The sequence below is a fragment of the Cupriavidus sp. CuC1 genome (assembly GCF_044627735.1).
Taxonomy (GTDB): Bacteria; Pseudomonadota; Gammaproteobacteria; order Burkholderiales; family Burkholderiaceae; genus Cupriavidus; species Cupriavidus ulmosensis.
In genome coordinates this window covers 55882-113552 of the sequence record NZ_JBIUHC010000011.1, presented here as the reverse complement: position 1 = coordinate 113552, position 57671 = coordinate 55882, and the positions used below count along the sequence as shown (strand labels likewise).

Sequence of the window (57671 nt, the reverse complement as noted above, 5' to 3'; positions counted from 1 at the left end):
TGGATGCCGCGTTCCGGCGCATCGTGGCGGATGAGCTCGGCCTCACCGGGGTCGAGCGTGGCGATGCCGTGCCGCGCGGCGTGTTCGAACATCACTATCCGGACAACTTCGCCGCAGAGCCGGGCATCTCCACGCACTACGTGGTGCTCGCCTATGCGTGGACCATGCCCGGCGGCGCGCCGCTCGGGCAACCTGACCAGCACAGCGAGTACTGCTGGATGACACCGGCCGAGCTGCTGGCGCATGGCGAGGTGCACGAGAACACAAGGGCATATTTCCGCTGACCGGGGCCGGCTTGGCGACGGCCCCGGTGCTGCGCGCCGGGGTGGGTCAGGCGGCCAGCGGAATCAAGCGCGCATCGCGCTCGGTTTGCGCTTCGGCCTGCACGTCGGCTTGCACGTCGGCTTGCACATCGGTCTGCGCTTCGGGCGTTACGATCACCGCCTCCGCCAGCTGGTCGTTGCCGTGCGCCAGGGCTTGCGCGACGATGGCGCATTCGGTGCGCAGGTACGCCGCGAACGGCGCGCCGACTTCAGCGTGGCGTAGCGCGAACTCCACGGTAGCCTTCAGGTAGCCCAGCTTGCTGCCGCAATCGAAGCGGCGTCCCTCATAGCGGTAGGCCAGCGCCTGCTCGCGGGCCAGCAGCGCCTGGATCGCGTCCGTGAGCTGCAGCTCGCCGCCGGCGCCCGGCTTGAGCGTGTTCAGGAACTCAAAGATGCTGGGCATCAGCACGTAGCGCCCCACCACGCCAAGGTTGGACGGTGCGGCTTGCGGCGCGGGCTTCTCCACGATGCCGGACATCTTGAAGATGCGGTCGTCCCAAGGCTTGCCGTCGATCACGCCATAGGAGCGTGAATCCTGCGGCTCGATCTCCTCCACGCCGATGACGGAGCTGTGATAGTGGTCGAACACCTCGATCATCTGCTTGAGCACGGGCGTGCGCGCGTCCAGCAGATCGTCGGCGAGGATCACGGCGAAGGGCTCGTCCCCGATCAGCTTGCTGGCGCAGCGCACCGCGTGGCCAAGTCCCAGGGGCTCTGCCTGCCGCACATAGAAGCAATCCACGTGGGCGGGCTTGATGCTGCGCACCAGGTCCAGCAATTGCTGCTTGCCGCGCGCCATCAGTTCGGCCTCGACCTCATAGGACTTGTCGAAGTGATCCTCGATGGCACGCTTGCTGCGCCCCGTCACGAAGATCAGCTCGGTAATTCCCGCGGCCATCGCTTCTTCCACGGCGTACTGGATCAGCGGCTTGTCAACTACCGGCAACATCTCTTTCGGGCTGGCCTTGGTCGCCGGCAGAAATCGCGTGCCGAGGCCGGCCACCGGGAATACGGCTTTCCTGATCTTGAGCATGAAACTACCCCCGTCGTCTGGTTTGAAAGGCTTGGAGTCCTGCCGGTCGGTTGCCTTGGCGCGCGCAGCTCCTGCCGCACGGCATGGTCCCGGAGCCAGCCTTGGCGAAGCCAGCGTATCGCTGCGCAGCGAGCGCCATCTGCCAACAGTTCGCTGTATTCCGACAGCGCATGCATCCCGCCGCCTTGGCCTCGCGCGAGGGGCATACATTGTGGCCAACAGGATTCAATGGGAAGTCGGAAGCATCATCGATGGCGAGATCCGCTTTGAGCTCGCCTGCACACTTATGCAAGCTGACGAAAGACATGATGAACTGGTACCGGATCACAGACCTCGGCGATGCCGCCGTGACGCTACCGCTGGCGCTCACCACCGGCCTGTGGCTGCTGCAAAGCACCGGGTGGCGGGTGGCGCTGCGCTGGGCCCTGTGCCTGGCGGCGGCCGCGGCGCTGGTGCTGGCCAGCAAGCTGCTGCACACCGGCTGCGGCACGGTGCTGGAGAGTTTCGACATGCGCGTGATCAGCGGCCACGCGATGCTCTCGTCGGCGGTGTGGTCCGTGTTCCTCGGGTTGCTGTTGCGCAGCTTCCGGGCGTCATGGCGCCGGGCAGGCTTCGTGCTCGGCTTGATGCTAGCGGCCTTGATCTGCTTTAGCCGCGTGCGCCTGGGCGCGCATACCCCGGCCGAGGTCATTGCCGGGTGGCTTCTGGGCGGCGCCGTTGCCTTCTGGGTGCTGCGCGCCTGCCACGGCGCGCCGAAGCGGCTGGGCAAATGCCTGATCGCCGGCGTTGCCCTGCTCGGGCTGTGCACGGTGGCCTACGGACGCCATGCTCCATTCCAGCAGATCATCTGGCACTACTCGCCGTATTACGCCCCGGTGATTTGCCGCTAGTGCACTAGTGGCACTGGTGCCGCCGGCGCGCCGCCTGGTGCGAGAGCGCCGTCCACGCGCCGCGAACTGGCCTTGCCTGCGGCCCCGCCTTCGTCCGATAAACACTAAATCTTGGCGGCCATAGCCAGGGGCGTGCGGGTAAACTTGTATCCGGCGCGCTCACCACAATGGTGCGCCAGGCTTCGTTCGGCCCGGACCCTGCCAGCTATGCCGGAGGGCTCACTCAACCCCGCCGCGGCAAGTTTTGCAGGCCGCGCGTCCCACATGCCTTGCGTTGCCGTCATCCTTTGGCTGGCCGCGCCAGGAGCATCACCGATGAAACGCCTCGGCCAGGGGCTGCACAAGAAGGGCGCGTCCGACGCCGCCCGGCGCTTCGCCGGCAACGGCGGACAGCGCCCGCCAGTTTTCCATTCATTCGGGGACCTACGGGGTCCATGCGTTACTGTTGCGCCCGCGTTGACCAGACGCAGGCCAAACGATGGGGAAGCCATGTCGACGCTTACCAGCCCGAACCCAGCCCCGGCTGCGGGGAGCCCTTGGATACGTGTTGCCTTGCAGCGCGCCGGCATCTTGTTGCTGCTGTTGCTTGCCATCGCGGGCTGTGGCGGCGAAAGCGGGGGCGGCGCGACCAGCGCAAGCCCCGCAACCCTGCAGCCAGCGGCCGTCACCTGGACGCTGTGCGCCTCGGAATACCAGACCTGCGCCTTCACCGGCACCCACCAGGTCAAGTACGGCACCGACACGCAGTACGTCATCAAGACCTTCACCGGCGGCACCAGTTGCGACAACGGCGTGTTCGGAGACCCCGCGTCCGGGTTTGCCAAGAGTTGCTGGTACGACTCCGGCACGAGTAGTCCGACGACGCCCCCCGGCACCAGCACCTGGGTTGCCTGCAGCTCGGAGAACGGCTTCTGCAGCTTTACCGGCACGCGCCAGGTCCGCTACGGGACCGCTACGCAGTACGTCACCCTGACCTTCACCAATGGCGTGGCCTGCAACAACGGCGTGTTCGGAGACCCCGCGCCCGGTTTCGGCAAGACGTGTTCATATGAGGACACCGGCACCACAACGCCCACGACACCCACTACCCCGACCACGCCTGTGACGCCCACGGGCAGCGGCACGCTAAGTTGCACCGCGCCTGCCGGCAGCGTAGCGGCGGCGGGCGGCGGCGACGCAATCGAGATGGATACCCCGGGGGGCGACGGCACGCGGATGTTCGCCTCGGGCAGTACCTTCCCGCTGAGCGTGACCACCCGCGCCGGCAGCGCGGACACGGTGAACTGGCAGATCTCCGACGCCTGGAACAAGGTCCGTGCCAGCGGCCAGTTCCCGGTCGCCGCAGGCGCGATCGTGTCGACGCTGAACTGCACGTCCACGGTGTCAGGCTACTTTGCCGGATCGGCCAGCCTGGCCTCCGGCGCAGGCTCGCTGCTCGCGCGCGGCACGCGGCCCAGCGGCATTGCGACGTTCGGCGTGCTGCCCAACGTCTCTTCCGTGCTGCCGGCGGTCAGCTACGCCAACCAGGACCTGCATCGCTTCGGCGGGCAAGGCGCGGCCTACCTGCTGCCCGGGCAAGGCTGCTGCGATGGCGACGGCTATCGTCCGCTCTATCCCGCGCTCGGCTTGTCGTGGGTCAACGACAACCGCAACTGGTACGTAGAAGAGCCCAACGGTCCCAACACCTTCAACCCCGCGGTGGACCACCTCGCCTCGTACTTCAAGCCCGGCGACCTGATGCGGCTGATCCAGCTCGACGGCATCCCCGCCTGGGCGAGCCCCACCGGCGTGGCTACCCACAGCTACGCGCCGAAATCCTTGCCGGCCTACCAGGACTACATGAGCCGGGTGGGGCAGGAGTCGAACACGGTGCGGACCCGGTATTTCCCCGCGCAGTCGGCCAACTACTACCAGGTGACCTGGGAACCCGACTATAACGGCGGCCTGCCGTGGCTGGATACCGATGCCAACTTCACCGCGATGTACAAGGCCACCTTCCAGGGCATCCACAGCACCGACCCGAGCGCGGTGATCATGGGCACCACCAACGCCATGGTGCGCGAGAACACCGTCTGGCTGAACCGGCTGGCGCCGCTGGGCTTTGCCCAGTATCTCGACGGCGTGACGGCGCACGGCTACTACGACGTAGGCACTTCGCCATCGCATCCGCCAGAGCGCCTGGTCGGCAACAGCGATCCCTCCAACGCCGCCAACGCCCTGCCGGCCGCCATGCGCGAGCTGCGCCATGCTGTTGCCACCCAGCTCAAGCGCGGCGCGCGGCTGTTCGTCACCGAGACCGGGATCAGCTACGACCTCGGCTCCGCTTATGGCGCCAACTACCCGACGCAGAACGTCTTGTACGCGCACGGCGCGGTGATTGCCCGCACGCACCTGATACTGCTGGGAGAGGGCGCGGACGTGACCTATATGTTCTACGCCACCGACATCCCCACCGACCCTGCCGGCTACGGCTTGTTCTTCGACCTGGTCAACCCGCAAGGCACCTACGGCCCCGCCAAGATCAGCCCAAAGCCCGCGGCGATGGCAGTAGCGGCGATGACCCGGCTGATCGACGGCACCAATACGCTGGGGCCGCTCAAGGGGCTGCCGTTCGGGGTTTATGGGTATGCATTCCAGCGGCTCAACAATGGCAACGTGGTGACGGCATTGTGGGCGCATGACAATGCCAACTGGAGTGCAAATACGGGGTTTAGCGTGACGTATAGCGTTGCTTATAGCTTGCAGGTGGATGCGCCTGGGTCCAGCGGGCAGGTGACGGTGCTGGATATGATGGGGAATGCGGCTTCCGTGGCTTATTCGAATGGGCAGGTTGCACTGGCTTTGACGGAGACGCCGGTCTATGTGGTTTCTGCTAATGCTGCTGTGGTGCAGGGGAATGTGACTTTGCCTGAGGGGTATGTGGGGAGGTAAGGGGTTATATTGATTAGCGTTGAGCTTTTGCCAGGGCTTTGCGTAGTTGGTCGTTTATGCGCATGGAGGCGTTTCTAGGCTTCTAGCCCCGCTGACGCGGGGGGGTCTTTTGTGGGCGGGGTTTTTATGCTTTTAGCTGCTGTCGCGGTTCTGTACAGGATTGGCTGTTTTCCCGCTATCGAGATTTAATCGCTTCTAGTCCCGCTGACGCGGGAGTGTCTCTTGTGGGCGGGGTTTTGATGCTTCTAGCTGCTGTCGCGGCTGTACGGTGTTGGCCGTTTTAGAACGTGTGAGATGTCACTTTTCTTTACTCGTAAAGAAAAGTAACCAAAAGAAAGCGATCCTTGCAGGAGGCTGGCGTGGCGTCATTGGGGACCCCAATGATTTCGTCGTACGGCCCCGGGTGCTAATGACCTCGTGCCGTTACCAGTTTAGATCATCACGACGCTGCCAATGCCCAGGGATTCGTGGTGGCCCCCACCGGTAGCCACCACCACGAATTTCAAGCCGTCTGTCGCTCGCGGCGCGGGCGGCCACGAAGTTGCAAGCGTCCCGTTTTCGTCGTGGGCGCGGTGGCACCGGATTGATGGGTCGAAGAATTTCCACCGCGCCCACCCCACCACGAAACCATCACGGCGTGATATATCGTGGCGCTTTGCGCCGGTACCGGCAGATGTGTGAATAGGCAAGGACTCCGCTACCGAGTAGCCTCACCACGAAACCAGTGCCATTCACAGAATCGTGGCCATTCAAACCGGTAACGGCACGAGTCCATTAAAACCCGGGGCCTGACGACGAAACCACCGGGCTACGCAACCCCGACACGCCAGCCTCCTGCAAGGATCGCTTTCTTTTGGTTACTTTTCTTTACGAGTAAAGAAAAGTGACATCTCACACGTTCTAAAACGGCCAACACCGTACAGCCGCGACAGCAGCTAGAAGCATCAAAACCCCGCCCACAAGAGACACTCCCGCGTCAGCGGGACTAGAAGCGATTAAATCTCGATAGCGGGAAAACGCCGAAACAACCTCCATCACACTCACCAAAACCACAATCACTTATCCTCAGGCGCAGCAAACAACGAACTCACATTCTTAGTCAACACCAACAACGTCGCCGTCTCGGCAAGCGCCTGCTCCTTCCTCCTCAACTCCCTCTCCAACTCCCGAATCCGCTTCTGATCCTGCTCATGCCGCCTGCGCACTGCGCCAATCCCGCGGTTGTCCGCCAGCGCAGCCGCGGCGCTCTGCCGCCAGCATTCCAGCTCGGTCGGGTCGACCGCATTCTCACGGCACCAGGCGGTCTTCTGCAGCTCGCCCATGGTACCAGTGGCAAGCACGGCGTCCAGGCGCGCTTCGCCGGCGCCGGGCGGGTCGGTCGGTGGTGGGGCGAGGGCTACCGCGCGCCAGCGCTCCAGCGCTGCCGGCGATATCCCCGTCTCGGCGGACACTTGCGCAACACTGGCGTTCTCGGGAGGCAGCATCCGCGCGACGGCGCGTTCCTTGAAGGACTGTGTATATCTAGCCACTGTGATTCACCTTGATTCCTCAATTGCCGCTCGGTTGCTGCCTTCCTCCCCAGGGGAAAGGCTATGGCCCCAGGCTGTTGGCAGTCGGTAACTCGAGTCCCGCGCGGCACGTGGCTTACGCCCGCGGGGACGGCGTCGGGTCAGCTCACGCGGCGTGCTGCTCGGCCGGCTGTGCGGCAGGCGTACTGCGGCGGCGGGCCGGGAACAGCGCGTCGCGGATGCGCAGGAAGGGGAACTCGATCGCGCGCGTGGCAGCGTAGCCGACGACGATCGCAATCGCAAACTGCAACGCAAGGGCGAGCCCCCACGCCACCATGACGGGGATGCCAAACGTGCTTGCCTTGCGAATAAACACATCGCCGGGGGCCAGCGCCACGGAGTGCCACAAATAGATGCCGTAGGAATACACGCCGATCCACGCCACCGCCCGGTACAGCTTGGCGCCGCGTATCGCACCGGAGTATTCGAGCACCAGCACGATCAGCGCGGCAAAGCCGATGGCCTGGATGGTGTAGCCGATGCTCTCTTCCAGCACGAGGTTGCGCTGCAGGAATACCAGCCAGACAATCGTGCCCGCCACCACGGCCAGCAGCAACAGCCTTTGCCCGGCGATGCGGCGGTACAGTTCCGGCTTCATCCAGTAGACCGTGGCCAGCATGACGCCGACGAGCAGGCTGTCGATGCGATATTGCGTGTAGGCGGAGGCCGCTTCCAGCTCGCCGCTGGCCACCGCGGCGCAGCGCGCGACCAGCACCACCACGCACAAGGTGCCCAGCGTCCAGAGGATGGTGTTGGCGCGCACGCGCAAGCGCGCGAACAGCAGCACCAGCGCCGGCAGGAACAGGTAGAAGTGTTCTTCCACGGCAAGGCTCCAGGTCTGCGCAATGGAGGAGCCGAGGTAGTTCTGCATGTGCGTGAGATTCTGGTACAGGAAGGTGCTGGTCGGGTGGCGGCCGGCCAGCACATGGAACAGGATCAGAGCGTAGTAGGCTGGCCAGATCTTGAAGATGCGGCGGACGATAAAGCGCCGCGCATCCACGCTGCCGCTCTGCGCGTACTGGCGCAGCAACAACCCCCCGACCAGGAAGCCGCTCAGCGTGAAGAACAGGTTGACCCCTTCGCGCCCGAAGTTCTTGAGCGGATACTCGATCAGGGCGACCCACTGGCTGCCGGTGCTGACCGTGTGGAAGTGCATTCCCATCACGGCAATGATGGCCAGCCCGCGAACAAAATCGAGTTCGATGGACCGGCTGGCAGGGTTGACGTCGCGGCTTGCCTGGTAATCCATGCTGTTCTCCTTATAGGGTGCCGGACGGGGTCGTGACGCCAGCGTGCCCGGGCGGGTCGAATCGCTTGCGGATGAACCGGCACGGATTGCCGCCGTAGATACCCTCGGCCTCCAGCGAGTGATGCACCACCGAGAGTGGCGTGACCACCGCCGAGCGGCCGATGGTGATGCCCTTCTGGATGACGCACTTGGACGTGATCCACACACCGTCCTCGATCACGATCGGCGCGACCTGCAAGTCCATGTTGCTGTCCACGTCGTGCGAGCCTGCCGTCAGGAAGCTGCCTTGCGAGATGCAGACGTTGGAGCCGATGCGGATGCTGGCCTGGTTGTAGATCCACACATCCACGCCGAACCAGCAGCCATCGCCCACTTCCAGGTTCCAGGGTGACTTGACGCGCAGCGGGTGGACCAGCCGGCAGTGCTGGCCGATGCGTGCACCGAACAGGCGCAGCAGGGCGACACGCAGCCCGGAGAACGGATTCAGTTTATTGTTGATGATGCCGGCTTCGACCAGGAACCAGGCCGCCTCGACCAGCCGGCTGCGGCGGCGCACGTAGTTGCCCTTTCCGGCGCGGGTGAGGTCGATGACGCGGTGTCCCGGCGGGCTGGCCAGGCTGTCCCGGCTTGCATCGCGGTAGCTTTCGCGACTGGCTTCGCGACTGGTGTCACGGCCAGCCCCGCGTGGATCGCCGACGACATCGAGACAATCGGCAAATGCTTCGGTATCCATGTTCCGCCTCTCACTGGGTGGCCCCGCGGCGCTCTCGGCAATGCTGGGCATCGCCGCGCGGAAGAATCCATCGTATTGCGCGCTGCATCCTGCATCTTGCATTCGCAGGAACGCGAATTCATTCATTACGTTCCTGTCGAGAAAATTATCGAACGTGAAAACGTGGCTGGCCCGCAATTTGGCGCGATTGGCCTTTCGCAAGGGGCGTTTTGGCGGCTCCGCACTACGCCGGGGGCGTGGTGCGGCATGGCCGCGACGTCAAGCGCCGATCTTGTCCTTGCCAAGCACGTCGGCGCCGCCGCGCGGGCCGGCCGGAAAGAGCGCGTCGCGCAGCCGCAGGAAGGGCAATTCAACGGCACGGGTGGTCAGGTAGCCCACCGCAATGGCAATGGTGAACTGCATGACGAGCGCCAGCACCCAGACCAGCGCCGGCGGCAGCCCATGTGCCAAGGCCGCATGAATCATCAGGGCGCCGGGCGTGCGCGCCACCGTGTGCCACAGGTAGATGCCATAGGAATACACGCCGATCCAGGCGACGGCCCGGTACGCGACACTGTCGCGCAGGCGGCCGGAATGCTCCAGCACCAGCACGATCAGGGCAATGAAGCCGATGGACTGGATGGTGAAGCCGATGCTCTCCTCGACGACGATATCGGCCTGGCAGAACAGCAGCCATGCCAGCAGCCCCGCCACCGCGGCAGCCAGCCAGCCGCGCCGTGCCGCCAGCTTGCGGTAGATGCCGGGCTTCATCCAGTACAGGACCGCCAGCATCACGCCAAACAGCATGCTGTCGACGCGATACTGCGTGTACACGTAGGCGCCCCGGATGTCGCCGCCGGCGACGGCCGCGCTGCGGGCCAGCAAGACCAGCATGCAGGCCGCCGCGAGCAGCCATAGCAACCGTTCCGGTGTCAGGCGCAATCGCGCGCACAGCAGCAGCGCAATGGGCAGCAGCAGGTAGAAGTGTTCTTCCACCGCCAGGCTCCAGGTCTGCGCGATGGAGCTGCCGAGATAGTTCTGCAGATGCGTCGCGTTCTGCAGCAAGAAGGTGTTGCGTGCATGATGGCCAGACAACGCGTGGACCAGGATCAGCAGGTAGTAAGCCGGCCAGATCTTGAAGATCCGGCGAATGAAAAAGCGCCGCGCGTCCACGGTGCCGGTCTGCGCGTACTGCCGCAGCAGCAACCCGCCCACCAGGAATCCGCTGAGCGTGAAGAACAGCGTGACGCCTTCCCGCCCAAAGTTCTTTAGCGGATATTCAAGCAGCCAGATCAGGCGGCTGCCGGTGTCGACGGTGTGGAAGTGAATGCCCATGACGGCGATGATGGCCAGGCCCCTGACGAAATCCAGTTCGACGAAGCGGCTGTGGCAACGCGCGTACGCGTCTACTGTGCGATGCATGCAAAAGGCCTCCTGCCGGTGCGATCCGCACGGCATGCTGTGACCCTGGGCGATGTAGGTTCGTGGCCATGGCGTTGCCATGGCTGCGCGGGCAGCGGCACCCCCGAACGGGTACTGCTTGTGTCTTGTCACGCAAGCGAGCGTCAGGCAGCCGCGCGGCGCAGCGTCTGTTTGAATTCGTTCAAGGTATGCCGGGCCAGCAGGTGGGCCCTGGCGGATTCGGCCGACGGCGCCGTGGCCGCCACGGGCCAGGACAGCTGGTCCAGTGCGCGCTGGATGGCGGGGCCGGACAGGTCCTCCAGCACCGGCCCGAGCTCCTGCCCCTGGCAGAACCAGCCGATCAGGCCGTCGGTGGTGGCGATCACGGGCTTGCCAAAGCGGTAGGCCTGCACCAGTACGCCGCTCATGCCGTAATGGCCCTTGTAGCCGAGCCAGACGGCGTCGCAGGCGGAGAACAGGTCCGCCTCCTCCTCGTCGGTGATGAAGCGGTCAAAGATCACGGGCGGCGGTGACAGCGTGGACGCGGCCGCCTGCAGGAACGCGCGCGTCTGTGGGTCCTGCTGGCCGGCAATCACTAGCATGGGCGCGCGCGGGTGGCCGGCCAGCGCGGCGACCAGTTCGCAAATGCCCTTGCGTTCCGTGACTGCGCCGTACACCAGCAGGCAGGTGCCGGCGCTGCGTCCCGGGCCTTGGCCCAGCCCCAGCCGCTGCCTGGCGGCCGCGGGATCGGCCGGGAGCGCGTCGGGACAGGGATCGGCCAGGTAGGCGAGGGCGGTGCGGCCGTTGCCGCGCGGATACCACTGCGCAAGGGTCGGGTCGATCGACAGCAGGGTCTTCATGCCGCCGGACTCCACGGCGCGCCGGAACAGCCACGTCTTGACCGCGTTCACCAGCGGCTGGTGCGGGGACTTCACGCCCACCTTGCTGTGATGGAAGTTTGCGCGCATCGTAATGCCGACCCATGGCACCTTGGCAAACGGCGAGCCAAGCAACGGGAGCACATAGAGGAAGTAGTCGGCATAGGGCACCACCACCAGCGAGATGTCGCGCAGGCCGGCCGCGACCTGGAAGGCATGGCGGAAAGTGCGCCAGAAGCGGACATAGCTGATCTTGCCCAGGCCGCTGCCCACCGCGGGCGGTGGCTGCGTAAAGACGATGCTGGCGGCGGGATTCTGCCCGGCCAGCATGCGCTGGGCGAGCGGATGCGCCTGGTTGCCGGGGTCGGTCACCACCATGCAGTGGTAGCCGGCCTCCGTGTAGGCCTGTACCGCCCATTCGACGTAGCGCCAGCGGTGGCCGGTGAAATCGTGCTCGATGATCAGTGCGGTTGGCTCGGACATCGCGTTTTTCATGCACGGTGGGGCGAGCCCGGTGTGCGGCGGGTTGCGGATGTTGCCACACTAACACCGCCGTCTTTGCGCCGGACGCCAATTTGCGGGCCGGCTTGGCGGATAAAGGCGGGCGGAGGCGGGCAAGGGCCAGCGAGAGCCGATTGCGCAAGCCCGCCCCGGCGCCGCACGCATGTGACGGATTAACGCTAGGCGATGGCGATTCCTGTTGCCGCGCCTACGGTAAGTTGTGCTTCATGGCTGGCGCACGGCGCCGGCCGGGCCGGCACGGATGCCCGTGCTGGCTGCACCGGTGCCTGGCATCGGTGCTCAACCAATGTTGGGGCAATATGGCCAGATCCCTGAGGAATGCCTTTTTCCTGCCGCTGACCGGCCTGCATGCTAGTTCGGCCGCGTGGGTGCTGGGGCAGCAGGTGCTGGTGCGGGGGCTGGTTGCCGTCAAGTTCCTGATGGTCGGGCGCATCCTGGGCCCGTCGGCGGTCGGGATCGCCGCCGTGGCGCTGCTGGCCGTGGCGATTGCCGAGGCGCTCAGCGATACCGGCTTGCCCCAGGCAGTGGTGCAGGACAAGCAAACGCCCACCCCCGACCAGCTCAGTGCGCTCTGGACCGCGCTGACGTGCCGTGGCGCGGGGGTGGCATTGCTGCTGGTCGCGCTGGCGCCGCTGCTGGAGGCGCAGTTCCACCTCGCGGGCTCCTTGCTGTTGCTGCAGCTGGCTGCCGCCCTGCCGCTGATTCGCGGCCTGGCCTCGCCGGCCTATTTTGTGGTGACCCGCGACCGGGGCTTCCAGCATATTGCCGGGATCGAGGTGGCGGCCGCCGGCACCGACTGCGCCGTCAGCCTGGCGTGCGCTTTCGCGGGCGCGGGCGCCATGTCGATCCTGATCGGGCTGCTGGCCGGCGAATCCGTCAAGACCGCGCTCACCTGGCTGAGCATGAGCCCCCGGCTGCCGCTGCGCCTCCAGTGGGCCGGCATCGGCCACTACGTCGGCTTCAGCCGCTGGATCTGGGCGGGCAGCGTGGTCAACCTGCTGCTGAACCAGTTCGACAAGGTCATCGTTGGCAAGCTGCTCGGCCCGGCCCAGCTGGGCGCCTACCAGATGTCGTCCAAGTTCGCGCAGATGCTGCTCGCCGATGCCGGCATCGCGATCTCGCAATACCTGTTTCCCACCTTTGCCGCCCGTTTCCGCAAGCAGGATGGCTCCGACGCGGTGCTGCTGCGCCGCTTCGTGCTGATCGGCGGCCTGGGGCTGGCGATCGTGGTGGTGCTGCTGCGGCTGGTGGCCGAGCCACTGTTCCTGCTGGTGCTGGGGCCGGCCTGGCTCGGCGCGGTGCCGTTGTTCCGCATCTTCACCATCAATATGGCGATTGGCGGGCTGATTGCCGTGCTGGTCGCCTACCTGCGCGCCGTGGGCATCCCCAAGGCCGCCACGCATGCCTCGGTGCTGCAGGTCTGCGTGTTGCTGGCCACCGTGCCGCCCGCCACCCGCTACTGGGGCGCGCAAGGCATTGCCTGGTCGATGACGGCGGGCCTGGCGGTCGCGGCGGCATGGATGCTCTACCAGATCCTGAAAATGAGGAGGGTGTGATGCGGATTCTCCATCTTGTGCTGGCGCCGCGCCTGTCAGGCGCGGAGATGCTGGCGAAAGACCTGGCCATCTACCAGCAGGCCCACGGCGACACGGTCTGCGTGTCGGCCCTGATGCCACAGCAGGAGGACTTCGCGGCGCTGCGCACGCAGCTCGATGCGGCTGGCGTGCTGTGCCTGTTTCCGGACCAGCCCCGGCGCTTGGCCGGGCGGCTCTGGCACCTGCGCGGCGTGCTGCGCGACTACCAGCCGGACATCATCTTCGCCCACGCCACCATCCCGGCCTTCTATGCGCGGGCCCTGCCGTCGCGGGTGCCGGTGGTCTACGTGATGCACTCCGCCGCCAACGATTTCGAGAGCACCGTGTTCCGCTACGTCGAGCGGATGCTGTCCACGCGCGCCCGCGCGGTGATCGGGGTGTCGCAGGGGAATATCCGCGACTATATCAACTCGGTGGGCACGCACCCGCTGATGGCGGTGATCCCCAACGGCGTGGACACCCGCCGCTTCTTTGTGCGGCCCGCGGGCCAGCGCGAGGCGGCGTCGCGGCTCGTCATCCAGGTGGGCCGCTATGCGGCGATCAAGAACCAGCTGCATACCGTGCTGGCGTTCCGCGAGGCGCTCAAGAGCGTGCCGAACGCGCGGCTGGAGATGTATGGCGTGATCGAGGATCCCGATTACTACGTCAAGGTCTGCGCCCTGGTGGAAGAGCTGGGCCTGGCCGACAAGGTGCGGGTCAACGGGCCGCAGACCAACATCCCGGACCTGCTGGCGGGCGCATCCGTGTTTGCCATGCCGTCGGCATCGGAGGCGCACAGCATTGCCTTTCTAGAAGCGTTGGCGACAGGCATGCCGGTCGTGGCGAGCGGCATTCCCGCCTTTGCTTTCGCCCGCGACTTCGCGGGCGTGCAACTGCTGGACACCGGCGATGCCGCCGCCTATGGCGCGGCGCTGACAAGGGCGCTGGCGCAGCCGCGGGTCGCGCGCTCGCTTGATGGCCTGACGCTCAAGGACACGGCCGACCAATACCGCGCGCTGGCGCGCAGGCTGATCAGCACGGCGTGACGGGTGCCCTGGGGCGCCTGGCGTCACGGGATAAGAACCGGAGGAGATATGGAACCCAAGCGTGTACTCGTCTTGAGCCCGCACGCGGACGATGCGGAGCTGGGCGTGGGCGCATACCTGGCCCGGGTCATCGATGCCGGCGGCGAAGTGATGGTGGCCTTGGCAACGGTAGGGAAGAGCCGGTCGCTATGCCTGGGCCGGGAGGTGACCGAGCAAGAACGGCTCGACGAGTTCTCCGAATCGATGAGCGTGCTTGGCGTGCAGACGACCGAGGTCCTGACACGGGGGCTCGATGGGGTGCTGGACAGCTTTCCGCGCGCGCAGATGGTCGGCATGCTGGACGCGCTGCAGAACCGCTTCGAGCCGGACGAGGTGCTGATCCCGCTGTCGTCTTCGCACCAGGACCATCGCTATTGCTGGGAGACCGGCGTTGCCGCCACGCGCCTGAACCCCGCCAAGCATGCCCCCCGCCTGGTAGCGGCCTATGAGTATCCGGCCACGTGCTGGGGCGGCGGCGGCATCGTCAATCCCCTGGGAGGCTCGCTCTATATCGATGTGAGCGCCACCTGGCCGCGCAAGGTGGAAGCGTTGCGCAGGCACCGGTCGCAAATGCATGAGGGAGCGGGGCACCTGGTCAGCATCGAAGGCGTCACGGCGCTGGCGCAGTGGCGAGGCGCGGAAGCCGGCTTCGCGCTGGCGGAAGTGCTGCACATCATGCGCGCGCGCTGGCCGGGATGAGGCTGGCCTGCTGCCCCAAATTTGCGTATGCACAGGCCCGGGCATCTCGGGCCGTGTCGCGGCACGCTGCGCAAGGGTACTAGTCCTGCGCGCTCGCGCCGACTGCACCCGTCACCGGGTTGCGCCGGGTTCAGCGACCGGCCGCCAGCGCTCGCGCGCCACGCTTTCAGTCCCCCTGGTCAAGCAAGCCGTCCGTCCTGTGACGGCAAAGCCCTCCTGCGTCTCGGCGAGACATAAATCTTTCATTCATCCCCGGAACAACAAAAAAGATCGGCGATGGCCATCGGGCGATATATCCGAATGGCTGGTCCAGGGCATTAATTAATTTGTAATAAATTTCAATGTTGGTAATGATTTTATCTATGTTTCAGTGTGGCCGAAGCTCCACCCCAAATAGTGGAATTAATGTCGGATTCCCGCTTTCGTGCACCTATTCCGACACTTATGTTCGGTAGGTAACGCACCAATTGGTGCATCGTTTGGTGCAACGCATCATTCCTCGTAGAGTAGGACATGGTTGCAGAACAGCACACTGGGACAGGCGATTTTAGGTGAGGTCGCTACCAAAAAAGGCTGTATTTACAACGGCTTGCATGGAATTTTGGAGCGGCGGATGCCTTCCGCCAACATCTCGCTACTTTCCGACACGGACGTATTCGTCTGGATCTGGGATCGCTAGGATGCATTGCAACACCAATAAATTCGCGCAAGAACGGATCAACAATTTTTTTGGGGAAAATCATGCCGTACGCCCAACTCGAACCCACAACGGTTAGTTGGCTTCATGCCTCAACTAACCGTTCAAAGTGCGCCGCTCGGCGCGTCGGCATTTTGTTGTTCGATGGTTTTTCATTATTGGGCGCGGGTTTGGTGGCTGAGCTATTCCAGACCGCTAATGAATGTTCCGCGTCCGATCCGGCTAAAGAATCCGCTTATGACGTCCGCCTTCTCTCGGTCGACGGGGGCAGCGTTGCCTGCTCCGCGTCCGTACGGGTCTGGACGGATGGCCTCGATCCGCGCCAGTTCATCGGCTTCGATGTGCTCTTCATCGCCGGTGGCGCGGGCGCCCATACCGCCGCGGCAGACGAGCGGCTGCTGCGCTGGCTGCGCGTCGTCTCCCCCCGCACTCCCACGGTGCGGCCCATCGCCGAAGGCCGGGCCGTGCTGGCGGCAGCCGGGGTCCTCAAGCCGCAGGAGGACGAGCATCGCAATCCCGTGTTCGGGCTGCATGCCTCGGATGAGTCCGGCGAGCAGTACGAACTCGTCAGGGGTGCGCTGACGCTGATCAAGCGCGATCTCGGCCTGGACGTGGCACGCGCGGTCGGTACCCGCGTGATGCCCGCCTGGACCGCCCGCCTGATGCCTCGGCTCGCCGATACCGGTGCGACCAGCGCGGGTGACAAGATCCGGGCGGCCGCGCGCTGGCTGCATGAGCACTGCGAGCAATCCATCTCGGTGTCCGATGCGGCGCAGGTGGCGGCCATGAGCGAGCGCAACTTCCTGCGCCGCTTCAAGCTGGAAATGGGCGTGACGCCGTCCGACTACCTGCTGCACGCCCGCCTGGATACCGCTTGCAGTTTCCTGGCCGAGACGGAGCTGCCTGTCGACAAGGTGGCACGGCGCTGCGGCATGGGCAATGGCGACAGGCTGGCCAAGATCTTCCGCAAGCGCATGTCGATTTCCCCCACGGAATACCGTCAGCGCAGCAAGGTCAGCGCGGTGGGGTAACAGACATGCGGGGCATGAAGGGCATGCGGGACCGGCAGCGGGTCCGCAGGTCCGCGCATTGCCCCGCGTAGACGATTGGCGCCACGGGCCGCTTGCAAGAGCGAGAGCGCGGCGCCCGACCAGGGAGGGCTGGATCATGTCGAAGAAGATGCTGAAGCCTGTTGCCGTGCAAACCGGGGACGCCGTTGCGGTGGCGCCGGACACGCCCGCGCGCTTGCGCATTGCGCCCGTGGTGCTGGCCGGCGGCGCCGGCACGCGGCTGTGGCCGCTGTCGCGAGAACATTTCCCCAAGCAACTGATCGACCTGGTCGGCAAGGACTCGCTGTTGCAGTCCACGCTGCTGCGCATGCAGGGCTTCTCCGCCGGTCACGAGATCGAGCCCAACGCCATCATCGTCTGCGGCGACGAGCATCGCTTCATCACCAGCGAACAATTGCAGGCCAGCGGCATGCAAGGCCGGCTGGTGGTGGAACCGGCCCGGCGCAATACGGCGCCCGCGCTCACGCTGGCCGCATCGCTGGCGCTGGCCGGCGGCCAGGACGCAATCCTGGTGGTCATGCCGGCCGACCACGCGATTGCCGATACCGGCGCCTTTCACCGGGCGCTGTCGATCGCGGCCGCGCATGCCGACGAGGGGGCCATCGTCACCCTTGGCGTGCCGCCCACCCGGCCTGACACGGGCTATGGCTACATCAAGCTTGGCGAGCTGCTGCCCGACGGCGTGCGCCATATGGAGCGCTTCGTCGAGAAGCCGGCGATCGAGCTTGCCGCGCAGTACGTGGCCAGTGGCAACTACTGGTGGAACAGCGGCATCTTCGTGGTGCGCGCCACGGTCTGGATGAAGGCGATCGAGGCATTGCATCCGGTCATCCACGAGATGTGCGTTGCGTCCATGGCCGAGGGCAAGCAAGAGGGGCAGTTCTTCCGGCCCGCGTCGAGGCAGTTCTTCCTGAGCCCGTCGGACTCGATCGACTACGCCGTGATGGAGCGCCTGGACCACCCGGCCTCACCGTGCCGGGGCGTGGTGGTGCCGCTGGAGGCGGGCTGGTCGGACCTGGGCTCGTGGGACGCCGTGTGGGATGCCATGGACAAGGACGCCGAAGGCAACGCCGGGCGCGGCCGCGTGGTGTTCGAAGGCGCGCATTCCAGCTATGTCCATTCCGACGGGCGCCTGGTGGCGTGCGTCGGGACCAGCAACATCGTGGTGGTGGAGACCGCCGACGCGGTGCTGGTGGTGGATCGCTCGCACGTGCAGGACGTCAAGGATGTGGTCGCGCGCATGAAGATCCTGCACGCGCCGGAGGCCGACGCGCACCGCAAGGTGCGCAGGCCCTGGGGCTTCTATGACTCCATCGAGCATGGCGATCGCTTCCAGGTCAAGCGCATCGTGGTCCAGCCGGGCGCGCGCCTGTCGCTGCAGCTGCACCACCACCGCGCCGAGCACTGGGTGGTGGTCAGCGGCACGGCGATGGTCACGCGCGGCGAGGAGCAGTTCCTGCTCAGCGAGAACCAGTCCACCTTCATTCCGCTCGGCGTGCTGCATCGCCTGGAAAACCCGGGAAAGCTCCCGCTGGAAATCATCGAGATCCAGTCCGGCGGCTACCTGGGCGAGGACGACATCGTGCGCGTCGACGATACCTACGGCCGCTGCCCGGGACCACAAACATAAGGGAGCAAGGCGCCAAGGAGCGCCGGGCCACGCGCGCGCCGCCGCACGCGACCATGGGGAGGTCGTGCCGGCGCGGCAGGAAAGCGTGACGTGGCGCGCGGGGGAGTGACGCAAAGGAAGTGAAGCAAAGGAAGTGAAGCAACGCAACGAGTGGTGAAGAAACGCGAAGGGCTGGGAAGAACGGGGAGAGGAACATGCTCAAGATCGAAGGGTTGCTGGCGCGCCTTCTGGACGTCGCGCTGGTGTTTGCCGGTGCCGCGATTGCCTCGCACATGCGCTTCAACGACATGTCGCAGCGCACGTTCTACGACGTGTTCATCGCGCTCTCCGTTGCGTTCACGCTGGCCTTGTTCCCCGCCTTCGGCATCTATGAGTCCTGGCGCGGACGCTCCAAGATCGGGCTGGCCGGCCATATCGCGCTGGCCTGGCTGCTGGTGCAGTTCAGCGGCGTCATGGTGCTGTTCTCGTTGCACCATATCGACATCATCTCGCGCCTGTGGTTCGTCTACTGGACGGGCTCCACCGGCGCCATGCTGATCGTGTCGCGCCTCATGACCCATGCCGTGCTGGGCCAGGTCCGCAGCGCGGGCATGAATTTGCATAAGGTCGCCGTGGTTGGCTGCGGCGCGCACTGCAGCGCGGTCATCCGGCGCGGCGTGGCCGCGCCTGCCTCCGGCTTTCGCGTGGTGGCGGCGTTCAACGTGGCGCCGCAGGCCGGCAGCCTCAACGCGAAGGTGCCGACGTTCGACGATCGAGCCGCCTTCCACCGCTATATCCGTTCGCAGGATATCCACGAGCTGTGGCTGGCGCTGCCGCTGTCGCAGGAACGGACCATCCTTGAGTTCGTGGAGGAATTCCGCGACTAGCTGGTCAATGTCCGCTTCATGCCGGACCTGCACAGCCTGGCGCTGTTCGACAGCGGCACCATCGAACTGATCGGCATGCCGGCAATCAACCTGGTGGCGTCGCCGCTATCGGCCACCGCGCTGCGCCAGAAGGACGTATTCGACCGCCTCTTTGCCGCGGCCGCGCTGATCGGCCTGTCGCCGCTGCTGATCGCCATCGCCATTGCCGTCAAGCTGTCGTCGCGCGGGCCGGTGCTGTTCAAGCAAAAGCGCAAGAGCACCGACGGGCGCATCTTCACCATCTACAAGTTCCGCTCCATGCGCACGCATGCCGAGGCGGCCGGCGTGGTGACCCAGGCCAAGCGCAACGACCCGCGCATCACGCGCGTGGGCGCGTTCCTGCGGCGCACCAGCCTGGATGAGCTGCCGCAGTTCTTCAACGTGCTGCGCGGCGACATGTCGGTGGTGGGGCCGCGCCCGCATGCCATCGAACATGACGACCAGTACCAGAAGCTGGTCAGCGGCTATATCCACCGCTACCGCGTCAAGCCCGGCATTACCGGCTGGGCCCAGGTAAACGGCTACCGCGGCGAGACGGATCGCATCGAGAAGATGGAAGGCCGCATTGCCTGCGACCTGTACTACCTGGGCAACTGGTCGTTCGCGCTCGATATGCGGATCATCGCGGCCACGGTGGTCAAGGGCCTGGTGCATCGCAACGCGTACTGAACGACAAGACGGGGCCGCGGCACGCGCGAAGAGCGTAGCCGGCGGGAAGCGATGGTTAGATGCAAGTCAACACGATATGGCGACCTCATTCGATACCCAATACACCGATGTCTCCGGCCCGACCGAGCTTCGGCTGTCCGACTACCTGGTGACGCTGGTCGACCACTGGCGCATGATCGCGGCCATCACCTTGCTGGCGCTGGTGCTCGGCACGGTCTATGCACTGCTGCAAAAGCCGGTCTATCGCGCCGACGCCATGATCCAGGTGGAGGAAAGCAAGGGCGGCAACGCCAATGCCAACCAGGGCGCGTCGCTGCAGACGCTGTCGTCGATCTTCGATCCCAACTCCTCCACGGCGGCCGAGATCGAGCTGATCCGGTCGCGCCTGGTGGTGGAGGAGGCGGTGCGCAAGCTGCATCTGGATATCGCGGCCAGGCCGCGCTACTTCCCGGTGATCGGCGCGTGGCTGGCGGCGCGCAACAGCGGCCTGGCGCCGCCCACGGAGCTGCTCGGCCTGTCGCAGTACGCGTGGGGCGCGGAATCCATCACGATGTCGCTGTTCGACACGCCGCAGAAGTACTACGGCAAGGTGTTCACGCTGATCGCCGACAGCGCGCACACCTACACCTTGCGGGATCCCGAAGGCAAGTCGGTGCTGCAGGGCCGGGTTGGCGAGGAGGCCGCAGGCACCACCGCGCTGGGCCCGGTGCGCATCCGCGTGGACGAGCTGGTAGGGCGCAACGGGTCGCAGTTCGAGCTGGTGCGCGCATCGACCATCGGCACGGTGGAACGTATCCAGCGCGCGCTCGCCGTGGGAGAGTCCGCCCTGCAGTCCGGCATCATCCGCGCCAGCCTGGAAGGGCCGGACGCCAAGCTCACCGCGGACATCGTCAACACTGTCGCGCGCCAGTTCGTGCAGCAGGACATTGGCCGGCGCTCCGCCGAAGCCGAGCACACGCTGGCGTTCCTGGACCAGCAACTGCCGGCGCTGCGCAAGGAGCTGGACCTGGCGGAAGAGCGCTACAACTCCTTTCGCAATCGGCAGGGCACCGTCAACCTCGGCGAGGAAGGCCGGCTGCTGCTGCAGCAGATCGTGGAGAACAAGACCAACCTGGCCCGCTTGCAGACGCGGCTGGCCGAGATCCGCACGCACTACACCGACGCCAACCCCGCGGTGGTGGCGCTGATGGCACAGATCGAAACGCTGAGCGCGCAGCAGGGCACGCTGCGCCGCAGCGTCTCCGTGCTGCCCGATACCGAGCAGACCGCCCTGCGGCTGGAGCGGGACGTGCGCGTGGATACCGAGCTCTATACCAACCTGCTCAACAACGCGCAGCAACTGCGCATCGTCAAGGCTGGCCAGGTCGGCAACGTGCGCGTGGTGGACTTTGCCGAACCCGCGGACGATCCGATCCGCCCGCAACGCGCCATGCTGGTGCTGATCAGCGGCGGCATCGGCCTGGTGCTGGGGGCCTTGCTGGCCTTCCTGCGCAAGGCCCTGTATGGCGGCGTGGAGCATCCGGAAGAGCTCGAGCGGATGCTGGGCGTGCCGGTCTGCGCGGTGGTGCCGCGTAGCCAGACGCAGCTGCGCCTGCAGCGCGAGCTGCGCGCCTCCGGCAGCAGCGGGCTGGGGGTGCTGGCGGCACGCGCGCCGGACGACATCGCGGTGGAAGGCGTGCGCGCCTTGCGCACCACGCTGCAATACGCGCTGCGCACCGCCCGCAACAATGTGGTGATGCTGACCGGCTCGCGCCAGGATGCCGGCAAGTCGTTCCTGTCCGTCAACCTGGCCGCGCTGGTGGCGTCAGGGCGCAAGCGCGTGCTGCTGATCGATGGCGACATGCGGCGCGGCGAGGTTCACGTGCACTTCGGCCTGTCGCAGGTGCCGGGCTTGTCCGACACGCTGATGGGCACCGACATCGACTCCGTGGTGATCCGCGGGGTATTGCCCGGCCTGGACGTGCTGACCCGCGGCAGCCTGCCGCCCGACCCGGCGGAGCTGCTGATGAGCGATCGCTTCCACACCATGCTGGCTTTGTTCAAGCAACGCTATGACATGGTCATCATCGACACGCCGCCGGTGCTCGCGGTCACCGATGCCGCGCTGCTCGGGCGGCATGCGGGCACCACCTTGCTGGTGGTGCGCCACGGCCGGCATTCCGCGGCCGAGGTCAGCGAGACCGCGCGGCGCCTGAACAGCGGCGGCGTGACCCTGCAGGGTGTGCTGCTGACCGACGTCCCCAAGCCGCCACTGCTGCTGCGCACGGGCTACACCGAGTACTACGGCTACGAAGGGCGGGTGAAGTAAGGCCGCGGGGGGGCCGCTCACTCGAAATCCATACCAAGCATTACCAACGAAAGGCGGGAGAAAGATAATGACGCGCAAGGTTGCTCTGATCACTGGCGTTACCGGGCAGGACGGTTCGTATCTGGCTGAATTGCTGCTCGACAAGGGATACGACGTGCACGGCATCAAGCGCCGCACTTCCCTGTTCAACACGGACCGCATCGATCACCTGTACCGGGAGCGGCACGATCCCGACCGGCACTTCTTCCTGCACCACGGCGACCTGACGGACGCCACCAGCATGCTGCGCGTCATCCAGCAGGTGATGCCCGACGAGATCTACAACCTGGCGGCCCAGAGCCATGTGGCCGTCTCGTTCGAGGAACCCGAGTACACGGCCAATGCCGATGGCCTTGGCACGCTGCGCATCCTGGAGGCAATCCGCATCCTCGGGCTGCAGAAGAAGACGCGCTTCTACCAGGCCTCCACCTCCGAGCTGTACGGGCTGGTGCAGGAGATCCCGCAGAAGGAAACCACGCCGTTCTATCCGCGCAGCCCATACGCGGTGGCCAAGCTCTATGCCTACTGGATCACGGTCAACTACCGCGAAGCCTATGGCATGTACGCCTGCAACGGCATCCTCTTCAACCATGAGTCGCCGGTGCGCGGCGAGACCTTCGTCACCCGCAAGATCACGCGGGCGATCTCGCGCATCGCGGTCGGGCTGCAGGACGAGTTCTACCTGGGCAACCTGTCCGCGCTGCGCGACTGGGGCCATGCCCGCGACTACGTGGAGATGCAATGGCTGATGCTGCAGCAGGACCAGCCGGAGGACTTCGTGATCGCCAGCGGCGAGCAGTACAGCGTGCGCGAGTTCGTCCAGTGCGCCGCTGCCGAGCTTGGCGTGACCGTGCGTTTCGAGGGCAGCGGCGTGGATGAGGTCGGGATCGTGGAGTCGGTCAGGGGCAAGGAGACCAAGCTCACCCCGGGCAAGGTGATCGTGCGTGTGGATCCGGCGTACTTCCGGCCCACCGAGGTGGAGACCTTGCTGGGCGACCCATCCAAGGCCCACGCCAAGCTGGGCTGGGCGCCGCGTACGCCGTTCTCCAAGCTGGTCAAGGAGATGGTCCGTGCCGATTTCCAGATTGCCCGGCGCGATGCGCTGGTGACGCTGGCCGGCTTCCAGGCGCTGGAACACCACGAGTAATCACCATGGACAAGAACACCGTCTTCTTTATCGCAGGCCACAACGGCATGGTGGGCTCCGCGCTGGTGCGGCGGCTGCGGGCCGATGGCTACCGCAACCTGGTGACGCGGGATCGCGCCGAGCTGGACCTGACGGACCAGGGCGCGGTGCACCGCTTCTTTGCCGACGAGGGCATCGAGGTGGTGCTGCTTGCCGCGGCGCGCGTCGGCGGCATCCTCGCCAATGCCACGCGGCCGGCCAGCTTCCTGTACGAGAACCTGGTCATCGAGACCAACGTGATCCATGCCGCGTACCAGGCAGGCGTGAGCCGGCTGGTGTTCTTTGGCTCCTCCTGCATCTATCCACGTGACTGTGCGCAGCCGATCCGCGAGGAGTACCTGCTGACGGGCGCGCTGGAGCCCACCAACGAGGCCTATGCGATCGCCAAGATCGCTGGCTTGAAACTCTGCGAGGCCTACAACCGGCAGTTCGGCACACGCTATCTCTCGGTGATGCCGACCAACCTGTACGGCCCCAACGACAACTACGACCTGTCCACCAGCCACGTGCTGCCGGCGCTGATCAGCAAGGCCTACACGGCGACCCAGGAGGAGGCTCCCCGCATGACCATCTGGGGCACCGGCAAGCCGCGCCGCGAGTTCCTGCATGTGGACGACCTCGCCTCGGCCACGCTGTTCCTGCTGGAGCGCGAAGTGCCGGAAGGCGTATTCAACGTCGGCACGGGCCGGGACTTGCCGATACGCGAGCTGGCGGAGCAGATATGCCGCATTGCCGGCTTCGAGGGCGAACTCGCGTTCGATACCTCCAAGCCGGACGGCACGCCTTGCAAGCTGCTTGACGTTTCGAAACTGGGGCAGATCGGCTGGCGGCCCGCGATCGGCCTTGATGAAGGGATTTCCGCCGTCTACCAGGAGTATTCGCGGCGCAAGGAAGAGGGGTTGCCCAGGGTCGAGCAGGCAGGGGCAACAGCGCTCTCCGGCGCCGTTATCGAGTGACCGCAAACAGGAGATAACAATGTCAGGCTCAGTCACGATATTCCACAACGTAGTCTGGTCGCGCCACAAGGGCGCGGTGTTCTCGGCGTTGCACAGCCAGTCTGCGGCGAGCTCGATCCATTACGACATGGTGCAGATTGCGGAGACGGAGCACTTCCGGCTCGGCTTCTCGGACGTCGACTACTCGTTTCACAACTATCCCATGCACCAGCTGTACGCTGGCTGCTATGAGGATGTGCCGCGCTGGAAGATGACCGCGCGCCTGACCTGGGAAGTGCTCAAGGCCAAGGGCGAGCTGGTGGTGCTGCCGGGCTACCACCGCCCGGAATACTGGGCGATGCTGCTGGCCTGCATCGTCACCGGCAAGCGGCGCGCGGTATTTTGCGACTCCACGGGGCGGGACCGGCCGCGGCGCATGCTGACCTCCATTCCCAAGCGCGTGTTCTTCTCGCTGTGCCACGGTTACTTCGGCTTTGGCGAGCGCAGCCGCGAGTACCTGATGTCGCTCGGCGCCAAGCCGGAGCGGATCTTCACGCCCTGCCAGGCGGCCGCCATGCCGGCCACCTACAAGCCCGAGCAAGCCTTGCAGGAGCGCCTGAAGCATCGTGCCGACAGCGCGCCGGTGTTCCTGTACGTAGGCCGGCTGTCGGAAGAAAAGGGGCTGGACACGCTGCTGGAAGCCTTCGCCGGCCTGCACAAGAGGATGCCATCGGTAACGCTGCGCCTGGTCGGCACCGGGCCGATGGCAGGCACCCTGCGCCAGATGGCGGCGGAACTCGGCGTTGAGAACGCGGTATGCCAGGTCGGCAGCCTGCAGGACGAAGGCCTGTCCGAGGAGTACTACCGGGCGGCCTGCATGGTCCTGCCCAGCCATAGCGAGCCCTGGGGCCTGGTGGTCAACGAGGCGCTTGCCCACGGCTGCCCGACGGTGGTCAGCGAGAACTGCGGCTGCGTGCCGGAGCTGGTGCTCGAGGGCGAGACCGGGTTTGCGGTGCCGGCGCGCAGTGTCGATGCGCTGCAAGCCGGCATGACCCGCGCGCTGGCGGCATTCGCGGATACGCAGGCCACCGCCGAGCGGTGCCTCACCGTGATCCGGCGCTTCGATCCTGCGAACGCCGCGTCGAATATCGCGCGGGGCTGCGCCGCGATGCTGAGCGAGCCGGAAGTGCATCAGCGAACGGGCGTGCAGACCTAAGCCAGGACCGAGGCCCCGGGCGGCCTTTCTTACTGCTGCGTGTCTTGACCTTGCGATGGCCGCTGCGGCCATTGCAGGGAGGGTTGCGCGCGTTCGCCGCATACGCCGTTTATCCCCGGTCGGCCGGCTGGCCGGGAGCAAGGCGTCACGTTGCCGGAGTGACAGACGCAGAACCGAATGGAGAGTGTTTCGTGAGAATCCTGATCTGCGGACAGAACTATGCGCCGGAGCTGACCGGAATCGGCAAGTACACCGCCGAGATGGCCGAAGCGCTGGCTGCCAGCGGGCATGAGGTCCGCGTGGTCTGCGCGCCGCCTTACTACCCTGGCTGGCGCGTGGGCGAAGGATATTCCGGGTGGCGCTACACCCGCGAGCGGCGCGGCGGCGTCCACGTGCACCGCGCGCCGTTGTGGGTGCCCGCGCGCCCGTCCGGCGCCACGCGGCTGCTGCACCTCGCCAGCTTCGCGCTAGGCGCGCTGCCGTCCTTGCTCAAGCAGATGCTGTGGCGCCCGGACGCCGTGATGGCGATCGCGCCCAGCCTGATGAGCGTGCCCGCGACCTGGATGGTTGCGCGCATGGCCGGCGCTAAAACCTGGCTCCACGTGCAGGACTACGAAGTCGATGCCGCCTTCGCGCTGGGCATGCTCAAAGGCGCCCGGCTGCGGCGCGCAGCACTTGCCATGGAACGCTTCCTGATGCGCCGCTTCGACGTCGTGTCCACCATCTCGGAGAAGATGGCCGAGCATGCGGTGCGCAAGGGCGTAGCCAGCACGCGCGTGTTCCGCCTGCCCAACTGGGTGGACACCAGCGCTATCTACCCGCTGGAGCGGCCCAGCACCTATCGCGAGGAGCTGGGCATCCCGCCGGACCAGAAGGTGGTGCTCTATGCGGGCAACATGGGCCAGAAGCAGGGCTTGGAAATCCTGGTGTGCGCAGTTGCCGCCCTGGCCGGCAATGCCGGCATCACCTTTGTCTTCTGCGGCAACGGCCCGGCCAGGGCCATGCTGGAAACTCACTGCGCCGGGCTGGACAACTGCCGCTTCCTGCCGCTGCAACCCGTCGACCGGCTCAACGAGCTGTTGAACCTGGCGGACATCCACGTGCTGCCGCAACGCGGCGATGCGGCCGACCTGGTCATGCCCTCCAAGCTCACCGGCATGTTTGCCAGCGGCCGCGCCATCGTCGCCATGGCGCTGCCGGGGACCGAGCTGTTCGCGGCGGTATCGCCGCGCGGGGTAACGGTGCCCCCGGACGACGTCGAGGCCCTGGCGGGCGCCATCAAGCGGCTCGCGGCATCGCCCGCGCTGCGTGCGGAGTTGGGGGCCGCGGCACGCGCCTACGCCGAGGCCACGCTGTCCGCCGCCGCCGTGCTGTCCCGCTTCGACGCCAGGCTGCGCGCCTTGTGCGACGAAGGCGCGGTGCGGCCCGCGGCGGGGGAGTCTCGCGTTACGGAGGAGTTGCCTCCCAACGTGTTGCAGCCGGAGAAGGCGGAGTAGATGGCGATCGCGAAGGCAATCACAAGAGAAAAAGGCAAGAGCAGAGCCAAGAAGCAAAAACAAGGACAGGGGAGGTGGGGAATGCCAGCGACACAACAAAGAGCGGCGCCATTGCAAGGCAGCGCGGCAGCGCGGCCTGCCGGCACGGCGACGGCCAGCCACACCGCGGGGACATTGCCGGCGCTCACCAGCATCCGCTTCCTGGCGGCCTTGACCGTCGTGCTCTGCCACTTCACCGAGATCGGCGTGCTTGACGGCCCGGCGTGGTTCCTGCAGCTGGCGGACGGCGGGCGCCCGGCCGTCTCGCTGTTCTTCGTGCTGTCCGGCTTCGTGCTGACCTTCACCTACCGGGACAAGATCGGCCTGCCGGGCGGCGCTGCCGCGTTCTACGCCGCGCGCTTCGCCAGGATCTACCCGGTGCTGGTGCTCTCGCTGTTGTTGTCGCTGCCGGTGACGGCGTGGCTCTTGCACACGGGCGACAGCGAGCTGCTGCGCGAGTGGTATGGGCTCAAGGGTTCGTACTACGTGATGCTGGCAGCGAGCCTCGCGGCCCAGTTGCTGGCGCTGACCGCGTGGCTGCCGTTCTCTGCGCTCAACCAGCCCTGGAACGGGCCGGCCTGGAGCATCTCCTGCGAGGCCTTCTTCTACGCCTTGTTCCCGCTGCTGATACGCCGGCTCGACAAGCGTGGCGGCGGCGCCCTGGCGCTGCTGTGCCTGGCGCTGTGGCTGGTGCAAGGCGCGTGGATCGCGCTGCTGCAGGCGGCGCTGCCGCCGTCCAGGCATGGCTTCCTGGTGGCGCAGTTTCCGCTGACCCACCTCTTCGAGTTCGTGCTTGGCGTCTGCGCGGGCATTGCCTACGCGCGGCTGCGCGGCGCCGGCGGCAGCCGGCATGCGCTTGGCATGGGCCTGGTGGCCCTTGGGGTCTGCGCGGTCGGCACGCTGGCGGTGCTGCGCCCGCTCAGTCCCGCTTTCTACCTGCAGGCGCCGTTCTTTGGCGCGCTGATCCTCGGCCTCGCCTTGCTGGAGCGGCCGGTGGCAGGCGTGCTGCACCGGCGCTGGCTGGTGTCGCTTGGCGAGGCCAGCTTCGCGCTCTACCTGATTCACGTACCGCTGGCGCGCATGGCTTACCTGGCCGGCTGGCGCCAGCAGGCAGGCTGGCTGGCGGTGGCGTTGGCCATCTTGCTGAGCCTGGCCATCTACCGCTATGTCGAGGAACCGATGCGCCGGCAGTTGCGGTGGCGGCTGGCGCGAGCGCGCGTGGCGCTTCCCGCATCGGCGGCCCAGGCACCGGCCACGCCGGTGCAAGCCTCCAACGGATGAAGGAGGGCCCGCCATGCGCAACCGCTTCGCGACCATCTGGATATGGCTGATGCTATGCCCGCTGGCAGTGGATTTCAAAAGCGTCGATGAAAATGGCAGCCGTCTGACGCAGATCCTGCTGACCCTGCCGGTGATCGCAGCGGGCATAGCCCTGGCCTTGATCGCGCCGCACTTTGTCACGCGCACCCGGCTGAGCTCGGTGGTCATGGCCGCGTTGCTGCTGACCGTGCCGGGCAGCATCGTCCCGCAGCTGATCCAGGGCAACGATTTTGGCAACTACCTGCGCGTGTTGTTGCCGTTCATGCTGTTCCTGATCGGCTACCTGGCCGCGCGCCATCCGTGGCCGCAAGAGCGCCTGAGGCAGTTCGAGTCGGCGATGTTCGCCGCCATGGTGACGTCGCTGCTGTTCAGCTTTGCCTACGGCATGGCGGTTGGCGGCGGCCTGGAGACGGTGCGCTTTCGCATTGTCTCGGTGGTATTCCTCGCCACGCAGGGCGTGCTGCTGCATGAGTTCGTCATCGCCAGGCGCGTGACCAAGTTTACCGTGCTGCTGTTCATCGGCACCGTGACCATCGAAATGCTCAGCGTCACGCGCAGCTTGCTGGTCGGCACGGCACTGCTGTTCTGCTTTGCCACGTGGTTGAGCGCGGCGTCGCTGCGCCATCTGCTCAAGGCGGTGCTGCGCGCGGTCGTCATCACGACGGTGCTGGTAGGCGGAACCGCGTTGATTGGCTCGGAGCTGTTTCCGAGCGTCGCCGCGCACTGGACCCAGCGGATTGCGGCGGGCAAGGCAACCGCTTCCGGCATCGACCCGACGACCGCCACCCGGCTCGCCGAACTCAAGGACCAGTATGACCAGGTCACGTCGAATACGACGTCGCTCGTGATCGGCAAAGGCTACGGGCATTTCTATCGCTATTCGCCCGCTTACCTGAAGGCACTTTCCGGACAGATGAGCGAGAAGGAGTTCTACGCCATCAACGAGTGGACGGCGGGACATAACTTCTGGGTCTACCAGTTGTTCGCGGGCGGCTTGCTGTTTGGCATTGCGTTTCCCGCCATCGTCCTGTTCTCGCTCTATCGCGGCAGCATGGCCTATCGCCACTGGCGGCGCGTGGCGCCGAACGCGCCCAACCTGGCCGTGATGGGCCGCGCCTTGCTGGTGCTGGCGGCGCTGCCGGCCACGTCGATCGGCGGCAATCCGCTGGGCCCGCGCTTCTCCGGCGTGGTGTACGGCGTGGCGCTGGGCCTGCTGGTGGCCACGCACGCGCAGCTGGCCCGCTCGACGGCTGCGAAGCTGGCCGCGCAGGGTGCGGCGGCGGCCGAACGCGCGCGGCAGGCGCAACAGGCAAGACAGGGAAGGCCCAGGCGAGCCCCGCTGGCGGGGGCGCCCGCGCTCAGGCCCGCGTCCTATCCGCCGATGCTGACAGCGACAGCCCACGTGCCGGCTGCGAACGCGGCCGGCGACGACCAGCCCGAGCGCGCGCCCAAGCGTCTCCGATTTTCCCCGCAAGGAGTCGACCGATGAACATCCTTCACTTGCTTTCATCGATCGATCCCAGGCAGGGCGGACCGGTGGAGTGCGTGCGCCAGGGCAGCGCCCAGCTCATCGCGCAGGGCCATCGCGTGGAGGTGCTGTCGCTCGATCCCCCGGATGCGCCCTACCTGGCCGACTTCCCCTTGCCGTTGCATGTGCTGGGGCCCGCGCGCGGCTATTACCACTACTCACCCAGGCTGGTGCCCTGGCTGCGCGAGCATGCGCAGGAGTTCGACGCGGTCATCGTCAACGGCCTGTGGCAATACCATGGCTTTGGCGCATGGCGCGCGCTGCGCAAGCTGCAGGTGCCGTACTACGTCTACCCGCACGGCATGCTCGATCCCTGGTTCAAGCACGCCTACCCGCGCAAGCACCTGAAGAAGTGGCTCTACTGGCCGTGGGCCGAGTACCGCGTGTTGCGCGATGCGCGAGCCGTGTTGTTTACCGCGGAAGAAGAGCGGCGCCTGGCCAGCCAGTCCTTCTGGCTGTACCGCGCCAGGGAATCCGTCGTGAGCCTCGGCACGCAGTCGCCCCCCCCGGAGCATGACGCCGGCGGCGTGGCGTTGCGCGAGCGTTTCCTGGCGGCATACCCGGAGCTGCAAGGCAAGCGCATCGTCCTGTTTCTTGGCCGCGTGCACGAGAAGAAAGGCTGCGACCTGCTGATCGAGGCCTTTGCCCGCGTGGCGGAGCTGGACCCGAAGGCGCACCTCGTGATCGCGGGCCCCGATAGCGCGGGATGGGTACCGGGGCTGCAATCGCAGGCCGAGGCGCGCGGCATCGGCGCACGCGTGAGCTGGCCCGGCATGCTGCGCGGCGAGATGAAGTGGGGCGCGTTCTACGCAAGCGATGTCTTTGCGTTGCCCTCGCACCAGGAGAACTTCGGCATCGCGGTGGCCGAGGCGCTGGGCTGCGCCGTGCCCGCGCTGATCTCCGACAAGGTCAACATCTGGCGCGAGATCGAGCGTGACGGCGCGGGCCTTGCCGCGCCCGACACCGTCGAGGGATGCGAAGCGCTGCTGCGGCGCTGGCTCTCCATGGACGACGCCCAGCGCGCGCAGATGCGCGTCTGCGCCAAGGCAACGTTCAACCGGCGCTTCACCGTGGAAAGCATGGCCCGCGACCTGCTGCACGTGCTGCAGTCCGGCGAGCCGGCGCAGGCCGTGATGGAGCCCGAGTGGTTGGGCCACGATGCCTGATGCACGGTGCGTGTGGCAACGCGCGTGCTTGGCCGCGGTTGGCGCAATGTTGGCGCACGCGAGCGACGGCGTCGTACGAAGATTGAAGCGGGAAGGGTAGTGGCAATCCGTCTTGAAACCGGCGAACAGGGGGAGCAGTAGATGTTTATCGATACCAGAAAACTCGAAGAAGACTCAGTGGTGCACTCCACCGTCTGCATCATCGGTGCCGGCGTGGCTGGCATCACGCTCGCGCTTGAGATGCAGCGGCTTGGCATCGATGCCTGCTTGCTGGAGAGCGGCGGCTACAAGGCCGATGACGAGACGCGCGACCTCTATCGCGGCGAGAACATCGGGCTTCCCTATACCTTCGCTGATGGCAGCCGCAGCCGCTTTCTCGGCGGCAGCAGCAACTGCTGGGGCGGCTGGTGCCGCCCGCTGGATCCGTGGGACCTTGAAAAGCGCAGCTGGGTGGCGCACAGCGGCTGGCCGTTCGGGCTCGATGAGCTCACCCCATACTACGAGCGCACCCATGCGCTGCTCAAGCTCGGGCCCAACAACTTCGATCCCGCTTACTGGGAGGCTGCCATCCGCCGTCCCGACGTGCGCCGCCTGCCGCTGATCGGCGAGCATATCCGCGACACGATCTCGCAGTTCAGCCCGCCGGCCCGCTTTGGCAAGCTGTACCGCGAGCCGCTGGAGCAGTCGCATCGCGTCAAGGTGTATCTCTACGCCAACGTGGTCGACATCGGGACCAATGCCGATGCCACATCGGTGACCGAGGTCTCGGTCGCCACGCTCAGCGGGCGGCACATCAAGGTGGCGGCGCGCTTGTTCGTGCTGGCGACGGGCGGCATCGAAAACGCGCGCCTGCTGCTGGCATCGAACAAGGCGCAGCCCGCCGGCCTGGGCAATGGCGCGGACCTGGTCGGCCGCTATTTCATGGACCATCCGCGACTGATGTCCGGCAGTGTCCGCTTCAACAAGGGGTGGGCGCGCAACAAGCTCTACGACATCAAGTACCACTACCAGAACGCGGCGGTCAGTGCCAACGGCACCTACGTCTCCTCGCAGTTCGCGCTCAAGCCCGCGGTGCTGGAGCGCGAAGGCCTGCTCAATGCGCGGGTGTGGTTCTTCTCGATGTTCTACGGTGAAGGCAGCAAGGGCGCGGAGGCGCTGTTCCGCACCAAGCAGGCACTGCTGAAGAAGGACCAGCCGGGCCACAGCCTCACCCGCGACCTGCTGACCATGGCCGCGCATCCGGTCGATACCGTGGGCTTCGGGCTGACGCGGCTGATGCAGCCCCGCTCGCTGATCACCGACGTCAAGATGCAGGCCATCGTGGAGGCCGATCCCGATCCGGACAGCAGGGTGACGCTGTCCGAACATCGCGACCGGCTCGGCGTGCCGCGGGTGCGCGTGCACTGGCGCGTGGGCAGCCTGGTGCAGCGTACCTTCGACCGCACCTTCGCGTTGCTGGCGCAAGAGCTGCAAAGCAGCGGCGTGGCGCAAGTTACGCTGGATCCACCCGTCGAGGGCCAGCCCTGGCCCGCCGAACTCGAAGGTACCTGGCACCACATGGGCACCACGCGCATGCATGATTCGCCAACAATGGGAGTGGTGGACCGCAATAGCCGCGTCCACGGCATCTCGAATCTCTACGTGGCCGGCAGCTCGGTGTTTCCGACCGTCGGCGCGAATTTCCCCACCATCACCATTGCTGCGCTGGCATTGCGCCTGGGCGGGCACATCGCACGGGAGCTGGGCATGCCGTGCGCGACCTACACCAGCGACGGCACGCCGCAGCGAAAGGCGCCTGCACGCGAGCCGGAGCAAGCCATGACGCTTGCGGGTGCAGGCATGGCGGCTTCCACGCAGGGCTTGATGCCCTTGCGGGAGGAGTGACTTTCGGGGGCCACGCCTGGGTGCAGGCTTGCCTGCGCGACTGTGGCCTATCACACATAAAGACCAGGCTTTGGCGTGAATCTTGCAGCTATCCGGGGGCGGAGCCCCAGATGGATCGTTGCAGGCGGATCGCCCTCTACCGACTTGAATGCGGTTCACGACAAGGAAACGCTGCCATGGCAACCAGGATCTTTCCCGCTCTTGCATTCGTTGCCGTTCTCGGCGGATGTGCGTGGGCGCCGGGTCCGGCGCTCGACTCGAGTCGCCTGCAGGACGACATGGGTGCCAAGACTGGCACGCAAGCCTACCCGGTGCAACTGATCAACTCGGCGGTGATCTCTCGCCAGATTGACGCGGTCGCCACGACCAACAGCCAGGTGACGCCCGCCACGGGCGCGAACCTTGCCGAGAGCATCGCGAAGTACGAGTACCGCATCGGCCCGCAGGACCTGCTGGGCGTCACGGTGCTGTACAACCCGCAGCTGAGTTCCAGCGCGGCGAACATGCAGCCCATCCCGATGGCGCCCGGCGCCGACGGCGCGCAACAGCAGGGGCCGCTGGAGCAGAACGGGTTTCGCGTGGGCGCGAATGGCGAAGTCTACTATCCGCCCGTGGGCATGCTGCGGGTTGGCGGAAAGACCGTGGAGCAGGTGCGCAGCATGATCTCCACGGCACTGTCCAAGGAGATCCGGGACCCCCGGGTCGACGTGCGCGTGGTGTCGTACCGCAACAGCCGGATCGACGTCACCGGGTTGGTAAAGAACCCGGGATCGCTGCAGGTCACCGATGTGCCGCTCTCGATGATCAACGCCATCGCGCGCACGGGAGGCACGCTGCCCGACGCCGACGTGCAGAAGGTCAGGCTGACGCGCGGCGACAAGGTCTACGAGCTGGATCTCGATACGCTGACCGAGCGGCGCAATGGCGTTGGCGATTTTCTCTTGCAGGGCGGCGACGTCGTCAACGTGCCTGACCGGCTCGCCAGCCGGATCTTCGTGATGGGCGAAGTGGTCAAGCCGACCTCGCTGCTGATGAACAAGGGCCGCCTCACGCTGGCCGACGCGCTTGCCGGCGTCAACAGCATCGACATCCGCGCTGCCGACCCGCGCCAGGTATTCGTGATCCGCGGCGTGCGCGAAAGCCCGACCCAGCCGGCCGTGTACCGGCTTGACATGACGCAGGTGGATGCTTTGCTGCTGTCGACGCAGTTCCGCATGGAGCCGCTCGACGTGGTGTATGTGGGTACGTCGGATGCCGTGCGCTTTAACCGGGTGCTCGAGCAGATTACGCCGACCATCCAGACCCTGTTCTTCACCAAGCAACTTGGAAAATAAACCAGGGCTGGTGGGCAGGAAACGTTGGGCAGTTTGGGTCTTGCAGGGGAAACACGTGATGCACAGCCAGCGATTAGCTCCGGACGTCAATCACCTCTTGCGCGGCTTGCCGCGCGGCGACTGGGAGGCCATCTCCAACCACCTCGAACTGGTGCGCCTGCGCCCCGGGCAACTGCTGACCGATTGCGGGCAGCATACCAACCATGTGTATTTCCCGACCACGGCAGTCGTCTCCATGCTGTCCTTCCTGGAGGACGCCACCACCGTCGAGATCGCCACGGTAGGCAACGAGGGCATGGTCGGCATCCCGGTGGTGACGGGTGGCCATGCCATGCCCTATCGGCTGGAGGTGCACACGCCCGGGTTTGGCTACCGGCTCGCCGCGAACAAGCTGCGGCAAGAACTGCTGCGCTCGCCGGCAATCCTGCGGCTGACCTTGCTGTACCTGCAGGCATTGCTCACGCAGATCGCGCAGACCGCGGTGTGCAACCGCTATCACTCGCTTAACCAGCAGGTTTGCCGCTGGCTGCTGTTCGCCATTGACCGGCTTTGCTCGAACGAGATCGCCATTACCCAGCAGGTTATCGCCACCAAGCTGGGCGTGCGCCGCGAGGGCGTGACCGAGGCCGCCAGGAAACTGGCGGATCTCGGCTTGATCCACTACAGCCGCGGCCACATCACGGTGATCGACCGGGTCCGGCTGGAGCTGCACGTCTGCGAGTGCTACGGCCTCGTCAGGCGCGAATACGGGCGCCTGCTGTCCAGCGGGGATGGCGGGCTGGCCTTGCCGGAAGGGGTGGGCCAGGCGCGCGCGCTGGCTGTCTGTGCGCATCATGCGCACTGAGCGCATGAAGGGCATGACGTGCATGGGGGGGAGCGGACCGTGATTACCTTTACCGAAATGGGCCTGTCGCCGGCATCCCGGCAACCGGGCTCCCGCGCGCGCTGGGGCGCGGCCCGGGCACTCCTTGACCATGCCGGCTGGATCCTTGCCGCCATGCTGTGCGGCGCGCTGTGCGGCGCGCTTTACGCGTGGTCGCTGCCTGCCGTGTACCAGGCGGATGTACTGGTGCGCCCGGAGCCGGCCAGGCAGCTTGCGCTGAATGGGCAAGGCACGGCCAACCCGGGGCAGCCCGCCGACGAACTGCGCCCGGATGCCCTGACCAGCCGCGCGGTGCTGGCGCCGGTGGTGCGGGAAACCCGGCTCGATATCGTCGCCGCCCCGCATACGCTGCCCGTGGCCGGCGCGCTATGGGCGCGGTTTGCCGGTGGCGCTCAGGCCGGGCCGCTGACTGCGCCGCTACCCGCGCCGCTGGAGAGCCTGTCCGCCTACGCCTGGGGCGGTGAGCAGATCGGCCTGATCGCGCTCAACGTGCCCGACGCGCTGCTCAACCAGCCACTGACGCTGGTGGCGCTGGGCGATCAGCGCTTTCGCCTGCTGGGCGAGGACGGCGCGTTGCTGCTGACGGGCAAGGTCGGCGATATTGCGCGGGGCAATGGCGTATCGCTCAAGCTGGCGCAGCTCACCGCGCGCGCGGGGACCGAGTTCGTGGTGATGCGCCGCGACGCCGTCACGGCTGTCGACATGCTGGCCCGCGGACTCAAGCTGGAGCCGCAGCGGGGCACGGCCACGGCAATCGGGCCGAATGGCGGGGTGGCCGGTGCGGCCGCTGGTGCAGCCGCCAGCGCCGACGCGGTGCGTATCGTCTGGCGCGACCCCGACCGGGAGCATGCCGCGGCCGTGGTCAATGCCGTGGCGCGCTCGATCGTCGATACGCAGGTCGGCCACCGGCGGGAGCAGGCCGACCAGCAGCTGGACTTCGTCTCCAGCGAGCTTCCACGCGTGAAGGCCGAACTGGAGGCGGCCGAGGCGGCCCTGGCCCGGTACCGCGCGCGCGCCGGGTCCTTGCAGCCTTCCCAGGAGTCCCAGTCCTACCTCAGCGGCAGCATCGAGTACCAGCGGCAGATATCGGGGCTGCGGCTCGAGCGTGCGCGCCTGCTGCGCAATTTCATGCCGCAGAGCCAGGAAGTGCGGGCGATCGACGAGCAGATCGAGCAGCTGCGCGGCGACAGGCGCAGCATGGATAGCCGGCGTCAAGGGTTGTCCGAGGCGGAGCGCGAGTCGGGGGCGCTGAGCCGCGATGTGAAGGTGGCCGAGGACATGTACATGTCCTTGCGCAGGCAGGCGCAGCTGCTGGCGCTGGCGCACTCCGACCAGAGCAGCGATGTACGGCTCGTGGACCTTGCGGTGGCACCTACGCTGCCGGTCGGCCCGGATCGCGCGCTGGTGACGGGCCTGGCGGCGCTGCTGGGCCTGTTGGCCGGCACCGGGCTGGCGGCCCGCAAGAGCCGCGCGTCCCGGGGCATGGAGAGCGCTGCCGCGATCGAGGGGAGCCTGGCGCTGCGGATGGTGGGCGAGGTCGTGTTCAGCCCCGAGCAGCTCGAGCTGGAGCGCAGCCGCCTGGTGCTGCCGTGCCCGTTGCGCGCACCGGTCTTGTCCGCGCGCGAGCCGGGCCAGGCGGTACGGCTCGCCTGCGGCACGGACGGCGTGGCGCGGGCGAGCCTGCGCAGCTGCGTGTCCACCGCCTCGGTGCGCGCGAGCGCGGCGCATGAAGACACGGTGCTGCACGACCGGTACCTGCTCGCGCGGCAGTATCCGCATGCCCCGGCCGTGGAGGGGCTGCGCACCTTGCGCGCGTCGCTGCACTTCGCCATGGACGGCGCGGCCAACCACATCGTGGCCATCACCAGCGCTTGCGCGGGCGCGGGCAAGACCTTCGGCGCGGTCAACCTGGCCGTGCTGGCGGCGGAGGCCGGTATGCGCGTGCTGGTGGTCGATGCCGACCTGCGCCGTGCCCGCGTGGCCGGGCAATTCGGCCTGGAGGGCACGCTGGGGCTGGCCGACCTGCTGGGCGGGTCCCTCACGCTGCACGATGCAATCCAGCCCACCGCGGTTGGCGGGCTGTGGCTGCTCGCGGCCGGCACGCGGCCGGCGAATCCATCCGAGCTGCTGATGCTGCCGGCCCTGCGCGAGGTGCTGCTCACCTGCGCTGCGGGCTTTGACCTGGTCCTCGTGGATACGCCCCCCATCCTCGCGGTGGCCGACGCCGCGCTGGTCAGCCGCGTTGCCGGCGCCACGCTGCTGTTCGTGCGTGCCGACAACACGCCGCAGGAGAAGGTGGTGGAAGCGCTCAAGTACCTGGACCGGGCCCACGCCAACGTGATCGGCGGCGTGCTCAATGGCTTGCAGGTGCGCCGGAGCAACCGGGAGCGCTGCGCCGAAACCAGCGACTACCTGCGCGCGAGCGCGCCGGAGGATGGCACGGCGCCGGCCTGGCGCATCGGCTGACCCGCCGTCTTTGACTTTTGTCCGCGTAGCGCTCATGGGCGCCGTCGCGTGCCCGTGTGCCCGCGCGGGCTCGCAGCATGCCCGCCATCCTCTCCACCCTTTTGCGACCAGACCGGCCTCATGAGAAGCACGAACGGCAGGCACTTGCCCGCGCTGTCCCACCTGGTGGCGCTAGAAGCTACCGTCAGGCTAGCCAGCGTGACCGGCGCGGCCGACGAGCTTTGCCTCACGCAGAGCGCGGTCAGCAAGCAGTTGACAGAGCTCGAAGAATACCTCGGCGTGCCCATGCTGACCCGCCGCAAGGGCGCGGTCTTGCCCACCCAGGCAGGCGAGCAATATCTGCGCGCGGTGCGCAAGGTGATTGCCGAACTGGAGGAGGCCACGCTGGAGGTGCTGACGAGCAGGGGCAGCGGCGGCCGGCTCGATCTGCGCGTGCCGGTTTCGCTGGGCAATATCTGGTTGCTGCCGAGGCTGCCGGGGTTTGCCAAGGCCCATCCCCAGATCCAGGTCAACGTTACCGCCAAGGCAGGCACGGTGGATCTGCGCGCGTCCGGCCTGGACGGCGCGATCCAGGTCTGCACAGGCCCGCCCGATGGGCATGCTGGCGTCAAGGTGATGCCGCTGGCCTTGTTTGCGGTGTGCGTGCCCGAACTGCTGGCGCAGGCGGCGTCCGCCCAGGCTGCGCTGGAACACCTGCCGCTGTTGCACCAGGCGGAGGCGCTGGAGGCGTGGGCGGGTTACTTCGATGTGATCGGCATGGCGGCGCCCAGGGCGCTGCGCGGGCCGCGCTATGCATCGCTGACCATGGGGTTGCAGGCGGCGCTCAGCGGCATGGGGGTCGCCCTTTTGCCCGATTACGTGGCGAGGGAGGACCTGAAGGCGGGGCGGCTGGTGCGGTTGCTGGACGCCACTTATGTCTCGCCCAAGTCCTATTACTTTGTTTGCCTTGAGGACAAGTGGCATAGCCCATTGGTCCGGATCTTTGTTTCCTGGCTGCTGGCGGAGGTGGCGGCGGATACGCCACCCCAGATGCCACCGCCGATGCCTGCACGGAATGCATAGGCCGGCCGCCACGGCTTACCAGGTGCAGATGCCCCAGTCGGTATACAGCGGCATCTCCAGGCCGAGCGCCGCATCGGTCACCGCATGGACCTGCACGAAGGGCCGCTCGGACTCCACTTTGCCGAAGATCGCCGCGAACGGAATCTCGCCCGCATCCCGTCCCGTGCCGATACGCAGCAGGCCGGTGGGAATCGAGGTGCCAGAGGGGTCGACGAGATACCACCTGCCCGACAGGAAGACTTCCACGAAGGCATGGAAATCCGGCGGCCCGAGCGCGGGATCCGCGCCGTAGTCCAGGCTGCTGGAGATGCGCGCGGGAATGCTCAGCGCCCGGCAGATGGCAATCATCAGGTGCGCGAAATCCCGGCACACGCCGGTACGCTCGACGATCGTATCCACGGCCGAGGTGCGCTCATTGGTCGACGTCGACAGGAAACGCACATGGTTGCGTGCCCATTCCCGGATCGCCACGATGCGCGAGTAGCCCCACGGCACCCTGCCGAACTCCCGCAGGGCAAACTCCATCAGCCGGTCGGATTCGCAGTAGCGGCTGGGCGCCAGGTAGGGCAGCACCTCGAATGGCAGTTGCGCGATCGGCACTTCGTGCAAGGTCGAGGGATCGTCGAGGCGGTGGTCGATATCGACCACGGCGTCATAGTGGATCGCCAGGTGCCCTTTCGGGGCGCGCAGGCGGATCAGCCGGTTGCACAGCACGGCATCGGTGTACTGGTCCATGCGCAGCACGGGCGGCACCGTCAGGCGCTCGGAAACGATGCTCTGGCGAGCGGTACGGGCGGCTTCGATGTTGAACAGGAAGTCAGCCTCGGCATCCAGGACCTCGTACGACAGGTCCACCGAGTATCGAAGACGGTTCATTTGATGCCCCCTTGCCCGCGCGGCATGACAGGCGCTAGCTGGATGGATAGTTCGTGACAGGGCTCAACGGATCGCCACGGCAGCCGTCAAGCGCAGACTCGTGCCCGTCCATGGTCGCTGGCACCCGTGGGAAAGTCCAGTGAATCCGTTGAAAGCCCTGCTGGTGTCCCCGATCCCTGCTCGGCCCCATCACGGTGCCCGGCGATAATATCCATACGTCCGTCGCGCAGGCCGACCCGGCCGTCGGGCTGCGATTGTTCAGGGTGCCGAGCCCGATCGGCACCGGACTTGCATCGGCCGTGGCCTGTTCTTCCCCTATTGCGGGCCGCTGTCCCTTGGCGATGCCGCCAGCTTGCCCGCGGCCAGCGTGCGGGGCTGGCCGAGCAGGCCGACGGAGGCGGCGTAGCTGAAGAGATCCAGGTCGCCGCGCAGCCCGAGCTTGCGCATGGCGGACATCTTTTGCGTGCTGATGGTCTTGATGCTGCGCCCGAGGTTGACGGCGATCTGGCTGACGGACATGCCCGACAGGTAAAGCCGGATCACGTCGACCTCGCGCGGGCTGAGCGGCCCGAACCGGGCGCGCACGTCCACGGGCGGGCCGACACTGTCCAGCAGCCGCTGGATTGTCGGCGACAGGTAGCGCACGCCGTCGAGCACCTGCGCCAGGGCGACCGCGATTTGCGAGGCATCGTCTAGCTTGCTGACCACGGACAAGCGTTCGAACCGGACCAGCTTGCCGATCTGCGCGGGGTTGTCCAGCATGGTGACCACCAGGATCGACAGGGCGGGATAGCGGCGCCGCACGAGCTCGATCATGTGCAGGCCGTCACCATGGGCTCCGCCCGGCATCACATAGTCCGTCAGCAGGACGTCGCACGGCTGCCGGCTCAGCGCCGCGAGGATCTCGGTCGAGTTCCTCGCGATGCCAGCGATCTCTATGCCCTCGAACTGCGCCAGCAGGCCCCTCAAGCCCACCAGCATGACGGGATGGTCGTCGGCGATGACGATGTGGGATTTGGCGAGCGAGCGGTTAGCCGGCATGGGCACCGATCCACGACGAATGGCGAAAGTGCATGCATCGCGGGGGCCGCTCCATTGGCCCTGGTGACTGGCGCGGGCAAACAGGGGTGACATCGCTCATGGCAGAGTTCCTTGCGCTCTTGAGATGGCGGCGCGGCGCGCCGAGGAAAGTCCTGAATTTGTGACTGCTGACTGTATCGCTGGGAACGCCACGCCGGTTTGAGAAATTTCCTCATTTCGGCGCGCCCGTGCAGGCAGTTTGATTCAGAGCCTTCGTTGCTTGAGGAAAGAATCCCTCCGGCAGACTACGAAAACCCTGCAAAATTTCGTGTGGGTCCTCCATCCGAGCGAGAGCGACACGATGCAATGCGCTGGTTTGCTCCCCTCTCCCATGAAATGGGAGAGGGGCCGGGGGAGAGGGTGGGCGCTAGCTCAAGGTGAAGCGCCTCGCTCTTGCGGATGCCCGCCCTCTCCCCCAACCCCTCTCCCGCTGCGCGGGAGAGGGGAGCTACACCTGCGCGAGATTGCACGCGATCGCTCTTGCTACGCCTGCGCCGGACTTCGCCCGGCGACCCACACAGAAGTCTGAAGAACCAAATAAATAAGAGAGAACGTGACCAAGGCAAGCAGAAGAGACTTTGAGTACGGATTGAGTGTGGAGGCATTCAATGAAATCTGCGGCGCGGATCCCGAGGCCTTGCGCCGGCTGCGGCTCGGCATCTCCGTGCTGGAGATCGTCGCGATCCGTTGTGGGTTACAGTGTTCGACAGTGATCTTTTTCTCACTGCGCCGGATATTCCTAGACGCCGAACTGAAGTGCCAGCGCACGATTCAGGGCTGAGTTCTCCCTCCTTTGGGAAATTTCCGATGGCTTATTCGGAAATTTCTCGCCAGCTCTTGGGTAATTTCGCCACATAATCCGCGCTTCACCTTGTTAGTTGCCGGTTGTCGCCCGGCGCAGGTGAGTCTGTTTTTTGGCAATCTTGGGGGGAACGCGAGTGGCAACTATCCTGATCGTCGACGATCACCCCGCACTGCGCCTGGTGGTCAAGACCCAGTTGTCGCAAGTGCTCGGGGTCAGCAATATTCTGGAAGCTGACAATGGCCAGGCCGCAATCGAAGCCGCCAAGCAGTCGGCGCGCGTCAAGGTGGTTGTCGCCTCAGTCATGCAGCCAACGGCTGTATTTCTTTTGTCTGTGACGCCATGGCCACCACCGAGTCCCGTTCAGGGTTAAGCGTCACGGCGCCGACGGGCGTCCAGTTACGCGTGCTGCCTGACCAGCGAGCCGGGGTGCGTTCGCGGGCCTGAAGGTAGACTTCATGCCGAGCCGCGAGGATCTTCCGGTCATCGCCGACGTGCCGCTGCGATGGGCTGACATAGCGGATGCCGCTATGGCGGTGGTCAACGTTGTACCAACGCACGAAGTGGGTCGCCCAGGCCCGGGCTGCGTCCAGATCGACGAAGCCATTGACAGGGAACTCTGGCCGGTACTTGGCGGTTCGGAACAGCGACTCCGCATAGGCGTTGTCGTCGCTCACGCGCGGCCTGGAGTACGAGGGCTTCACACCCAGCCAGTACAGCATCGCCAGCACGGTCGTGGCCTTGAGCGTGGCGCCGTTGTCGCCGTGCAGCACCGGCTTGACGGGCATGGTGGCGATGCCCTCGGCCAGCGCCGTGCGGCGCACCAGGTGCGCGGCGTGCAGCGAGTCGTCGCTGTCGTGCACCTCCCAGCCCACGATCTTGCGGCTGTAGAGGTCCAGAATCAGATACAGGTGGAACCATTGCCCGATCACAGTGGCCGGCAGGTAGGTCATATCCCAGCACCAGACCTGGCGCGGCGCCGTGGCGATGTGCGTGGTCGGCGGCCGGATGACCTTGGGGGCCTTGGCTCGACCGCGGTGCTCGGTCTGGCCGTGTTCACGCAGCACGCGAGCAAAGCTCGACTCGCTGGCAATGTACACACCTTCGTCGGCCAGCATGGGCACGATGCGCGCTGGCGGCATATCGGCGAAGCGCGCCTCGTTGGCTACGCTCAACAGCGTTGCGCGCTCGGCCGGGCTCAAGGCATGGGCAGATGTCGGACGCACTGCGTCCGGCCTGCGATCGCCCGATGTGAGACCTTCGCCAGCCTTCCATCGCTGCAGCGTGCGCAGGTCGATGCCGGCGGTCTCGCACGCCAGACGCAACCGCGCGCCATCGGTGTGCGCCACGCGGATGTTCTGGGCCACGAATTGGCGATCTTCGAGGCCGATCATTCGTCCTCGCCCTTGTGGAAGATCGCCTCGAGTTTTTTTGACAGCACCAGCAAGGCCGCCGTCTCGGCCAGCGCCGCATTCTTGCGGCGCAGATCGCGCTCGAGTTCCTTGATGCGGCGCCGGTCCTGCTTGGTCTGGCTTGGGCTGGCGCGCGCCTCATCCGGCTCGGCCAGCGCCTGCGTCGCGCTTTGCCGCCAGTTGACCAGATCCTGCAGGTACACCCCGTTGGCACGACACCAGGCGCTCTTGGCTGCCTCGTCCATGGCGGCGGTGGTCAGCACCGCGTCGAACCGGGCGGCCGCTGTCCAGGCCCGCTCGCGAGCGGGCCTGGACAGCGACTCACTGCGCCAACGCTCAAGCGTATCCACACCAACGCCAATCTCGCGCCCAACGTCTTCCGGCGATGCGCTCTCGGGCGGCAGCATGCGCGCCACAGCCCTGTCCTTGAATTCCTTTCCGTACCTGGCCACTCTCGTCCTTCATCCTCGCCCCCGGGGTTCTGATTCTATCGGGGCGACAACCATTCTGACGCGGGGGGCAGTTCGAGCCCGATCTTGCCATCCTGGACCTGGATATTCCCCGTATCAGCGGCCTGGACGTGATCCCGCGCCTGAAGCTGATCTATCCGCCGATCCGGATCCTGGTGATTTCCGGCCAGGACCAGGCAACCTTCGCGCCGCGGGTGCGGCAGGCGGGTGCCCAGGGCTTCGTCAGCAAGATGCAGGACATGAAGGAGATCGTGCGCTGCGTCGAGGCGGTGATGGCCGGCTACATGGTTATTTCCCGAGATGCGCTTCGAGCGCGACCTGCCGCAGATCACCCTGCGGGCGGACGAAGAGCGGCTTGAGTTGCTCTCGGACAAGGAGATCGTCATCCTGCAGATGCTGGTCAGGGGATTGTCCAACAAAGCGATCGGGGAGCTGTTATTTATCAGCAACAAGACGGTGAGCAGCCATAAGACCCGCATCATGGGCAAGCTGCAGGTCACCTCGCTGGTGGACCTGGTCGACTTTGCGCGGCGCTGCCGCCTGACCCCGGCCCAATGACGCCAGCCAGTGGCCGCACATCGGCAGGCTTCAACAATATGCAAATGTTCACAAAGATGAATTCATGATCCGGGCGCTGTTACTCAGTACTACCGAGAGTGGCGTGCAAGCGTTGCAAATCAGCGGGCTCGCGACCGTGCTCGCGGGCCTGGGCTTTTCCGTCGAGCAGGAGGACCTGGCCAGGCCGGATGCGGCTCCCATCACAGGCGAGCAGCCCAGGCTGGTATTGGTCTGGCTTGCCCACGACCATGTCGGTGAGCCCTCGCGCGGCGACTTCGGCCTGTCTGCGGACAGCCTGCTGTTTGCGGTGGTGCAGGCCGGCGCCGACGCGAGCGTGGTTGACGCGGCCCATGGCGCCGCCTTCGATGCCACGCTGAGCGCGCCAGTCAACGCCAGTTCGCTGGCGCGCGCACTGGCCGAGCACGGATTTGTCGCGGTGTCGCCCGGCGAACGCGTGGCCATCGGCACGCTGCTCGACACGCTTGCGGGCGGTGATGCGGATATCGTCAGGGACCTGGTGGACAGCCTGGTCGAAACCAACCGCGCCGATCTCGAGACGATGCGCACGGCACTGATGGATGGCACCTGGCAGCGCTTTGGCAGCGGCGCGCACCGCATCAGGGGCTCGGCCCGGATCCTGGAGTGCGCGGCCCTGGTCACGCTGTGCGGCCGGCTCGAATCCGTTGCCCAGTTCGGCGATCTCGCCACCGCGCAAGCCTTGCTGCCGATTCTTGCCGCATCGGTTGCGGAGCTCGACGCGACGCTTGCCGCGCTGCGCCCGCCGCCCCGCGCGGCCTGAGCGCATCCCCGCTCCCGCCATTGCCATGCTACGGGCGCTGGTGTCCCGTTCCGCTGATTCGTTCGCTGAGCTTGGAGCAGGAATTGTAGGTTGGGGGAAGTGTGCGATGTGTATTGCTTGTGGCCCGCTGAGGCGGGTTTTGGCGCTTGCTGGGCGGGGTTTTGATGCTTCTAGCTGCTGATGCAGAATGGCGTGAGTGGGCGGTGTTTTAGCGCTTCTAGCTGCTGTCGCGGCTGTACGGTGTTGGCGGTTTTAGAACGTGTGAGATGTTACTTTTCTTTACTCGTAAAGAAAAGTAACCAAAAGAAAGCGATCCTTGCAGGAGGCTGGCGTGGCGTCATTGGGGACCCCAATGGTTTCGTCGTACGGCCCTGGGTGCTAATGGACTCGTGCCGTTACCAGTTTAGATCACCACGACCCTGCCAGTGCCCAGGGTTTCGTGGTGGCCCCCACCGGTAGCCACCACCACGAATTTCAAGCGGTCTATCGCTCGCGGCGCGGGCGGCCACGAAGTTGCAAGCGTCCCGTTTCCGTCGTGGGCGCGGTGGCACCGAGGAATAGTTTTGAGGGATTCACCACCGCGCCCACCCCACCACGAAACCATTACGGCGTGATATATCGTGATACTCCGATCCGGTACCGGCAGATGGGTGAATAGGCAAGGACTCCGCTACCGAGTAGCCTCACCACGAAACCAGTGCCATTCACAGAATCGTGGCCATTCAAACCGGTAACGGCACGAGTCCATTAAAACCCGGGGCCTGACGACGAAACCACCGGGCTACGCAACCCCGACACGCCAGCCTCCTGCAAGGATCGCTTTCTTTTGGTTACTTTTCTTTACGAGTAAAGAAAAGTGACATCTCACACGTTCTAAAACGGCCAACACCGTACAGCCGCGACAGCAGCTAGAAGCGCTAAAACATCGCCCACTCACGCTATTCTGCATCAGCAGCTAGAAGCATCAAAACCCCGCCCTAAAGAGACACCCCCGCGTCAGCGGGCTAGACAGTGTCCTGTTCCCAAAACGATGCGTGCCCGCGCAACCAGCGACGCTGGATACTCCGCAAACGCGCCATCGACGCAAGTTGAGACCGCTCGCCTTCGCTCAACACCAGATCCGGCTTCGGTCGTCCCATTGGCATGTTGGCATCTCCCGTGCCGTTACCAGTGTAGGCGACCACGATACTGCTTGCGACGTTGGTTTCGTGGTGAGGCCACCGGTAGCGGCATCCCTGCTCGCTCATCCATCTGCCGGTACCGGCGGCAAAGCACCACGATCTATCACGCCGTGATGGTCTCGTGGTGGGGTGGGCGCGGTGGTGGATGTCTCAGAACTGTTTCGACGGTGCCACCGCGCCCACGACGGAAACGGGACGCTAGCCCGGCTTGCCATCGCCTTTCGCCGTGCCACGTGCGCGGCGCAGATGCCCGCGCAGCGCGCGTTCCAGCGTGGCCAGTCCCACCGGCTTGACCATCACTTCACTCATTCCCGCAGCCAGCGCATGCAGGTGATCCTCGCTCTGCGCGCTCGCGGTGCAGCCGATGATCGGGATGCTGCGCAGGGCATCCTTGCGCGCGCGAATCGCCTGCGTCAGGCTGAAGCCATCCATCACCGGCATCATGCAGTCGCAGATGATCAGGTCCGGCGGACGTCGCAGCAGTGCCTGCAAGGCGAGGACGCCGTTCTCCGCCGTATCCACGGCAACGCCAAGCCGCTCAAGCTGGCGCTCCATCAAAAGCCGGTTGGGCGCGTGGTCGTCCACGATGAGCACCCGGGCGCCGGGCGCAAACAGCGCGATGCCCGCATTGCCGCTCGCCGGCGCGTCTGCCTGGGGCAGCGAGGCCGAGACCTCCAGGCTGAGGCGCACCAGCACCTGCGTGCCGTGTCCAGGCTCGCTCTCCAGGGTGATCTCGCCTCCCATCTTGCGTACCAGGTTTTGTGCGATGGACAGGCCGAGGCCGGTGCCGCCGGTATTCGTGCGCTCGGTTGACTCCACCTGGGAAAAGGGCCGGAACAGCTTGCCGATCGCCTCCGCGGGAATGCCGATGCCGGTGTCCTTGATGCTGAGGCACAGCGCTTGCGAGGATCCCCGCGAGGCAGCGCCGTCGAGCCGGATATCCACGCCTCCGCGCTCGGTAAAGCGGATGGCATTGGATAGAAAGTTGCTGATGACCTGCTTCATGCGCAGGATATCCACGCGATGCACCGGCGCCACGGCATCGCTCACGCTGACGTTCAAGGCCAGGCCTTTGTGCGAGGCGACGGGACCGAACATCTGCACGACTTCATGCAGGCCCTGGCGCAGGCTGGCGGCACGGGGTTGCAGCGTGAACTTGCCGGCCTCCATCTTGGAGAGGTCCAGGATGTCGTCCAGCAGCGACAGCAGCGATGTTGCCGCGCCATGCGCCGCGTCGAGTTGCTCGCGATCCTCGTTGTGGGCGTGCAGGCGCGTCAGCACCAGTTCCAGCATCCCGAGGATGGCGTTCATCGGCGTGCGTATCTCATGGCTGATCGAGGCCAGGAATGTCGACTTGGCGCGGTTGGCCGCCTCGGCGCGATTCTTGGCCGCAGCCAGTTCGGCCAGCATCTGCTGGCGTTCCGTTACATCGATCCAGCCCCCGACGATCCCGGCCGTGCCGCCATTGGCGCGGCGCAGCGGCACCACCCAGCTGATCACGCTGCGCAACTCGCCGCCGATGGTCAGTTGGCGATCGGCGCTGAACGGCAGGCCGGTGCGCAACACGCGCTGATACACCGCCATCAGTTCTTCGTGGCTGATATCGGGGTTGACGGCGGAGCGCACGAAGGCCGGCCCGGTCCCGGCCAGCGCCCGCCGCGTCGTGCCCAGCGCCGCTTCGTAGGCGGTGTTGCAGGTGATCATGCGGAACTGGTTGTCGCGCAGGTAGATAGGCTGGGGAATGCCGTCGAGCACCGCCGTCTGGAATGCAACCTGGTCCTGCAAGGCATGCTCGGCCGCGGTGCGTTGGGTTACCTGGCGCCGCAGCGAGGTCACCCACGCCAGAAACAGCAGGCTCACCAGCAGCAGGGCGGCCGCGCCCGCCATCAGCCACGGCATGAACTGGCGCCAGGTGAAGCCCGGCGAGCGGATTTCCGTCCAGTGTGCGCGCATGGCGCCGAGATCGTCGCGCGAGATGCTGAGGATGGCCTTGTTGATGATGTCCAGCAACTCCGGGTGCTGGTTGCTGACACCCACGCCGACTTCCAGCGGCACGCCGCCCGTGGCCGCCGCCACCTTGAGCCGGCCGGCATAGGTTCGCGTGAGCATATAGTCGGCCATGAAGGCACTGGAGATGGTGGCATCCGCGCGTCCCGTGGCGACCATGCGGAACGCCTCCTCGTACGAGCCGGCCTCGCGCTGGTTCACCGCGTAGTTGGCGCGCACGAGATCGTAGACGCCGTTGAATGGCGGCACGGCGATCACCTTGTTGGCAAGGTCGGGCAGGCTCTTGATGCTGTCGTTGCCGGCGCGTGTGACAACCACCCAGTTGCCGGAAAAATAGGGCGCGCTGACCGAGAGCGGGGCGTGGCTGGTGGCGGGATGGTTGAGCGGCAGGGTCGGCACCACATCCAGCGAGCCGTTCTCGAGCGCGGCGGTCACGTCCGCGGCGCTGGTCGGCCAGTAAGGCACGAAACGCAGCCCGGTGCGCTGCGCGATCAGTTGCAGCACCTGCTCGGTGAGCCCGTCCGGGCGCTGCTTGGCGTCGACGAACTGGAACGGGACGAAGTCGCGCGCCACCAGGTAGCGCACCTCCGGGTGGCTGGCGATCCACGCGCGCTCGGCCGTGGAGAGATTGAGCTTGTCGGTGAGGTCGAATTCGAGCGAGCTGGCACTCCAGAGGGTGTCGATCTCGCGCTTGAGCGCCGCGGGCATCTGCGCCAGCGTCTGGTCGATGATCCGGCCCAGCGCGGGATCGATCACTGCAAAGGTGACGCCCTCTTGCGCCAGCGGCGCGAAGTTGCGCGCCGTCAGTTCGTCGTACCGGTATTGCTCGACGAGGTAGCCGGCGGCGGTGGCGCTGGTGACCATGACGAAGTCCGCATCCCGGGAGAGCTGGTCGAGCGCGCTTAGCAGGTTGTCGAACGGCAGCAGCTGCGCGCCAGGGTACGCCCGCTGCAGCGCGGCCGGCGAGACTTCGCCCGCCAGGTAGCCGATGGCGCGGTTGGTGTCGTTGCGCGCGCCGTCTCGCCGGGACACCACCTCGATCAGGCGATGGTCATGGTACGGCGCGGTGCGCGTGCCGGTGGCGGGGCTGTCCAGCGAGGTGGTGGTCAGGTCGATGGCGCCGTTGGCCAGCTGGCTGCGTGCCAGTTCGTGCGAGGGATAGCGCTGGATCTGCGCCGGCACCCCAAGCCTGGCTACCACCACGGCAAGGTAGTCCGCGGAGATCCCGCGATAGTCCCCCTTCAGGTCGACCAGGTCGAACGGCGGCAGGTAGTTGCCAACCACGCCCACCCGCAAGACCTTGTGCGCGCGGCGCCATGCATGCAACGCCGCATCGTTGCCCTGGGGCGCCGCGGCACTGTCGATGGCGTCGCGCGTGCCGGCGGAATCCAGGCGCACCTGGGAACTCAGCTGCAGCGTGCGCAGCGGCTCGGCTGGCAGGGCAGCCGGCGCCGGCGGGCCGTGGCAAAGCGCCAGCAGCACCAACAGCTGGCGGCGCCACCAGTTCGCCGGCACACGCCGGCTCAGGGTGGCCGAGCCTTCCACCGGACGCGGGAAACTGCAGATGCGCATAAGGGATTCTCGTGGAGGGAGGCGCGCTGCGGCGTGCCGGATCTGCACACGCATGGGTTTGCAGCCTTCAAGCGACGCCGGGCGCCCACCCTGGAAGTGCATGCCTTGGCCCAAATGTAAGGGGTGCGCCGGCAGATAGATCTGAGAATTATCTGAAAAGTCGTGCGAACTTTCCGTGGCTAGCGCTTTTTCTGCCTATTTAAGTGATTCAAAGGTTACATCAAGTAGTGCCGCCGCAATGGCAACGATGTATCAGGCATGCGAAGCCTTCTTCGAAGGCTTGCAACAACCCCATAGGGTCAGGCTATCCACTGGTCATAGCAAAAATCAATCATCGTCTTTGTAACGATGAATTGTACAAATCACCTCCGGACGAACAGAATCGGGTCTTCGCTGCAACACGCGGCCATTCACCCCAAGTCATCCAGGAGCTAATCCATGCTGCAATCCCGTGAAGGTCAACGCATCCCCAATGTCACGTTCCGCGTTCGCGAGAACAACGAATGGAAGACCGTGACCACGGCCGACTTGTTCGAAGGCAAGACCATCGCGCTGTTCTCGCTGCCGGGCGCATTCACCCCGACTTGTTCGTCGACCCACCTGCCGCGCTACAACGAGCTGGCGCCGGTGTTCGCCAAGCACGGCGTGGACGCGATCCTGTGCGTCTCGGTCAACGACACGTTCGTGATGAACGAGTGGGCGAAGGACCAGGAGTCGGAAAACATCGTGATGATTCCCGATGGCAACGGCGAATTCACCGAAGGCATGGGCATGCTGGTCGACAAGGCCGACCTGGGCTTCGGCAAGCGCAGCTGGCGCTATTCGATGCTGGTCAAGGACGGCATGGTCGACAAGATGTTCATCGAGCCGGAAGAGCCGGGCGACCCGTTCAAGGTGTCGGACGCTGACACCATGCTCAACTACATCGCCCCCAACGCCAAGAAGCCCGACCAGGTCGTGGTGTTCTCCAAGGTGGGCTGCTCGTTCTGCGCCAAGGCCAAGCAGATGCTGTCGGACCACGGGTTCAATTACATCGACGTGCCGCTGGAGCACAAGATCCGCGGCAAGGTGCTGGGTGCCTTGTCGGGCGACATGACCGCGCCGCAGATCTTCATCAACGGCAAGCTGATTGGCGGCGCGGACGCGCTTGAGACCTACCTCGTTCGCTAAGCCTCGGCCAGCGACGCAACACGCTTGACCGCCGCAGGGCGCGGCGCCGGCAAGTCCGGCAGCCGCGTCCCAGTCGGCGGACCCGATGGCAGCGCCACCTGGTGCCATCGGGTCCGTTGATTGACACAGCCTTTACCAGGAACGCCGAGATGACCATCACGCAGAACGTGCAGAACCCGCAGACCGTGCAAACCATCCAGACCGACGTAGCCGTGATCGGCGCCGGCACGGCAGGCCTGGCCGCGTACCGCGCCGCCCGCGCCGCCGGCAAGCGCGCCGTCATCATTGAAGGCGGCCCCTATGGCACCACCTGCGCCCGCGTGGGCTGCATGCCCTCCAAGTTGCTGATTGCCGCGGCCGAGGCCGCGCATGAGCTGCGCCACACGGCCCCCTTCGGCGTGCATGTGGATGGCGAGATCCGCATCGACGGGCGCGAGGTCATGGCGCGCGTCAAGCGCGAGCGCGACCGCTTTGTCGGCTTCGTGGTGCGCGGCGTGGATGGCATTCCCGCCGAGGACAAGGTGAGCGGCTATGCTCGCTTTATCGACAACACCGTGCTGCAGGTTGGCGAGCACACCACGGTGCGTGCCAGCCGCGTGGTGATTGCCACCGGCTCCAGCCCCATCATCCCGCCGCCGTTCAAGGTGTTCGGCGATCGCCTGGTGGTCAATGACGACGTCTTCGCCTGGGACGACCTGCCGCGCCGCGTGGCCGTGTTCGGGCCCGGCGTGATCGGGCTGGAACTTGGCCAGGCACTGTCCCGCCTGGGCGTGCAGGTGCGCGTCTTCGGGCTGCGCGGCGGCGTGGGCCCGCTGACCGATCCGGCCATCAAGGCCAATGCCGTGGCCAGCTACCGCGAGGAGTTCTACCTTGACCCGGACGCGCAGCTTGGCGAGATGCGCCGCGAGGGCGACGAGGCGGTGATCAGCTTTACCGATCTCTCGGGCAACACCGTCACGGAGCGCTTCGACTACGTGCTCGCCGCCACCGGCCGCCAGCCCAATGTGCGCGGCCTCGGGCTTGAGCACACCGGCCTGGAACTGGATGGGCGCGGCATGCCGGTGTTCGATCCGGCCACCCTCCAGTGCGGCACGGCGCCGATCTTCATCGCCGGAGACGCCAACGACGTCCTGCCGCTGCTGCACGAAGCGGCCGACGAGGGCAAGGCAGCCGGCGAGAACGCCGCGGCCTATCCGGCGGTGCGCCCGTTGTCGCGCCGCGCCCCGATTGGCGTGGTCTTCACCGACCCGCAGATCGCCATGGTGGGCCAGCGCCATGCCGACCTCGAGCCGGACAGCTTTGTCACTGGCGAGGTGAGCTTCGAGGACCAGGGCCGCAGCCGCGTGATGCTCAAGAACCGTGGGCTGATGCACGTCTATGCCGACAAGGAAAGCGGGCGCTTTCTCGGTGCGGAATGGACCGGCCCGCGCGCCGAGAATATCGCGCACTTGCTGGCCTGGGCTTACCAGCAATCGCTCACCATCGACCAGATGCTGGCCATGCCGTACTACCACCCGGTGGTGGAAGAGGGCCTGCGCACCGCGCTGCGCGATGCGCAGTCGCAGCGCGCCGGCTGAGCGCTGCCGGCGTTGCGCGTCGCACTGGCTGTCCCCGTGGCAGCCAGCGGGTTGGCTCCGACAGAATTCTTTGCAATCCCGTCCTGTACCTGCGCTGTGCGCACGGCGATACTGCCGCTCAATGCACACAACGTCGGGAAAAAGGAAAAGGAGGAAGCGATGGAGCTGACCACGCTGCAGAAATATCAGGACCTGGCCGTGGCCTATGCCAGCGACTTTGGCGTGAAAGTGCTCGCGGCCATCGCCTTCTGGGTGATTGGCCGCTGGCTGATCCACATGGTAGTGCGGATGGTGCAAGCGTCGCTCGGGCGCCAGAAGGTGGACCCTACGCTGCTGCGCTACGTGGGCTCGATCATCACGGTCACGCTGAACGTGGTGCTGGTGATCGGCATCCTTGGCTACTTCGGCATCCAGACCACCAGCTTCGCCGCGCTGATTGCCGCTGCCGGCGTGGCCATCGGCATGGCATGGTCCGGCCTGATGGCCAACTTCGCGGCCGGCGCCTTCCTGATCGTGCTGCGTCCCTTCAAGGTAGGCGACTTCGTCACCGCGGCCGGGGTCACCGGCACCGTGCGCGAGATCGGCTTGTTTGCCACCACGCTCGATACGCCGGACAACGTGCTGACCGTGGTCGGCAACAACAAGATCTTTGCCGAGACCATCCAGAACTTCACGGCCAACCCGTCACGCCGTGTCGAGCTGAAGGCGAAACTGGCGGGGAGCACTGATCATGCCGCCGCCATCGCCTTGCTCAAGCAGCATGTGGCGGCCATCCCCAATGTGTTGGCCGCTCCGGCCGTCGACGTGGAAATCCTGGAATTCACCCTCGTCGGGCCGGTGCTGGCGGTGCGCCCGCACTGCCACAACGACCACTACTGGCAGGTGTACTTCGACACCAACCGCGTGATTCGCGAGTGCTTCGGCGAGGCCGGCTTTGCCGCGCCGATGCCGGCGCAACTGGTGGTGATGCAGGCCGCGGCCAGCCACGCCGGCGAGCTGCCGCGCGCGCTGCCGGCAGCCACAGCTTAGCCGGCACTCACTTCGACACGGCGCCCCGCCGGACACCTTGGCTTCTGGTGTCCGGCGGGGCGCCGTTGTCGTTTTGGCTTGCTCTGGATCGGCGCCCGCGGCGCGCTATCTTCCCGTTGACGACGCCGTCAATCCGTTGTAGGCAGTGGGGACGATGGGCTCGCCCGCCTGTCCGGGTTGCAGTTGCCCGTTTTGTGGGCAGTCCGATGGGGTCCGCGTGCTAGAGCCATTTGCGGAGCTTGTTGACAGTGTTATCCACATAAAGTGTGGATAACACTGCGGGGCGACAGCGGGGGAGGAATGAGGCCCGGCGGGTTTGTCAAGCCTGGAGTCCAGGTTTTTCCTGGCCGCGGGGGAGCACCGGCGGCCGGCGCGGATTCCCTGCCGGCTTGTGCTGCCGGCGCGGAATCGGCGAAACTCTTCGCCGGGAGTGATCGGCATGGCACTGCCGCCATGCCACCCCTGCGATTGCCCATGCCCTATTCCAACCCTACATCACCCGAGGACAACGCCATGCCATTCCTGATCGAAACCTGGGACAAGCCGCAGCACCAGCAAGTGCGGCAAGCGGCCCGAGCCGGGCACCTGGCGTTCCTGGACGCCCAGAAGGCCCTGCTGCTGGCCTGCGGGGCCAAGCTTAACGATGACGGCAGCGATGCCGGCGGCGGCTTCTATATCGTCGACCTGGACACCCGCGACGCGGTGCAGCAATTCATCGATGCCGACCCGTTCACACAGGCCGGCCTGTTTGCCGAGGTGCGCATCACGCGCTGGCGCAAGGCCTATCTTGGCGGCGAGAGCTACCTGTAGCCCTGTTGCCTTGTAGCCAGCGGGCGCGCTGCCCAGGTGCCCTGATGGACGGGGTGCGCGCTCAGCCGCTGCGTGCCATGCCGTCCGCCTCCGGCTCACGCCGTTCCAGGTTGGCGTAGGCATCCGCCGCGATCACCCCGAACATGACGTGGGCGAACAGGCTTTCCCACCCGCGCGCCTCGTCGAACCAGTTGAAGTACCGGCCCATCACGTAGAAATTCACCAGGTAGACCAGCACCCCGAACACCGCGCCCACCAGCGTGGCCATGCCGATGCTGGAATCAAAGCGGAACGACGCGATGAGCATGGCCAGGATTGTCGCCAGCACGATCGACAAGCCAAAGTGCACGATGCCCGCGGCCAGCACGATGGTCCAGCTGAACGCATCGGCGGACGCCAGCGCCTCCCGGCCGAGCATGAGGGCAGCCACCATCTTCACCGTGCCCCACGCTCCCTGGTACAGCACAAAGCGTGCCGTCAACAACTCCAGTACAACGTACAGGGTACCCGCGATCACGCCCGCAATCGCGGCGGCGCGCCAGTCCGGCGCGCGGCGGGCGAAACGGTGCGGCTGCATATGCAAATGGAGTTCCATGAACGGCTCCTTCTCACCAGCGGCCTGAAAGCCAGGCCCTTCTGATAGTTCTAGCCTATCCGCTGGAAATGCCAAGGCCGCGAGTGCGCGCGAAGCGCCTCGGCCGGCAGCCTGGGTGACGAGAAAGAGACGGGAGGGATGGGGCCGCAAGGGCCCCGAATTCAGGCTGCGGCTTGCGGCGCGAGCTTCACCACGAGTTCGCCGCCGCCATAGGTGGCCTGGACCGTATGGGCGCCGGCCGGTACGTCGAACGGGCGCGTCAGCGTGCCGGTGGTCACCACGGTTCCCTTGCGCAACGTGACGCCGCGTTCGGCGGCATGCGCCAGCAGCGATTGCAGGGCTTCCAGCGGGTAGACCGCATCGTCGCCGGCAAGGGGCTGCGAGCACGCCACGCCGTCAAGCGCCACGCTGGCGCTCGCGCGGACGTCTTCCATGGCGTCGGTGTCGATCTTCGCGCCCAGCACCAGCGCATGGAAGCCCACGTTATCGCCGGCAAACGCCGGCATGCCCACCGCACCGCGGTCTTCATAGCGCGACAGCACCACCTCGACGGCAACCTGGGCGCTTTCGATCAGCTCGGCCAGCGCTGCCGGCGCCAGTTCGGCCTTCAGGGGCGCGACGTCGCGCGCCAGCCGCACCGCGATCTCGAACTCGATCGTCACCACCGCGCCCAACGGGACCGGCACGGCATCGCCCGAGGCAAAGCAGCGCGAAGCGCCCACCTGGCCCACCAGTGGGCGCGCCAGCTTTGCGCGCCGCATGGCGTTGGCACTGCCGACACCCAGCTTCCAGCCCACCACCGGATCGCCGAGGGCTGCGATGAAGCGATCCTGCACGTCATAGCCGCCGCAGAGCGTCGCCGGCTTGGCGTCGGCGGGCAGGTCTGCGAATTGCACGCCGCGCCGGCAGGCATCGGCCAGCAGCATCGCCGCGGGGCCGGGGTTGAAGGGTGCGCTCACGAATTCTCCTGGGTGATTGGTGATGGGTGATGGATTGTCGGATTGTTGGGTTGTCGATCCGGGGGACTGGCCGGATCGCAAAACGAACTGCCTTAGAAGCGATGCCGCTCCGAGGTGCGCCCCACGATCGACGCGCCCGCGATCAGCTCCTTGAGCAGCGCCTGCGAGGCGTGGCCGCTGGTGCGGTAGGGATCAAGCTCGCCGTGGGCGGAATACTTCAGGATGGTGGCCATATTGACCTTGCCGGTATTGACCAGGCCCATCGCCCAGCCGGCAAACTCGCGCTCGAGGATTTCCTCGTAGTACAGCAGCACCACGTCCTCGTGGCGCGCGTCCCGGCCGATTTGCTGGTACAGGCGCGAGACTTCGGTGCGGCCGCCTTCCAGCGCCTGCATGAAGATGCCGTTGCCGTAGCACAGCACGCCGGTGATGCCGTGCTTTGGGTTATTCGCCACGCTGGTAGCGACGATGTCGTCTACCAGCGCGGGATCGGCCGGCTGGCATGCGCGGCTGGCGTAGAGCAGGCGTACGAGCATGTTGTCTCCACTGGGTTTGCGTGCTTTGCGGTGAATGGCGCTGGCTTAGTCGCGCGACCGGTTCAGCAAGGTCAGGAACTCGCGGCGCAGGCTGTCATCCTTGAGGAACGAGCCGCGCATCACGCTGTTGGTCATCTTTGCATCGGTGTCGCGCACGCCGCGCCAGTGCATGCAGAAATGCTCGGCTTCCATGACGATGGCCAGCCCGTCCGGGCTCATCTTTTCCTGCAGCAGGTCGGCCACCTGGGTCACGGCTTCCTCCTGGATCTGCGGGCGGCACATGATCCATTCGGCCAGGCGCGCATACTTGGACAGCCCGATCAGGTTGGAATGCTGGTTGGGCATCACACCCACCCACAGCTTGCCGATGATCGGGCACAGATGATGCGAGCAGGCGCTGCGCACGCGCAGCGGGCCCACGATCATCAGCTCGTTGATGCGCTCCGCGTTCGGGAATTCGGTCACATTGGGCTGGTTGACGTAGCGGCCCGCAAAGATCTCCTTCAGGTACATCTTGGCCACGCGGCGCGCCGTCTCGCGGGTGTTGTGATCGTTGTCGATATCGATCACCAGGCTGCGCAGCACCTCTTCCATGCGCGACTGCACTTCATCGAGCAACTCGTCCAGTTCGCCGGGCTCGACGTACGCGGAGATATTGTCGTTGGCATGGAAGCGCTCGCGCGCCGCCTGCAAACGCGACCGTATGCGGGTCGACACACTACCCAACGCCTCGTCGAGGCCGGGGTCGGGTGCTTGGTGGTCGGATTCCATATCGTGCGGTTCGTGGCTGTCGTTGAAGGATCGTTGAAGGACTGGCGAGCAGGCGGGCATGGCTTGCCGCTATGCCCTTGGCCCGCAAGGCCTCTGCTCGCCTCTTTGCGCTTACTTTACAACAATATCCTACGCCGGCTCCGGCTAGCCATGGGTGCGTGGCACGCAACAGCGCGAGGGATGGGAAGGGGGCTGGCCAGCTCACGATGCGGCTGGTCCGCATCGCGGGCGCGGGCCCTTGGCAGGGACGCCTGCAGCGCTACAGCGCGGCTTGCATCAAGGTGGCGGATGCCGGGCAGGCTTCGCGGGACAACGCGGTATCGAGCAGTTCCTGCGGCATGCAGGCGCGTTCCACGGGCTCAAAGCCCAGGCGGGCAAAATAGTCGACGGCAGTGGTGGTTTGCAGCACCACGGACTGCACGCCGCGCGTGCGCGCCTCGGCCAGCATCGCAGCCACCAGCAATTCGCCAAGGCCCGCCGAGCGCGCGCGTTCGGCCACGGCGACCGAGCGCAGCACGGCCACTTGCCCATAGTTCTCCACGCCGGCGCAGCCGAGCAGGCCAGCGTTGTCGCGCACGACCAGGAAATTGCCGATGTGCTCCGCTACGCCGTCCACCGCCAAGCCGCAAGCCTGCAGCAGGTCCTGTACTTCCTTAGTGTCTTTTTCGTTTGCATAGTGCGGGCGCATGTTGCCCTCCTGCCCTTCGGGCTGTTCTTCGTATCTTAAGTTCAGACTGGCTTTACGGTGCCTAGGGATAGTTCTTAAGTA

General features: G+C 66.1%; 42 protein-coding genes and 4 pseudogenes (1 of these 46 running past the window's edge). 30 read left to right on the top strand and 16 right to left on the bottom strand.

Annotated features, from left to right (window positions below; all coding sequences use genetic code 11):
• Nucleotides 1-284, top strand: the 3' portion of a protein-coding gene (locus tag ACGLHR_RS07345; protein ID WP_400092954.1) for a GDP-mannose mannosyl hydrolase. It extends 169 nt beyond the left edge of the window; 284 of the gene's 453 nt are visible here — the last part of the coding sequence; its start codon lies off the left edge, out of view; the stop codon is at nt 282-284.
• A gap of 46 nt (nt 285-330) precedes the next feature.
• Here ACGLHR_RS07345 and galU read toward each other — a convergent pair whose 3' ends face one another.
• The gene (gene galU, locus ACGLHR_RS07340) at nt 331-1356 is read right to left on the bottom strand and encodes a UTP--glucose-1-phosphate uridylyltransferase GalU (RefSeq protein ID WP_400092952.1); all 1026 of its coding nucleotides are present in this window, start codon (nt 1354-1356) and stop codon (nt 331-333) included.
• A gap of 305 nt (nt 1357-1661) precedes the next feature.
• On the opposite strand from galU, the gene ACGLHR_RS07335 reads away from it, so the two are divergent.
• Nucleotides 1662-2246 carry a phosphatase PAP2 family protein gene (locus ACGLHR_RS07335; RefSeq protein ID WP_400092950.1) on the top strand — a complete coding sequence of 195 codons (585 nt, stop codon included), beginning with the start codon at nt 1662-1664 and terminating at the stop codon, nt 2244-2246.
• Between the two features lie 489 nt (nt 2247-2735).
• A complete protein-coding gene (locus ACGLHR_RS07330) occupies nt 2736-5177 on the top strand; it encodes a hypothetical protein (RefSeq protein ID WP_400092949.1) in 2442 nt (813 codons plus the stop codon).
• A 1055-nt stretch (nt 5178-6232) separates the two neighbouring features.
• Here ACGLHR_RS07330 and ACGLHR_RS07325 read toward each other — a convergent pair.
• From ACGLHR_RS07325 to ACGLHR_RS07305, 5 genes are all read right to left on the bottom strand, one after another.
• Entirely contained in the window at nt 6233-6706 is a 474-nt protein-coding gene (locus ACGLHR_RS07325) for a transposase (RefSeq protein ID WP_400092947.1), read from the bottom strand.
• A 145-nt stretch (nt 6707-6851) separates the two neighbouring features.
• Nucleotides 6852-7994 (bottom strand): acyltransferase family protein, encoded by a 1143-nt coding sequence (locus ACGLHR_RS07320; RefSeq protein WP_400092946.1) that lies wholly within the window; start codon nt 7992-7994, stop codon nt 6852-6854.
• Between the two features lie 10 nt (nt 7995-8004).
• Entirely contained in the window at nt 8005-8727 is a 723-nt protein-coding gene (locus tag ACGLHR_RS07315; protein WP_400092944.1) for a DapH/DapD/GlmU-related protein, read from the bottom strand.
• A 258-nt stretch (nt 8728-8985) separates the two neighbouring features.
• Nucleotides 8986-10128, bottom strand: a complete 1143-nt coding sequence (locus tag ACGLHR_RS07310) for an acyltransferase family protein (RefSeq protein WP_400092942.1) — start codon at nt 10126-10128, stop codon at nt 8986-8988.
• Between the two features lie 143 nt (nt 10129-10271).
• A complete protein-coding gene (locus tag ACGLHR_RS07305) occupies nt 10272-11468 on the bottom strand; it encodes a glycosyltransferase (RefSeq protein WP_400092940.1) in 1197 nt (398 codons plus the stop codon).
• A 338-nt stretch (nt 11469-11806) separates the two neighbouring features.
• On the opposite strand from ACGLHR_RS07305, the gene ACGLHR_RS07300 reads away from it, so the two are divergent.
• The 19 genes and pseudogenes from ACGLHR_RS07300 to ACGLHR_RS07210 all read left to right on the top strand — a co-directional run bounded on the left by ACGLHR_RS07300 (nt 11807) and on the right by ACGLHR_RS07210 (nt 38698).
• On the top strand, nt 11807-13063 hold the full coding sequence (locus ACGLHR_RS07300; protein WP_400092939.1) for an oligosaccharide flippase family protein: 1257 nt from the start codon (nt 11807-11809) through the stop codon (nt 13061-13063).
• Nucleotides 13063-14127, top strand: a complete 1065-nt coding sequence (locus tag ACGLHR_RS07295; protein WP_318234433.1) for a glycosyltransferase family 4 protein — start codon at nt 13063-13065, stop codon at nt 14125-14127. The genes ACGLHR_RS07300 and ACGLHR_RS07295 overlap by 1 nt, the downstream gene beginning before the upstream one ends.
• Before the next feature lie 48 nt (nt 14128-14175).
• Nucleotides 14176-14865 (top strand): PIG-L deacetylase family protein, encoded by a 690-nt coding sequence (locus ACGLHR_RS07290; RefSeq protein ID WP_318234434.1) that lies wholly within the window; start codon nt 14176-14178, stop codon nt 14863-14865.
• A 741-nt stretch (nt 14866-15606) separates the two neighbouring features.
• Nucleotides 15607-16593 (top strand): GlxA family transcriptional regulator, encoded by a 987-nt coding sequence (locus tag ACGLHR_RS07285; RefSeq protein WP_400092968.1) that lies wholly within the window; start codon nt 15607-15609, stop codon nt 16591-16593.
• 136 nt (nt 16594-16729) lie between these two features.
• On the top strand, nt 16730-18262 hold the full coding sequence (locus tag ACGLHR_RS07280; RefSeq protein ID WP_400092937.1) for a mannose-1-phosphate guanylyltransferase/mannose-6-phosphate isomerase: 1533 nt from the start codon (nt 16730-16732) through the stop codon (nt 18260-18262).
• Between the two features lie 194 nt (nt 18263-18456).
• A pseudogene (locus ACGLHR_RS07275) lies at nt 18457-19836 on the top strand (undecaprenyl-phosphate glucose phosphotransferase).
• Nucleotides 19837-19912: 76 nt separating this feature from the next.
• A complete protein-coding gene (locus ACGLHR_RS07270) occupies nt 19913-22144 on the top strand; it encodes a polysaccharide biosynthesis tyrosine autokinase (RefSeq protein ID WP_400092935.1) in 2232 nt (743 codons plus the stop codon).
• Between the two features lie 67 nt (nt 22145-22211).
• Nucleotides 22212-23330, top strand: coding sequence for a GDP-mannose 4,6-dehydratase (gene gmd / locus ACGLHR_RS07265; protein WP_400092933.1), 1119 nt, complete (start codon nt 22212-22214; stop codon nt 23328-23330).
• A 5-nt stretch (nt 23331-23335) separates the two neighbouring features.
• Nucleotides 23336-24325, top strand: a complete 990-nt coding sequence (locus ACGLHR_RS07260) for a GDP-L-fucose synthase family protein (RefSeq protein WP_400092931.1) — start codon at nt 23336-23338, stop codon at nt 24323-24325.
• A 19-nt stretch (nt 24326-24344) separates the two neighbouring features.
• The gene (locus tag ACGLHR_RS07255; RefSeq protein ID WP_400092930.1) at nt 24345-25520 is read left to right on the top strand and encodes a glycosyltransferase family 4 protein; all 1176 of its coding nucleotides are present in this window, start codon (nt 24345-24347) and stop codon (nt 25518-25520) included.
• Between the two features lie 191 nt (nt 25521-25711).
• Complete coding sequence (locus tag ACGLHR_RS07250) at nt 25712-27016, top strand: glycosyltransferase WbuB (protein WP_400092928.1); 1305 nt, start codon at nt 25712-25714, stop codon at nt 27014-27016.
• A gap of 81 nt (nt 27017-27097) precedes the next feature.
• On the top strand, nt 27098-28336 hold the full coding sequence (locus ACGLHR_RS07245) for an acyltransferase family protein (protein WP_400092927.1): 1239 nt from the start codon (nt 27098-27100) through the stop codon (nt 28334-28336).
• A 13-nt stretch (nt 28337-28349) separates the two neighbouring features.
• The gene (locus ACGLHR_RS07240; protein WP_400092925.1) at nt 28350-29864 is read left to right on the top strand and encodes a hypothetical protein; all 1515 of its coding nucleotides are present in this window, start codon (nt 28350-28352) and stop codon (nt 29862-29864) included.
• Nucleotides 29861-31069 carry a glycosyltransferase gene (locus tag ACGLHR_RS07235; protein WP_400092923.1) on the top strand — a complete coding sequence of 403 codons (1209 nt, stop codon included), beginning with the start codon at nt 29861-29863 and terminating at the stop codon, nt 31067-31069. Before ACGLHR_RS07240 ends, ACGLHR_RS07235 begins: the two co-directional genes overlap by 4 nt.
• Before the next feature lie 141 nt (nt 31070-31210).
• Complete coding sequence (locus tag ACGLHR_RS07230) at nt 31211-32953, top strand: FAD-dependent oxidoreductase (RefSeq protein WP_400092922.1); 1743 nt, start codon at nt 31211-31213, stop codon at nt 32951-32953.
• Nucleotides 32954-33129: 176 nt separating this feature from the next.
• Nucleotides 33130-34287: a polysaccharide biosynthesis/export family protein gene (locus ACGLHR_RS07225; protein ID WP_318234446.1), complete on the top strand. Its 1158-nt coding sequence runs from the start codon at nt 33130-33132 to the stop codon at nt 34285-34287.
• 58 nt (nt 34288-34345) lie between these two features.
• Complete coding sequence (locus ACGLHR_RS07220) at nt 34346-35131, top strand: Crp/Fnr family transcriptional regulator (protein ID WP_400092920.1); 786 nt, start codon at nt 34346-34348, stop codon at nt 35129-35131.
• A 39-nt stretch (nt 35132-35170) separates the two neighbouring features.
• Nucleotides 35171-37636 (top strand): polysaccharide biosynthesis tyrosine autokinase, encoded by a 2466-nt coding sequence (locus ACGLHR_RS07215; protein WP_400092919.1) that lies wholly within the window; start codon nt 35171-35173, stop codon nt 37634-37636.
• Nucleotides 37637-37756: 120 nt separating this feature from the next.
• Complete coding sequence (locus tag ACGLHR_RS07210) at nt 37757-38698, top strand: LysR substrate-binding domain-containing protein (protein ID WP_400092917.1); 942 nt, start codon at nt 37757-37759, stop codon at nt 38696-38698.
• Nucleotides 38699-38713: 15 nt separating this feature from the next.
• Here the strand turns inward: ACGLHR_RS07210 and ACGLHR_RS07205 are convergent, their stop codons facing one another.
• Both ACGLHR_RS07205 and ACGLHR_RS07200 read right to left on the bottom strand, forming a co-directional pair.
• A complete protein-coding gene (locus tag ACGLHR_RS07205) occupies nt 38714-39574 on the bottom strand; it encodes a transglutaminase family protein (protein WP_318234450.1) in 861 nt (286 codons plus the stop codon).
• Nucleotides 39575-39889: 315 nt separating this feature from the next.
• Entirely contained in the window at nt 39890-40615 is a 726-nt protein-coding gene (locus ACGLHR_RS07200; protein ID WP_400092915.1) for a response regulator, read from the bottom strand.
• Between the two features lie 592 nt (nt 40616-41207).
• Between ACGLHR_RS07200 and ACGLHR_RS07195 the strand changes: the two genes are divergently transcribed.
• Both ACGLHR_RS07195 and ACGLHR_RS07190 read left to right on the top strand, forming a co-directional pair.
• Nucleotides 41208-41435, top strand: coding sequence for a hypothetical protein (locus ACGLHR_RS07195; protein WP_400092913.1), 228 nt, complete (start codon nt 41208-41210; stop codon nt 41433-41435).
• 157 nt (nt 41436-41592) lie between these two features.
• Nucleotides 41593-41727, top strand: a pseudogene (locus ACGLHR_RS07190) (response regulator transcription factor); the annotation flags it as partial.
• A gap of 31 nt (nt 41728-41758) precedes the next feature.
• Here the strand turns inward: ACGLHR_RS07190 and ACGLHR_RS07185 are convergent.
• A protein-coding gene (locus ACGLHR_RS07185) for an IS3 family transposase (RefSeq protein WP_400092911.1) occupies nt 41759-43320 on the bottom strand; the annotation gives its coding sequence in 2 pieces (ribosomal slippage) (nt 41759-42882 and nt 42882-43320; 1563 coding nt in all).
• A gap of 68 nt (nt 43321-43388) precedes the next feature.
• Between ACGLHR_RS07185 and ACGLHR_RS07180 the strand changes: the two are divergent.
• Nucleotides 43389-43896: pseudogene (locus ACGLHR_RS07180) on the top strand (LuxR C-terminal-related transcriptional regulator); the annotation flags it as partial.
• A 103-nt stretch (nt 43897-43999) separates the two neighbouring features.
• Complete coding sequence (locus ACGLHR_RS07175) at nt 44000-44695, top strand: Hpt domain-containing protein (RefSeq protein ID WP_400092910.1); 696 nt, start codon at nt 44000-44002, stop codon at nt 44693-44695.
• 1023 nt (nt 44696-45718) lie between these two features.
• On the opposite strand, the pseudogene ACGLHR_RS07170 reads toward ACGLHR_RS07175, so the two are convergent.
• Nucleotides 45719-45840: pseudogene (locus ACGLHR_RS07170) on the bottom strand (IS630 family transposase); the annotation flags it as partial.
• A 234-nt stretch (nt 45841-46074) separates the two neighbouring features.
• On the bottom strand, nt 46075-49455 hold the full coding sequence (locus ACGLHR_RS07165; RefSeq protein WP_400092909.1) for an ATP-binding protein: 3381 nt from the start codon (nt 49453-49455) through the stop codon (nt 46075-46077).
• A 438-nt stretch (nt 49456-49893) separates the two neighbouring features.
• On the opposite strand from ACGLHR_RS07165, the gene ACGLHR_RS07160 reads away from it, so the two are divergent.
• The 4 genes from ACGLHR_RS07160 to ACGLHR_RS07145 all read left to right on the top strand — a co-directional run bounded on the left by ACGLHR_RS07160 (nt 49894) and on the right by ACGLHR_RS07145 (nt 54041).
• Nucleotides 49894-50625, top strand: coding sequence for a glutathione peroxidase (locus tag ACGLHR_RS07160; RefSeq protein WP_400092908.1), 732 nt, complete (start codon nt 49894-49896; stop codon nt 50623-50625).
• Between the two features lie 185 nt (nt 50626-50810).
• Nucleotides 50811-52202, top strand: a complete 1392-nt coding sequence (locus ACGLHR_RS07155; protein ID WP_400092966.1) for a dihydrolipoyl dehydrogenase — start codon at nt 50811-50813, stop codon at nt 52200-52202.
• 159 nt (nt 52203-52361) lie between these two features.
• The gene (locus tag ACGLHR_RS07150; protein WP_400092907.1) at nt 52362-53231 is read left to right on the top strand and encodes a mechanosensitive ion channel family protein; all 870 of its coding nucleotides are present in this window, start codon (nt 52362-52364) and stop codon (nt 53229-53231) included.
• A 513-nt stretch (nt 53232-53744) separates the two neighbouring features.
• Entirely contained in the window at nt 53745-54041 is a 297-nt protein-coding gene (locus tag ACGLHR_RS07145) for a YciI family protein (protein WP_400092905.1), read from the top strand.
• A 61-nt stretch (nt 54042-54102) separates the two neighbouring features.
• On the opposite strand, the gene ACGLHR_RS07140 is transcribed toward ACGLHR_RS07145, so the two are convergent.
• From ACGLHR_RS07140 to arsN2, 5 genes are all read right to left on the bottom strand, one after another.
• The gene (locus ACGLHR_RS07140; protein WP_318234465.1) at nt 54103-54636 is read right to left on the bottom strand and encodes a hypothetical protein; all 534 of its coding nucleotides are present in this window, start codon (nt 54634-54636) and stop codon (nt 54103-54105) included.
• Nucleotides 54637-54797: 161 nt separating this feature from the next.
• Entirely contained in the window at nt 54798-55595 is a 798-nt protein-coding gene (locus ACGLHR_RS07135) for a fumarylacetoacetate hydrolase family protein (protein ID WP_400092904.1), read from the bottom strand.
• Between the two features lie 92 nt (nt 55596-55687).
• On the bottom strand, nt 55688-56131 hold the full coding sequence (locus tag ACGLHR_RS07130; RefSeq protein ID WP_318234467.1) for a BLUF domain-containing protein: 444 nt from the start codon (nt 56129-56131) through the stop codon (nt 55688-55690).
• A 45-nt stretch (nt 56132-56176) separates the two neighbouring features.
• Entirely contained in the window at nt 56177-56902 is a 726-nt protein-coding gene (folE, locus tag ACGLHR_RS07125; RefSeq protein WP_318234468.1) for a GTP cyclohydrolase I, read from the bottom strand.
• A gap of 259 nt (nt 56903-57161) precedes the next feature.
• Nucleotides 57162-57590: an arsenic resistance N-acetyltransferase ArsN2 gene (arsN2, locus tag ACGLHR_RS07120; RefSeq protein WP_318234469.1), complete on the bottom strand. Its 429-nt coding sequence runs from the start codon at nt 57588-57590 to the stop codon at nt 57162-57164.
• Nucleotides 57591-57671: the final 81 nt, after the last annotated feature.

What these genes read in the sequence shown, in the direction of transcription:
- ACGLHR_RS07235 (WP_400092923.1), top strand. Translation starts at nt 29,861, where the DNA reads ATGAACATCCTTCACTTGCTTTCATCGATCGATCCCAGGCAGGGCGGA.
- ACGLHR_RS07165 (WP_400092909.1), bottom strand. Translation starts at nt 49,455, where the DNA reads ATGCGCATCTGCAGTTTCCCGCGTCCGGTGGAAGGCTCGGCCACCCTG.
- ACGLHR_RS07130 (WP_318234467.1), bottom strand. Translation starts at nt 56,131, where the DNA reads ATGCTCGTACGCCTGCTCTACGCCAGCCGCGCATGCCAGCCGGCCGAT.
- ACGLHR_RS07300 (WP_400092939.1), top strand. Translation starts at nt 11,807, where the DNA reads ATGGCCAGATCCCTGAGGAATGCCTTTTTCCTGCCGCTGACCGGCCTG.
- ACGLHR_RS07290 (WP_318234434.1), top strand. Translation starts at nt 14,176, where the DNA reads ATGGAACCCAAGCGTGTACTCGTCTTGAGCCCGCACGCGGACGATGCG.
- ACGLHR_RS07335 (WP_400092950.1), top strand. Translation starts at nt 1,662, where the DNA reads ATGATGAACTGGTACCGGATCACAGACCTCGGCGATGCCGCCGTGACG.
- ACGLHR_RS07200 (WP_400092915.1), bottom strand. Translation starts at nt 40,615, where the DNA reads ATGCCGGCTAACCGCTCGCTCGCCAAATCCCACATCGTCATCGCCGAC.
- ACGLHR_RS07330 (WP_400092949.1), top strand. Translation starts at nt 2,736, where the DNA reads ATGTCGACGCTTACCAGCCCGAACCCAGCCCCGGCTGCGGGGAGCCCT.
- galU (WP_400092952.1), bottom strand. Translation starts at nt 1,356, where the DNA reads ATGCTCAAGATCAGGAAAGCCGTATTCCCGGTGGCCGGCCTCGGCACG.
- ACGLHR_RS07305 (WP_400092940.1), bottom strand. Translation starts at nt 11,468, where the DNA reads ATGTCCGAGCCAACCGCACTGATCATCGAGCACGATTTCACCGGCCAC.
- ACGLHR_RS07230 (WP_400092922.1), top strand. Translation starts at nt 31,211, where the DNA reads ATGTTTATCGATACCAGAAAACTCGAAGAAGACTCAGTGGTGCACTCC.
- ACGLHR_RS07255 (WP_400092930.1), top strand. Translation starts at nt 24,345, where the DNA reads ATGTCAGGCTCAGTCACGATATTCCACAACGTAGTCTGGTCGCGCCAC.
- ACGLHR_RS07145 (WP_400092905.1), top strand. Translation starts at nt 53,745, where the DNA reads ATGCCATTCCTGATCGAAACCTGGGACAAGCCGCAGCACCAGCAAGTG.
- ACGLHR_RS07310 (WP_400092942.1), bottom strand. Translation starts at nt 10,128, where the DNA reads ATGCATCGCACAGTAGACGCGTACGCGCGTTGCCACAGCCGCTTCGTC.
- ACGLHR_RS07220 (WP_400092920.1), top strand. Translation starts at nt 34,346, where the DNA reads ATGCACAGCCAGCGATTAGCTCCGGACGTCAATCACCTCTTGCGCGGC.
- ACGLHR_RS07285 (WP_400092968.1), top strand. Translation starts at nt 15,607, where the DNA reads ATGCCGTACGCCCAACTCGAACCCACAACGGTTAGTTGGCTTCATGCC.
- ACGLHR_RS07315 (WP_400092944.1), bottom strand. Translation starts at nt 8,727, where the DNA reads ATGGATACCGAAGCATTTGCCGATTGTCTCGATGTCGTCGGCGATCCA.
- ACGLHR_RS07205 (WP_318234450.1), bottom strand. Translation starts at nt 39,574, where the DNA reads ATGAACCGTCTTCGATACTCGGTGGACCTGTCGTACGAGGTCCTGGAT.
- ACGLHR_RS07320 (WP_400092946.1), bottom strand. Translation starts at nt 7,994, where the DNA reads ATGGATTACCAGGCAAGCCGCGACGTCAACCCTGCCAGCCGGTCCATC.
- ACGLHR_RS07280 (WP_400092937.1), top strand. Translation starts at nt 16,730, where the DNA reads ATGTCGAAGAAGATGCTGAAGCCTGTTGCCGTGCAAACCGGGGACGCC.
- ACGLHR_RS07225 (WP_318234446.1), top strand. Translation starts at nt 33,130, where the DNA reads ATGGCAACCAGGATCTTTCCCGCTCTTGCATTCGTTGCCGTTCTCGGC.
- ACGLHR_RS07140 (WP_318234465.1), bottom strand. Translation starts at nt 54,636, where the DNA reads ATGGAACTCCATTTGCATATGCAGCCGCACCGTTTCGCCCGCCGCGCG.
- ACGLHR_RS07295 (WP_318234433.1), top strand. Translation starts at nt 13,063, where the DNA reads ATGCGGATTCTCCATCTTGTGCTGGCGCCGCGCCTGTCAGGCGCGGAG.
- ACGLHR_RS07150 (WP_400092907.1), top strand. Translation starts at nt 52,362, where the DNA reads ATGGAGCTGACCACGCTGCAGAAATATCAGGACCTGGCCGTGGCCTAT.
- arsN2 (WP_318234469.1), bottom strand. Translation starts at nt 57,590, where the DNA reads ATGCGCCCGCACTATGCAAACGAAAAAGACACTAAGGAAGTACAGGAC.
- ACGLHR_RS07210 (WP_400092917.1), top strand. Translation starts at nt 37,757, where the DNA reads ATGAGAAGCACGAACGGCAGGCACTTGCCCGCGCTGTCCCACCTGGTG.
- ACGLHR_RS07260 (WP_400092931.1), top strand. Translation starts at nt 23,336, where the DNA reads ATGGACAAGAACACCGTCTTCTTTATCGCAGGCCACAACGGCATGGTG.
- ACGLHR_RS07245 (WP_400092927.1), top strand. Translation starts at nt 27,098, where the DNA reads ATGCCAGCGACACAACAAAGAGCGGCGCCATTGCAAGGCAGCGCGGCA.
- ACGLHR_RS07240 (WP_400092925.1), top strand. Translation starts at nt 28,350, where the DNA reads ATGCGCAACCGCTTCGCGACCATCTGGATATGGCTGATGCTATGCCCG.
- folE (WP_318234468.1), bottom strand. Translation starts at nt 56,902, where the DNA reads ATGGAATCCGACCACCAAGCACCCGACCCCGGCCTCGACGAGGCGTTG.
- ACGLHR_RS07160 (WP_400092908.1), top strand. Translation starts at nt 49,894, where the DNA reads ATGCTGCAATCCCGTGAAGGTCAACGCATCCCCAATGTCACGTTCCGC.
- gmd (WP_400092933.1), top strand. Translation starts at nt 22,212, where the DNA reads ATGACGCGCAAGGTTGCTCTGATCACTGGCGTTACCGGGCAGGACGGT.
- ACGLHR_RS07270 (WP_400092935.1), top strand. Translation starts at nt 19,913, where the DNA reads ATGGCGACCTCATTCGATACCCAATACACCGATGTCTCCGGCCCGACC.